The organism is Stenotrophomonas sp. STEN031 (assembly GCF_056759975.1).
The window spans coordinates 54,876-112,546 of sequence record NZ_JBRREA010000003.1 but is presented as its reverse complement, the minus strand read 5'-3'; the positions used below and the strand labels follow the sequence as shown (position 1 = coordinate 112,546).

The 57,671-nt window shown below is 61.0% G+C and carries 49 protein-coding genes, 1 tRNA gene and 2 pseudogenes (2 of these 52 cut by a window edge); 36 read left to right on the top strand and 16 right to left on the bottom strand.

The annotated features are described in order from the left end of the window. The 3 genes in view from ACVOLQ_RS02265 to ACVOLQ_RS02255 are tightly spaced (at most 33 nt apart) and all read right to left on the bottom strand, a layout consistent with a single transcriptional unit that may run on beyond the window. Positions 1-136, bottom strand: the 5' portion of a protein-coding gene (locus ACVOLQ_RS02265; RefSeq protein WP_481526925.1) for an Eco57I restriction-modification methylase domain-containing protein. 4,925 nt of this gene lie to the left of the window's left edge; only the first 136 of its 5,061 coding nucleotides appear in the window; the start codon lies at positions 134-136; the stop codon falls past the left edge of the window. Positions 137-153: 17 nt separating this feature from the next. After that, positions 154-1,929 carry a C-terminal helicase domain-containing protein gene (locus ACVOLQ_RS02260; protein WP_481526952.1) on the bottom strand — a complete coding sequence of 592 codons (1,776 nt, stop codon included), beginning with the start codon at positions 1,927-1,929 and terminating at the stop codon, positions 154-156. 33 nt (positions 1,930-1,962) lie between these two features. Next, a complete protein-coding gene (locus tag ACVOLQ_RS02255; protein ID WP_481526924.1) occupies positions 1,963-3,051 on the bottom strand; it encodes a DEAD/DEAH box helicase in 1,089 nt (362 codons plus the stop codon). Positions 3,052-3,453: 402 nt separating this feature from the next. On the opposite strand from ACVOLQ_RS02255, the gene ACVOLQ_RS02250 reads away from it, so the two are divergent. Further along, positions 3,454-3,936, top strand: a complete 483-nt coding sequence (locus ACVOLQ_RS02250) for a hypothetical protein (protein ID WP_481526923.1) — start codon at positions 3,454-3,456, stop codon at positions 3,934-3,936. 118 nt (positions 3,937-4,054) lie between these two features. Then, entirely contained in the window at positions 4,055-4,609 is a 555-nt protein-coding gene (locus tag ACVOLQ_RS02245) for an SH3 domain-containing protein (protein ID WP_481526922.1), read from the top strand. On the opposite strand, the pseudogene ACVOLQ_RS02240 reads toward ACVOLQ_RS02245, so the two are convergent. Both ACVOLQ_RS02240 and ACVOLQ_RS02235 read right to left on the bottom strand, forming a co-directional pair. After that, positions 4,606-5,711 (bottom strand): annotated as a pseudogene (locus tag ACVOLQ_RS02240) (IS3 family transposase). The gene ACVOLQ_RS02245 and the pseudogene ACVOLQ_RS02240 overlap by 4 nt on opposite strands. Positions 5,712-6,207: 496 nt before the next feature. Beyond that, a complete protein-coding gene (locus ACVOLQ_RS02235) occupies positions 6,208-6,840 on the bottom strand; it encodes a hypothetical protein (protein ID WP_481526921.1) in 633 nt (210 codons plus the stop codon). Positions 6,841-7,250: 410 nt separating this feature from the next. Here ACVOLQ_RS02235 and ACVOLQ_RS02230 point away from each other — a divergent pair, with 410 nt between their 5' ends. Together ACVOLQ_RS02230 and ACVOLQ_RS02225 are read left to right on the top strand one after the other, a co-directional pair. Next, positions 7,251-8,600 carry a hypothetical protein gene (locus ACVOLQ_RS02230; protein WP_481526920.1) on the top strand — a complete coding sequence of 450 codons (1,350 nt, stop codon included), beginning with the start codon at positions 7,251-7,253 and terminating at the stop codon, positions 8,598-8,600. Between the two features lie 725 nt (positions 8,601-9,325). Then, positions 9,326-10,762, top strand: a pseudogene (locus ACVOLQ_RS02225) (IS1182 family transposase). Between the two features lie 435 nt (positions 10,763-11,197). Here ACVOLQ_RS02225 and ACVOLQ_RS02220 read toward each other — a convergent pair. Beyond that, the gene (locus ACVOLQ_RS02220) at positions 11,198-12,412 is read right to left on the bottom strand and encodes a type II toxin-antitoxin system HipA family toxin (protein ID WP_481526919.1); all 1,215 of its coding nucleotides are present in this window, start codon (positions 12,410-12,412) and stop codon (positions 11,198-11,200) included. Positions 12,413-12,602: 190 nt separating this feature from the next. After that, on the bottom strand, positions 12,603-12,833 hold the full coding sequence (locus ACVOLQ_RS02215; protein WP_481526918.1) for a hypothetical protein: 231 nt from the start codon (positions 12,831-12,833) through the stop codon (positions 12,603-12,605). 206 nt (positions 12,834-13,039) lie between these two features. Here ACVOLQ_RS02215 and ACVOLQ_RS02210 point away from each other — a divergent pair, with 206 nt between their 5' ends. The 4 genes from ACVOLQ_RS02210 (at position 13,040) to ACVOLQ_RS02195 (ending at position 19,947) form a co-directional block, all read left to right on the top strand. Further along, complete coding sequence (locus ACVOLQ_RS02210) at positions 13,040-13,582, top strand: 3'-5' exoribonuclease domain-containing protein (RefSeq protein ID WP_481526917.1); 543 nt, start codon at positions 13,040-13,042, stop codon at positions 13,580-13,582. A 1,454-nt stretch (positions 13,583-15,036) separates the two neighbouring features. Continuing rightward, on the top strand, positions 15,037-17,547 hold the full coding sequence (locus ACVOLQ_RS02205) for a hypothetical protein (RefSeq protein WP_481526916.1): 2,511 nt from the start codon (positions 15,037-15,039) through the stop codon (positions 17,545-17,547). Further along, positions 17,544-18,635, top strand: coding sequence for an AAA family ATPase (locus tag ACVOLQ_RS02200; protein ID WP_481526915.1), 1,092 nt, complete (start codon positions 17,544-17,546; stop codon positions 18,633-18,635). The genes ACVOLQ_RS02205 and ACVOLQ_RS02200 overlap by 4 nt, the downstream gene beginning before the upstream one ends. Then, positions 18,628-19,947, top strand: a complete 1,320-nt coding sequence (locus tag ACVOLQ_RS02195; RefSeq protein ID WP_481526914.1) for a TniQ family protein — start codon at positions 18,628-18,630, stop codon at positions 19,945-19,947. Before ACVOLQ_RS02200 ends, ACVOLQ_RS02195 begins: the two co-directional genes overlap by 8 nt. A gap of 509 nt (positions 19,948-20,456) precedes the next feature. Here ACVOLQ_RS02195 and ACVOLQ_RS02190 read toward each other — a convergent pair. After that, positions 20,457-20,533 (bottom strand) — tRNA-Arg (locus tag ACVOLQ_RS02190). Between the two features lie 127 nt (positions 20,534-20,660). On the opposite strand from ACVOLQ_RS02190, the gene ubiA reads away from it, so the two are divergent. Continuing rightward, a complete protein-coding gene (gene ubiA, locus ACVOLQ_RS02185; protein WP_481526913.1) occupies positions 20,661-21,554 on the top strand; it encodes a 4-hydroxybenzoate octaprenyltransferase in 894 nt (297 codons plus the stop codon). A 154-nt stretch (positions 21,555-21,708) separates the two neighbouring features. On the opposite strand, the gene ACVOLQ_RS02180 is transcribed toward ubiA, so the two are convergent. Then, positions 21,709-22,290 carry an HdeD family acid-resistance protein gene (locus ACVOLQ_RS02180; RefSeq protein ID WP_313173165.1) on the bottom strand — a complete coding sequence of 194 codons (582 nt, stop codon included), beginning with the start codon at positions 22,288-22,290 and terminating at the stop codon, positions 21,709-21,711. Positions 22,291-22,435: 145 nt separating this feature from the next. After that, the gene (locus ACVOLQ_RS02175) at positions 22,436-23,137 is read right to left on the bottom strand and encodes a ComF family protein (protein WP_481526912.1); all 702 of its coding nucleotides are present in this window, start codon (positions 23,135-23,137) and stop codon (positions 22,436-22,438) included. 73 nt (positions 23,138-23,210) lie between these two features. On the opposite strand from ACVOLQ_RS02175, the gene bioB reads away from it, so the two are divergent. The 4 genes from bioB (at position 23,211) to bioC (ending at position 27,309) form a co-directional block, all read left to right on the top strand. Beyond that, the gene (bioB, locus tag ACVOLQ_RS02170) at positions 23,211-24,239 is read left to right on the top strand and encodes a biotin synthase BioB (RefSeq protein ID WP_313493226.1); all 1,029 of its coding nucleotides are present in this window, start codon (positions 23,211-23,213) and stop codon (positions 24,237-24,239) included. A 90-nt stretch (positions 24,240-24,329) separates the two neighbouring features. Then, positions 24,330-25,538, top strand: a complete 1,209-nt coding sequence (bioF, locus tag ACVOLQ_RS02165; protein WP_481526911.1) for an 8-amino-7-oxononanoate synthase — start codon at positions 24,330-24,332, stop codon at positions 25,536-25,538. Positions 25,539-25,555: 17 nt separating this feature from the next. Then, entirely contained in the window at positions 25,556-26,323 is a 768-nt protein-coding gene (gene bioH / locus ACVOLQ_RS02160; RefSeq protein WP_481526910.1) for a pimeloyl-ACP methyl ester esterase BioH, read from the top strand. A 98-nt stretch (positions 26,324-26,421) separates the two neighbouring features. Next, the gene (gene bioC, locus ACVOLQ_RS02155) at positions 26,422-27,309 is read left to right on the top strand and encodes a malonyl-ACP O-methyltransferase BioC (RefSeq protein WP_481526909.1); all 888 of its coding nucleotides are present in this window, start codon (positions 26,422-26,424) and stop codon (positions 27,307-27,309) included. A gap of 441 nt (positions 27,310-27,750) precedes the next feature. On the opposite strand, the gene ACVOLQ_RS02150 is transcribed toward bioC, so the two are convergent. From ACVOLQ_RS02150 to ACVOLQ_RS02140, 3 genes are read right to left on the bottom strand one after another with little or no spacing between them, the layout of a single operon-like run. Beyond that, a complete protein-coding gene (locus ACVOLQ_RS02150; RefSeq protein WP_313493220.1) occupies positions 27,751-28,182 on the bottom strand; it encodes a ketosteroid isomerase-related protein in 432 nt (143 codons plus the stop codon). Positions 28,183-28,211: 29 nt separating this feature from the next. Continuing rightward, positions 28,212-28,820, bottom strand: coding sequence for a YdcF family protein (locus ACVOLQ_RS02145; protein ID WP_313493218.1), 609 nt, complete (start codon positions 28,818-28,820; stop codon positions 28,212-28,214). Beyond that, entirely contained in the window at positions 28,817-29,779 is a 963-nt protein-coding gene (locus ACVOLQ_RS02140; protein ID WP_481526908.1) for a pyridoxal-phosphate dependent enzyme, read from the bottom strand. Before ACVOLQ_RS02140 ends, ACVOLQ_RS02145 begins: the two co-directional genes overlap by 4 nt. A 143-nt stretch (positions 29,780-29,922) precedes the next feature. Between ACVOLQ_RS02140 and ACVOLQ_RS02135 the strand changes: the two genes are divergently transcribed. The 11 genes from ACVOLQ_RS02135 (at position 29,923) to ACVOLQ_RS02085 (ending at position 42,767) form a co-directional block, all read left to right on the top strand. Beyond that, positions 29,923-30,546, top strand: coding sequence for a hypothetical protein (locus tag ACVOLQ_RS02135; RefSeq protein WP_481526907.1), 624 nt, complete (start codon positions 29,923-29,925; stop codon positions 30,544-30,546). Positions 30,547-31,037: 491 nt separating this feature from the next. After that, positions 31,038-32,927, top strand: coding sequence for a tRNA uridine-5-carboxymethylaminomethyl(34) synthesis enzyme MnmG (gene mnmG, locus ACVOLQ_RS02130; protein WP_481526906.1), 1,890 nt, complete (start codon positions 31,038-31,040; stop codon positions 32,925-32,927). A 219-nt stretch (positions 32,928-33,146) separates the two neighbouring features. Further along, positions 33,147-33,965 carry a nucleotidyltransferase domain-containing protein gene (locus ACVOLQ_RS02125; RefSeq protein ID WP_313173273.1) on the top strand — a complete coding sequence of 273 codons (819 nt, stop codon included), beginning with the start codon at positions 33,147-33,149 and terminating at the stop codon, positions 33,963-33,965. Between the two features lie 65 nt (positions 33,966-34,030). Continuing rightward, on the top strand, positions 34,031-34,570 hold the full coding sequence (locus tag ACVOLQ_RS02120) for a gamma carbonic anhydrase family protein (RefSeq protein ID WP_481526905.1): 540 nt from the start codon (positions 34,031-34,033) through the stop codon (positions 34,568-34,570). Between the two features lie 77 nt (positions 34,571-34,647). Next, positions 34,648-35,568 carry a DUF2167 domain-containing protein gene (locus ACVOLQ_RS02115; protein ID WP_481526904.1) on the top strand — a complete coding sequence of 307 codons (921 nt, stop codon included), beginning with the start codon at positions 34,648-34,650 and terminating at the stop codon, positions 35,566-35,568. Between the two features lie 183 nt (positions 35,569-35,751). Next, a complete protein-coding gene (locus tag ACVOLQ_RS02110) occupies positions 35,752-36,450 on the top strand; it encodes an RDD family protein (protein ID WP_313173177.1) in 699 nt (232 codons plus the stop codon). Then, the gene (locus ACVOLQ_RS02105) at positions 36,447-37,439 is read left to right on the top strand and encodes a stage II sporulation protein M (RefSeq protein ID WP_313173178.1); all 993 of its coding nucleotides are present in this window, start codon (positions 36,447-36,449) and stop codon (positions 37,437-37,439) included. Before ACVOLQ_RS02110 ends, ACVOLQ_RS02105 begins: the two co-directional genes overlap by 4 nt. Continuing rightward, the gene (locus ACVOLQ_RS02100; RefSeq protein WP_481526903.1) at positions 37,429-39,018 is read left to right on the top strand and encodes a DUF4129 domain-containing protein; all 1,590 of its coding nucleotides are present in this window, start codon (positions 37,429-37,431) and stop codon (positions 39,016-39,018) included. The genes ACVOLQ_RS02105 and ACVOLQ_RS02100 overlap by 11 nt, the downstream gene beginning before the upstream one ends. After that, positions 39,015-40,163 carry a DUF4350 domain-containing protein gene (locus tag ACVOLQ_RS02095; RefSeq protein WP_481526902.1) on the top strand — a complete coding sequence of 383 codons (1,149 nt, stop codon included), beginning with the start codon at positions 39,015-39,017 and terminating at the stop codon, positions 40,161-40,163. Before ACVOLQ_RS02100 ends, ACVOLQ_RS02095 begins: the two co-directional genes overlap by 4 nt. Further along, positions 40,160-41,179, top strand: a complete 1,020-nt coding sequence (locus ACVOLQ_RS02090; RefSeq protein WP_313173181.1) for an AAA family ATPase — start codon at positions 40,160-40,162, stop codon at positions 41,177-41,179. Before ACVOLQ_RS02095 ends, ACVOLQ_RS02090 begins: the two co-directional genes overlap by 4 nt. A 289-nt stretch (positions 41,180-41,468) precedes the next feature. Then, positions 41,469-42,767 carry a DUF58 domain-containing protein gene (locus ACVOLQ_RS02085; protein WP_481526901.1) on the top strand — a complete coding sequence of 433 codons (1,299 nt, stop codon included), beginning with the start codon at positions 41,469-41,471 and terminating at the stop codon, positions 42,765-42,767. A gap of 232 nt (positions 42,768-42,999) precedes the next feature. On the opposite strand, the gene ACVOLQ_RS02080 is transcribed toward ACVOLQ_RS02085, so the two are convergent. Then, positions 43,000-44,187 (bottom strand): glutathionylspermidine synthase family protein, encoded by a 1,188-nt coding sequence (locus ACVOLQ_RS02080; RefSeq protein ID WP_481526900.1) that lies wholly within the window; start codon positions 44,185-44,187, stop codon positions 43,000-43,002. A 4-nt stretch (positions 44,188-44,191) separates the two neighbouring features. Next, complete coding sequence (locus ACVOLQ_RS02075; RefSeq protein WP_312369406.1) at positions 44,192-44,755, bottom strand: DUF1190 domain-containing protein; 564 nt, start codon at positions 44,753-44,755, stop codon at positions 44,192-44,194. A gap of 566 nt (positions 44,756-45,321) precedes the next feature. Between ACVOLQ_RS02075 and ilvD the strand changes: the two genes are divergently transcribed. Together ilvD and ACVOLQ_RS02065 are read left to right on the top strand one after the other, a co-directional pair. After that, complete coding sequence (ilvD, locus tag ACVOLQ_RS02070) at positions 45,322-47,160, top strand: dihydroxy-acid dehydratase (RefSeq protein ID WP_313495841.1); 1,839 nt, start codon at positions 45,322-45,324, stop codon at positions 47,158-47,160. A 30-nt stretch (positions 47,161-47,190) separates the two neighbouring features. Continuing rightward, positions 47,191-47,796 (top strand): hypothetical protein, encoded by a 606-nt coding sequence (locus ACVOLQ_RS02065; protein WP_481526899.1) that lies wholly within the window; start codon positions 47,191-47,193, stop codon positions 47,794-47,796. On the opposite strand, the gene ACVOLQ_RS02060 is transcribed toward ACVOLQ_RS02065, so the two are convergent. Continuing rightward, positions 47,784-48,842 (bottom strand): integron integrase, encoded by a 1,059-nt coding sequence (locus tag ACVOLQ_RS02060; protein ID WP_481526898.1) that lies wholly within the window; start codon positions 48,840-48,842, stop codon positions 47,784-47,786. The genes ACVOLQ_RS02065 and ACVOLQ_RS02060 overlap by 13 nt on opposite strands. Before the next feature lie 1,901 nt (positions 48,843-50,743). Between ACVOLQ_RS02060 and ACVOLQ_RS02055 the strand changes: the two genes are divergently transcribed. From ACVOLQ_RS02055 to ACVOLQ_RS02010, 10 genes are all read left to right on the top strand, one after another. Next, a complete protein-coding gene (locus tag ACVOLQ_RS02055) occupies positions 50,744-51,013 on the top strand; it encodes a DUF6959 family protein (RefSeq protein ID WP_165713009.1) in 270 nt (89 codons plus the stop codon). A gap of 397 nt (positions 51,014-51,410) precedes the next feature. Beyond that, a complete protein-coding gene (locus ACVOLQ_RS02050; RefSeq protein ID WP_481526897.1) occupies positions 51,411-51,824 on the top strand; it encodes a hypothetical protein in 414 nt (137 codons plus the stop codon). A gap of 1,876 nt (positions 51,825-53,700) precedes the next feature. Further along, entirely contained in the window at positions 53,701-54,141 is a 441-nt protein-coding gene (locus ACVOLQ_RS02045) for a YbbD-related protein (RefSeq protein WP_481526896.1), read from the top strand. A gap of 587 nt (positions 54,142-54,728) precedes the next feature. Continuing rightward, positions 54,729-54,881 (top strand): hypothetical protein, encoded by a 153-nt coding sequence (locus ACVOLQ_RS02040; RefSeq protein ID WP_481526895.1) that lies wholly within the window; start codon positions 54,729-54,731, stop codon positions 54,879-54,881. Positions 54,882-54,899: 18 nt separating this feature from the next. After that, positions 54,900-55,313 (top strand): hypothetical protein, encoded by a 414-nt coding sequence (locus tag ACVOLQ_RS02035; protein ID WP_481526894.1) that lies wholly within the window; start codon positions 54,900-54,902, stop codon positions 55,311-55,313. Positions 55,314-55,375: 62 nt separating this feature from the next. Beyond that, the gene (locus ACVOLQ_RS02030; protein ID WP_481526893.1) at positions 55,376-55,705 is read left to right on the top strand and encodes a hypothetical protein; all 330 of its coding nucleotides are present in this window, start codon (positions 55,376-55,378) and stop codon (positions 55,703-55,705) included. Between the two features lie 117 nt (positions 55,706-55,822). After that, a complete protein-coding gene (locus ACVOLQ_RS02025; protein ID WP_481526892.1) occupies positions 55,823-56,290 on the top strand; it encodes a hypothetical protein in 468 nt (155 codons plus the stop codon). A gap of 63 nt (positions 56,291-56,353) precedes the next feature. Beyond that, positions 56,354-56,626 (top strand): CPCC family cysteine-rich protein, encoded by a 273-nt coding sequence (locus ACVOLQ_RS02020; RefSeq protein WP_481526891.1) that lies wholly within the window; start codon positions 56,354-56,356, stop codon positions 56,624-56,626. A 125-nt stretch (positions 56,627-56,751) separates the two neighbouring features. Then, positions 56,752-57,342, top strand: coding sequence for a hypothetical protein (locus tag ACVOLQ_RS02015; RefSeq protein WP_481526890.1), 591 nt, complete (start codon positions 56,752-56,754; stop codon positions 57,340-57,342). Between the two features lie 126 nt (positions 57,343-57,468). Beyond that, positions 57,469-57,671 carry the beginning of a hypothetical protein gene (locus ACVOLQ_RS02010; RefSeq protein ID WP_481526889.1) on the top strand. Its footprint extends 250 nt past the window's final position, so 203 of the gene's 453 nt are visible here — the first part of the coding sequence; it begins with the start codon at positions 57,469-57,471; its stop codon lies off the right edge, out of view.

Sequence of the window (57,671 nt, the reverse complement as noted above, 5' to 3'; positions counted from 1 at the left end):
TGTCTTCACGGGACTGCCAGGCATTCAGCCGGTCGCGGATGTCGCCCTTGAACACTTCGGCCAGGTAGTGGTGGCCGTAGAACTCGTTTTCATTGGTGATGCCAGCGAAGACTTGGGCAGCGTTGTCGGTAGCCATGATTCGTTTCTGCTCTCTCAGCGACACACGGCCGCAAGCACCTGGATGTACGGGTGCGGCTCGGTCTGCAGGCTGTCGCGGACCCAGGTTTCGTATTCGTCAAATACCCGTCGGATCTGGCCGACGCGGCGATCGCGCTTGCCTTGGCGAAGGTTTTCCAGCCCGCCCTGTTTTTCCAGGCGCAGTTCCAGTTGTTCGATCTGATGGCCCTGCATGCGCTTGAGGTTCGCCAGGGTGTTCTGCAGGCGCACGGCCATGTCGGCGGCGAAGGTCTGCTGGCTCTGCTCCATGTGCGCCCGCATGCTTTGCACAGCGACACGCAGATCAGCTTGTAACGATTCAAGTTCCGCTGGCTTGCCCGGGTTGGGCAGCGCGCCCGCCTTGAGCCCTGCCCGCTCGCGGAAGATGTCGAAAGGTTCCAGCACTGGCAGCTGACCATGGCGCAAAACGGCCACCTGCCAGTCCACCAGCAACGACTGCCCCTTGCGGTTGGGGACCAGTCCCATCATCACGATGGCGCGCTCATCACCAGCCAGATGCGGCGAACGCAGCACCGGCGCGGTATGCCGGCCGAAATGCGTGAGCACGCGGTCGCGCAACCACTCGCTGATTGGGTGCTGCGGCCACAGGTAGTGGATTCCGGGCCAGCTTTCCTCCTCGCGGCGGGCCTGGCGGGCCTTTTCGATGGCCTCAGCCACCCGTTGTGGCTGGCCGGACAGCACGTACCGATCATCGGCATCGCGGGCTTCCCGCGGGATCTGGCGCAGGCGCTGCTGCAAGTCCAACGGTGCGGTCAGCGTGAGCGTGCGCGATGCGTCATCGTGCGACCACTGGGCAATCGGGCGTGCGCGGCCCAGCTCTTCGAGTGCGGTCTTGGCGAAGGCAAAGTCGTCGGCGAACAGGGAGGGCGTCGACGCGATCCGATCCAGCGCGCTGGCCTGCGCTGGGGACGCGGGTGCCGCACCATTGAAGAACTGGAGCAGCCAGTCTCCCTCCCCTTCGGTGGCCTGCGTGGCCTCTTGCTCCAGCTCCTGCGCCACTTGGTCAGCAGACTGACCTTCGGCCATACGACGGGCGACGTCCTGCGCTTCCAGATCAGGATCGTGCAGATTGAGGAAGGCACTGGGGTCACCCAGGTCCCGATTGGCGCGCTCGTCCTTCTGCTGCAGGACTTCGAGAATGCGCAGGTCGCCGCGGATCCTCTCCACTTCGGTTTCGGTCAGCAGATAGGTGATACGGGGCTGCTGGTGCTGGCCGTAGCGGTCGATGCGGCCGTTGCGCTGCTGGAACACCATCAGCGACCACGGCAGGTCGAAGTGGACCAAGCGATGGCAAAAGTAGTGCAGGTTCAAGCCTTCGGAAGCGACGTCCGAGCACAGCAGGACGCGGATCGGGTCTTCGCTGCGACCGAAGCGCTCAACCAAGGCCTGCTGGTCGGTGTCGCTCAGACCACCGTGCAGGATGTCAATCTGGTCGAGCTTAAGTTTCAAGTCGGCGTGCAAACGTTCCCGCAGCCAGTGGATGGTCTCCACACGCTCGGAGAACACTACGAGGCGATCATTGGCCTCCTTCGACGACCAGCCGTACGCGGGGTCGCCCAGGAGGCGCAGGAAACGCTGGTACTTGGCGAACTGCCCCTCGGTAACCCCTTCCAATGCGTGGGCAAAGGACTGGAGTGCCGCGACCTCGTCGTGCTCGTCGCCAGTGGCAGCTCCCTTGCGTTGCAAAGCGGCAATACGGTTCCGCGCGGACTGCAGAGCAGCTGCGGGACTCGAGAACAGGCCCTTCTGCATGCTCACACGCTGCAGCTCGTGCTGGCGTCCGGCCTAGCGCTTGCCGCCTTGGGTGAAGGGAATATCCAGCAAAGCGTGGAAGGCAGTTTCTTCGGCTGGAGTGGCCTGCGCTCGCACGACTTCGGTCACGCGGTCGCGAAAGTCACCTTCGACTTGGACGCGGATGTCCTTCTTGAAGCGCCGGATCACCAGCCCCTTGTCGCGGAAATCATCAGGTGTGTAGTCGTCCGGATCGCTGATGGCGGTGGGGTCGAGCAGACTCATCAGCGAGGCGAACGAGCGCGCCGAACCATCATGCGGTGTGGCCGAGAGCAGGATCAGGGTGTCCGAACGGGTTGAGAGCAGGCGCGCCAGACGGGCGCGCCGAGACAGGCCGCCCTCGTTGGCGCGAGCCGCCACGTTGTGGCACTCATCGATGATGATGATGTCCCACCAGGCGTTCTCGAGGTAATTGCGGTACTCGAGGTTGTTCTTGAGCGTGTCGATCGAGATGATCGTGCGGTCGTAGTGGTTGAACGGGTTGTGATTGGCGGGGATGCGGTTACGGACCGACGCCAGACCCGCGGAGTCCAGGCGCACCAACGGAATGGAAAAGCGGCTCCAGAACTCCTTCTGGAACTGCGTGAGCATGCTCTTGAGGGTGATGACCAGAATGCGGCTACCTCGCCCGCGCTGGATCAGCTCGGTGGCGAGGATGCCTGCCTCCAGCGTCTTGCCCAAGCCGGTGGCATCGGCGATGAGGATACGCTGACGTGGCTGCTGCAGCGCCTGCAGCGCCGGATCCAGTTGGTAGGGCACCAGGTTCATCACTGCCCGGTCGCCAAGGCGGATGCGGTCATCATTGGGCAGGTTCCGGCGCAGCACGCCCTCGATGTAGAGCATCGAGGCGTTGAAGTGGCTGGAGTCGTCCTGCACCAGCCGCGTCCGCGCGGGATGCAGGAGCTCGACCCGCTCTTCCAGCTTGGTCAGGAAATGGGCAGTTCTACCCCGCACCAGGTCGGACACGCCGTCGCAGACCAGCAACTCACCGCCATCGCTGGACGGGTCCACGCGGCGGACAAGCCACTCTTCATCCCTGATCAAGACCCGGGCACCGGGTGCTGCAATACCTTCCAACATCATTCCCCTATTCCCGTTACGCAGGACATCACACAACTGACGCAGCGACGCCAGAAAAATCGCCTCGGTGAATAATGCCCTACCCAAGACTCTAATGGCGAAACCAGCAAACAAAATGAGCTTTTCGCCATTTTAGACATCCACTCGAAACAGCATTCAACACGGCGTGGGCACAGGATAGGCGCAGGATCAGGGGAGCCCCCAGTCATCCCTCCAGGGTAAATGCCAGTCTCGACGCACGATCACTCATGGACTCGGTCAGGGGGCCGTGCGCGTAGTCCCTTGTCCACCCTGGATCAATGGGAATTGCCACCTTCGTGTAGCTGAAAACTGCTCCCGAGAAGGCAAGCGAGAGATCCCCTACCGTTGGGTAGTGCCGCACTGACCCACCCAAGGAACGGTCAAATGTCGATCAACATTAATGAAATTGCAAAGCGCTATCAGGCCACCATTCCTGAGATCAACTTCGCAACCAGCGCTGCGCGATCGATGATGGACGAGCAGGAGCGCTGGCGTAATCAGATGTTGGGACCGATGAGCACCATGCAATCCATCGTTGAGGAACAGGAGCACTGGCGTGAGCAGGTGCTCGGACCGATGAGTACGGTGCAGTCCATGGTTGAGGAGCAGGAGCGCTGGCGCAAGCAGATGCTCGGTCAGTTGAGCGCCGTCGAGTCGATCCTGGAAGAGCAGCGCAAGTACGATCAGCTCCAACGGGACATGCTTCAGAACCTGTTTCCTTCACATGCCAAGAGCGAAGTCGATGGCGCACTTAAGTGGCGCAGCGAGATTGACCGAATCCTCGACGCATTGAAGCCATCGCTGTCGGTCATGGACGCAATTCATGCCGATCATGGTTTGACAAAAAAAAATTGCGCTTCTGTCTGAACCGTGGCCTGGAGTCATTGAGCAACTCAGGCTCGAACAGGTGCAGGTTGCCACGCATTGGGCTTCTCAGATCGGATCGGCAGCCGAGTATGTAAGGAAGCTTCTGGATTCCTTGCCGATGGAAGATCCCAACGATGAAACGTTGGATCTGACCTCCCTCAGCACGCACCTCAACCAGGTTCATGGGGCGATTTCCCATCTTCCATTGAAGGGAGATGGCTCCGAGGCCGTGTATGCGAAAGGCATGTCGGTGCATCAGTGGGTCATGTGTTACATGGCCATTATCGCCACCTTGGCTGCCCTGGTGAGGGTGTATCAAGCCCGGCTCCAAATGCGTTTCGCCCGCGAACAGGCCCTCGGGGACCAAACTTACCGGGCCCAATCCGACGCTGATTTGGCTGCGTTCCAGGAGCGTCTATTCAAGGCCCTGGATGACGTGGCTGCGCATGCGCCCGTTCAAGAGGATCTTTACGTGGTTGGGCTTCGTCCGGCTCGTGTCAGGTCGGCGATCACGGGAGGAGCCCTTCTGGATACTGCCCATCCGAACCAGATCGTAACGGCTACTGGCAAGGAAGGTCGTTGGCTCAAAGTCCGGTACAGAAACCACCTAGAGGATCGAGAGGTGGAAGGGTGGGTGCGACGTCCCCCCGCTTTCAGTAGCGGGGCCCTTTAGAGTCCAGATTTAATCGTAGCGGCTTTGGCCGCCAACTGTTGGGCATAGGCGGCCGGTGTCAGGCCGCCTAAGATCTTCTTCGGTCGTTCCTCGTTGTATTCCCGCCGCCAGGTTTCGATCTCGGTACGTGCGTGCAGCAGTGTGGGAAACCAGTGCTCGTTGAGGCATTCGTCGCGTAGGCGGCCATTGAAACTCTCGATATAGGCGTTCTGATTTGGCTTTCCTGGCTGGATCAAACGCAACTGCACGCCTCACTCGTAGGCCCATGCCACCATCGCCTTGCCGCAGAACTCCTTGCCGTTGTCGGTCCGGATCACCTGCGGCAGACCTCGGGTCAGTGCCAGCCGGGCCAGCACCCGTGCCACGCCGTAGCCGGAGATCGCCCGCTCCACCTCAATCGCTACCGCTTCGTGCGTGGCATCGTCGACGATCGTCAGCGCCTTGATTACACGACCCTCGGCTGTGCGATCGAACACGAAGTCCATTGACCAGACCTGATTGGCTGCCTCCGGCCGCAGCAACGGTTGACGCTCGCCCAGCAGCACTTTCTTACGCTTGCGCCGACGCACCTGCAACTTGGCCTCCTGATACAAGCGTTCCACCCGCTTGTAATTCACCGACCACTGCTCCTGCCGCAACTTCAGGTAGATCATCCCCACGCCGTAGCGTTTGTGTCGCTGTGCCAGCTCCAGGATCCGCTCGCGAAGTTCGACATTGCGATCGGGGCGCGGGACATAGCGCAGTGCGCTGGCGCTCATTCGTACCACGGCCAGTGCCCGCCTCTCTGTGAGCCCGCGCTCCATTAAATGCCGCACCAGCGTCCTGCGCGCCGGTGCGCTCACCACTTTTTTCGTAGGGCGTCCTTGATGACGTCGTTCTCCAGCAACTGCTCGGACAGCAGCTTCTTCAGCCGGGCATTCTCCGCCTCCAGCTCCTTGAGTCGCTTGGCCTCCGGCACACTCATGCCGCCGAACTTGCTGCGCCACAGGTAGTAGGACGCCTCACTAAACCCGTGTCGGCGGCACAGCTCTTTCACCGCCATGCCGGCCTCTGCCTCACGCAGGAAGCCAATGATCTGCTCTTCGGAAAAGCGCTTCTTCATGTCCAATCTCCGTCTCGTTGGGGATTGAACTCCAAATCGCCGCGCTACTCAAAATCGGGGGAACGTCGGCTTTGCTAGCGTTAAATTTTGTGACTCCATTCACTTTTTCAAGGGGGTAGCGATCAGAAGCCTGCCACTCTCGTTAGAGACAAATTATTCCTTATATTTCATACGCATACCGACCCTCTGTAATCGACAAAGCGCCGGCGCAGCGGTCATCACTTGCGTCGAGGGGACCAGGTGCTGGATCAGCGGGAGTACCCCCTCCCGTAGCATCGCCTGGCGAACCGCAGGCCAAGACCGTCGTCGAAACAGTATCGAGTCGAGCGGTCATGACACGGTACGGCACAGGCCAACGGAAGTTGGAACCACCTTGGCTGCCAGCAGCGCGATGACCTCACGAAATACGGACTGATCTGACTAAGAAGCAGGTATCTAGCCGTTGGCCGGGTGTGTTGCCATTCCGGCTGTGAATCCGAGCGCTCCTTCCATAACTTCAGCCGGGAGAGTTCAAGCGTTCGCGAGCCAAGCGGACGAACTGTTCATAAAGCGGAACAAACGAGCGAGCACCCTCGTTGAGAACTCGAGCACTTTCGCGCACATGATCCGGCCGAGGGCCACCGCGCTCTCGCCACGGATAAACCGTTCGCCAACCGTCGTTGGCATCGTGAGGCACGGTTTCCTTGGCGAAATCGAACGCCAAGGCCTGAGCGGCAGCGAACAAAAGAGGACGCGCCTCTTCCAAGGAGGCATCTACAAACTCATAGTTCGGATCGTCCCAGACTTCGACAAACCGATTCAAAGGCTGCAAACATTCGGCCCTGTAGTCAGCTCCGAAGTCCGCTTCACGAAGGAGCCTGATCGTCGGATCGAATGGCAGGTCCTTCTGAAATTTCTCGAAAAGAACCACGTCATGCGCCGCTACCGCGGGAACCACAGAACCGGCCTTAGCCTCGTTCCGTTTCGCTTGAGACTCGACCCTCAAGTAGGCAATGAGAGTTGTCAGTGCAGGCAGGAAGGCCGTAACCGACGAGAACGAGAGCGATCGGCCATCGATCAGTTCGATAGCGCACCAAATGGCGGGCACCGATGCCGCCAAGATCGTAATGATTAGTAGCAGGGTGCGCATCGGTCTTCTCCTTCGTGAGACCAATTATCGCCATGTCCAGTGCTCAAATGCCACAGCACCCCAATCTGATAGAAGATTCAGGGAGCCCCGACGCAAGCGACATCATAGTGCAGCCTGCAATACCTGCCTGTGCCCGAGATTTATAGTAACGCCAAACGATGTTCGGGCCCCTGATCTTTTCCACTACCGTCTATCAAGTATTGACGAAGCCGAAACCCACACCAACTCATTTTCATAACGAAGCCCAAGAAACGCTTCTTATGAGCCGCCTACCTACTTCGCTTGTAAGGTTCCAATTGAAGACAGTACATTAGGCTCTGAGGTAATTCCGCCTATCAAGGAGAGAGAGTGTGGAGATGTTTCAAGTAGATAGGACTCAACACCCCATAGGCCAAGGAGGATTTCACTCCATGGCACTGCATTCTAGTGAAGGCCGCTCGCTCAGCATGGTAGTCGATTGTGGCGGCTCCACAGCAAAGCATCGCAAGCTGCTGGCTGAGGCATTTGCGGCACGCGCGCGCAGTCATGACTTCTTGGCTATCAGCCATCTGGATAGTGACCATATCAACGGGCTGGAGGATCTGAAGAACGCCGGGGTGAGCTTCCGCACAGTCTTTCTTCCCCACGTCGACGTAAGCAACTATCTACAATGGATGACATTAAAGCTTAGTGCGAGAGTTCGTGCCGGAAGCCTCCTTGCCGATTTTGCCAAGGTTGTCACTCTTCTTTATGGGGGGAGTTTCGGTCAAGTCGTTATCGTTGGCAGCCCTGATGATGACGACGAAGGCCCTGAACTCAATCGCCCATTCGATGCGAATATGGATGGCCCTGGTGTTCTGAGCAACGAAGCGCATCAGGCGATCGAAAGGGCAAAAGCCAGCGGTTCGCGGCTCTCGTGTTCAACTTCGTTGACTTGTGATCTGGATTGGCTCATACGCTTCTATTCGCGCGAATGGACGGTTCCAAAAGAAGTTTCTTATATCTGGAATTTACAGCTACTCCAAGATCTGCGAGATGTGACTAATAAAGCCGGCGCAAATCTAAACTCCGCAGAGTGGGCTGACTTCTCGCTCGCACTGAATACGGAATTGAAACGGCGAGCTGATCCATCGCTCTCTGCTGAACTCATTTCTCTGGTTCCTCCTACAGATCGCCGCGCCTCAGCGCTGGCAAAGCTAAGCAATTCTGTGGCGACCACCAATGTGAGTTGCAAGAAGCTGCTTACCAAATTGTACGGCATATTCACCTCACTTCATGATTACAACGACGCATCTCTGTGCGTGTATTCCGGTCCCGCGGAACGTGGTATCGGCGCGCCACGGCAGTGCTTCGAGCGTAGAGTTCACTCTGGCGTATTGGCCAAAGGCGTTCCGCCACGTGTGACAACGCGGGCAGTCGGATGGATCCACACCGGTGACGCAAACCTCTCGGACAAGGCACGACTAGATGACTTTCTTGACCACTACCTTGCCGAGACGCCCCTTACCTCGACACTGGTTCTTCCGCACCATGGCTCTCGCCGAAGCTTCGATAAACATCTGAATCGCCTGCGGGAGCTCGCAGCCGGCCTTGCCAGCCCAACAGTTTTTCTGGCGCCAGCTGAGCCTCATGGGAAGTTTCACCATCCGGACGGAGACGTCCTCCACGCTTGCCACCATCTTGGTGATCTAGCAATCGTGGACAAGCATGCAATCTCGTGCTACTCGGAGTCACTTATTACGGAATGGTATTGGCACCACCACTGGCACCTGGCGCTATAAATTGCTGTGGACTTGCGAGCTGCCACTACGCAGGCCTCCATGCATTCGTTCTCCACTAGTTCTAAAAGTTCGACCCTTCAATGGAGAACTCGGGTGCTCTTGGCCGACGTCTGAATCGCTCAGGATTTTGCAGACACCTCGCAGCCATAAACCATGGTTTACGCGGAGGTGGTTGTGAGCACGAAACGTTACACGGATGAGTCCAAGATCGAGGCGGTTCGGCAAATTGTCGAATATGGCCCACCAAGATCTGAGTACAGATCACTGGCATGAGAGCACTAATCAAAAAGCGTTTTGTATATCGCTCGGGCAAAATATCGCACTTCGGCAACGCAGCGAGATACGCTTCAAGAGAATCAATAGGCTGCGAGTTATGAATCGCCATATCGATCATCTCAAGTCCGTGAAATGAGCCTGTGTTCCAGACCTTGTCGCCTTCTACGCTAGTGAGCTTCCAGCCCAACTTCGCCTCCATTGCCGATTGCGTTGCCGCAGACCCAAACCGATTCTGTTCTGATGGAGCGGTCACTACGAAGCCCCGGCTATCCGACTTGGCCAAATAACTATGCCCCTGCTACCAGTCTTGAGCAAGCGGCGAGTCCTGGACGGCAGGTTCAAACCGGCTTGGGTTACTGCTGCTTCGGCAATGTCCGCTTCCAGCCGAGGCTGTGTGAAAACCCCGCCTCCGCTGGCATGATCTGAGCACCGGTCGATGGGTGCTCTGCATGAAGCGATTCGTGGATGGCGTTGATCGTTCCCAAGGACTTCTTCTCCCTGATCGGCTTGAAGACTACGTCCACGAAGACAACCCCGTTCGGGTGGTCGATGCCTTCGTCGAAGCACTCGACCTGAGTGCACTTGGCTTTGATGCCGCCAATCGCGCGGCCGGCGGTCGGCCCGCGTATCACCCCGCTGCGCTGCTCAAGATCTACATCTACGGTTACCTCAACCGCATCTAGTCGAGCCGTCGCCTGGAGCGGGAAGCGCAACGGAACCTAGAGCTGATCTGGCTGACCGGTCGACTGGCGCCGGACTTCAAGACCATTGCCGACTTCCGCAAGGACAACGGCAGCGCGATCACGGCCGTGTGCAGTCGGTTCGTCGCGCTGTGCCGGAACATGAAGGTCTTCTCGCACGCGATCGTGGCCATTGACGGCAGCAAGCTCAAGGCCGTGAACAGTCGGGATCGCAACTTCACCGTCGGCAAGATCAAGGGGCGCCGGAAGCAACTGGAGGACAGCGTTGCCCGCTATCTAGCCGAACTGGACCGTGCAGATCGCGACCCGGCCTTGCTGCCGGAGGGCCGCGTGCCGCACCTGAAGGACAAGCTGGCCAAGCTGCATGCTCAGATGGAGAAGTTGGACAGCATCGAGAAAGAGCTTGAGGCCTCTCCAGACCGCCAGATCTCGATGACGGATCCGGACGCGAGGTCAATGACCTCAAGCGGGCGCGCAACCGGCACCGTGGGCTACAACGTGCAAGCGGCCGTCGACGCCAAGCACCACCTGATCGTTGCATACGACGTGACGAATGACGGTCACGACCGTTCTCAGCTCTCACGCATGGCGATCAAAGCCAAGGATGCCCTTGGCGCCGAACACATGACGGCGCTTGCGGATCGCGGTTACTTCAGCGCCCCGGAGATCCTGGCGTGCGAGGAGGCAGGCGTCATCCCGCTGGCACCCAAGCCGCTTACATCCAACGCCAAGGCCGAAGGTCGGTTCGACAAACGCGACTTCGTCTACGACGCAGCCGCCGATGAGTACGAATGCCCGGCGGGCGAACGGGCGATCCACCGCTTCACAACAGAGGAGAAGGGGCTGATCTTGCATAAGTACTGGTCATCCGCCTGCCCCCGTTGCCCGATCCGGAAGAAGTGCACGACTGCCAGCTACAGGCGTATCGGACGATGGGAGCACGAGCATGTGCTCGAGCGAATGCAGATGCTGCTGGATGCCAGGCCAGAAGCTGCCGTGGCACGAAGGCAGACGGTGGAGCATGTCTTCGGTACGCTCAAATCGTGGCTTGGCACGACGCCATTGCTGACCAAGACGCTACCGAAGGTCAAAACGGAGATCAGTTTGGCTGTTCTGGCCTACAACATGAAGCGGATGATCAAGATCATGGGCACCGAGGGCATGGTGCGGGCCATCGCAGCCTGAGCATCACGTTCTTTTGCTGCAGTGCTGGTTGCTCAAACTGGCTGCATCGTCGTCGGCAGTACCGCGCCCGGGAGTTTTTACACAGCCTCGGCCAGAAGCAGACATCTTCGCTACTTCCGTTAAACACCCCTAGTTTCCTAGTGCACCGATGGGTTGAATCCATTATTTCAAGTCTCACAAAGAGTGCAATCGATTTCTCGATGAAGTTATGGCAGCAGATTCACAGGAACCTTCGGTGACTAACACCGCTCAGACCAAATCGCAGGAGACGACGGTCAAAACATGCCACGCTCTCTGTGCGCTTCCGAATGCGTCGGCTAAGCGGCCGATCCAAGCATGGTTCTGGTTCTGAGCCAACGGACCACGACCCGCCCAATGTGCATTGCAAGTACAGCGAGCGCATAGAATAAGGTCGTTGCCTCCCTCCCGAGCTAGTTACCTCGGTGAACCTTGAGCGCGCCTTGCAACCAACTGTTCAAACCGCTCCAGCGTCGGCTCCAAGCATCGCCTCAATCCTTGCACCTGCTCAATCAGATGGCTCTGCGTGTACATTACTGTCTGCGCTGCCTCCACCAGTCGAGCCATGCGGCCCAGTGGGTCAGCGATCTTGCACACACTGCGACCAAAAGCCTCCAAGTCCGCTCTAGCAGCCATGAAGCCCTTCTGTCCATTCAAGGACAACGCCAAGGTATCCTCGGGGATGTAACACGTAGTGCAGACGATATCGTAGGCGGGACACATACGCACATCACCGGCGACCGGGTGGGTATAGATGACCCCAAAATTCTTCAAGTGGGCATCACCATTGCCGACCATGCACGACAGCGCCAATTGATCGAACAACTGATCTAAGGCCGCTTGGCGGTGGGCAGGCGAGCAGTGGGCGCTCAGCACTTGAGCAATCGCTTCGTAGCTCAGGCTGTACTTCCTCTCCACCCCCAGTCCAGCAAGGACGCCGATGTCCTCAAATCCGAACGGAACACCATCAGGCATGCGGTCGAACCTGCGCACCACAAAGCGCTTGCCGTCGTCGGAAAGGTAGAACTCCGGCACCGGAATTCCTGCCTCCTTTGCGATGGACATGCACACGAACTCGTTAATGGCCAAGCCTGGATACCCAACGCTCTCTATTTTGACGATGAGCTCCCGCGGAGGTAGCAACGCTTCATCTGACGCAGGCCTCACCCACTCTGGAACCAGCAGTTTGGGCTGCACGCCTGAAACACCTGAGCGCAGCAAGTAGTTCTCGGCCAGCGTCTGAAACAGGTCCTCGGCACCCTGATCGGCGAGCAATCCTGCTAACTCCACCCCTACCGCACTACAGGCATCAAACTCGCCACGGGATAGAACAACCCTGCCGATACTGGCGTTACCACCCGTCATGGCCAACAGGACCATCGGATCCAACGTCGTGGCTTTGGCCAATCGATTACCGATTTGCTCCAAGAGATAGCCCTCGGGCAAATTCATCTGGAAGAAAGGCGGGAGCACGTCAGCGGGATATGGATCCAGACGCACCGGCATCCTCAGCGATACACCTGCGCTGGAGGTCGTACCCTCGCCGTAGGTGAAGGCGTAGAATCCGAATTTGTCGAGCTGTCCTGCAGTGCCTTGTGGTGTTGTGGCAGCAAGGCTGATGCGATGGGACATCACCGCCGCCCCGTCGACTTGTCGCTGCCGGCAGAATTAGTGTCGCGAGCATGCCGATCAAACCTGATTGCCCCACATACCTGTTGAGCGCTATCCGCTCCGACACCGAATAGTGTCTGGATTTTGGCCATAGCCGGCATTGCGCCCGACACCACGCTCGGTTCGCCTCTCATGAGTTCCAAAACCGATATCACTGTGCCCATGACCACACCAGACCCGACCTTCTCCAAGTCAATGATCGCTCTTTTTTGCTCATGCAAACATCGATGGCAAGATCGAGCTGAAACGAGCCGCGTGCAATGCGCATGTTCCATACCTGTGCGCCAATTCGATGCAGAATAACGCTATCCATATGCGGCATTCTCTGGCCGATCGTTGAATGAACAGCATGATCAATTTGCTGAGCAACACGATACTGCACAGAGCACACCAACGCGTGAATTAACGCGCCGCCGGCGCCTTGTCCGTACGCAGCCAGCAGAAACCACCTTATTAGGCCTTACACTGCCACATTGCATCAGGTATGTAATTGAGATTTTGGTGCCTGAGCGTAAGGCCAAAGCCGCTATCTTGTAGATGATCATCGTGTAGCGGAATCTCGATGAGACCAATCATGAGGCGCCACGTATGCCCGGCCCAGCTTCGTCAGTTACATACCTCTTCCTGGACACAGAGTGGGCAGATGCGAACGGGCTTGAGCTGGTTAGCATCGCGCTAGTCAGCGAGGATGGGGCGAGTACCTTCTACGCCGAGCGCGATCCGCTGCCACTGGCTCCAACGGACTTCGTGAAGACAACGGTTTATCCACTGCTACAGCGGGGCCGTCACGCTTTGCCTGACCAAAACCTTGCTGAAGCACTCGTCGCCTTCCTGAGGGGGCAGCGCTTGCCCCATATCATCGCTGATTATCCAAACGATCTTCGCCTGTTTCGGCAAGTCATGTCATGGAGCTGCAATTGGGTGGCGTGGGGGCTGGAGAACGCACCGCACTTCCCGTGCACGTTGATGGACAGGGACCCCATTACCACCTCCCACTTGGAGAGATGGTTCTCGAAGCACCCAGACCTGCTGGCCCGTCAGCATCACGCGCTGGTTGACGCAAGCGCCCTTCGCGCGGCGTGGATGGTCGCGACCGGCCGCCTAGATCCCGACTTCAATGATCCAGCGTAGGCCTACAAGAGTTGACGAACCTGATTTAGGGACGGCAGATCACCCGTAGCCTGGCCTTGGAAGTGCTCGTCAATCGGAACGTATTTGTTCCTGCCTGACCTCCGCTTCCGGAACATTTTTGTTCTGGACCCTCCGCGAGAACGAGATGCCACAGTAGTTGGCACCCGATTCGCACGCCTGTACCAAACCAAACGAATGCTGAGTTGACAGACCCGCTGTCAGTCAGGACCTGGCGCGATGCACTACCCGCGGCCACCAGCAGAAACCCCTGCACTAGGTGGATCACAATCAGCTGGGGCTCGTCGCGGGACTCAGTTTGCAAATTAGCCGCAATTATACGAATCCATATAATTTACCAATGCCGACACAACACGCTCTAGTCGTGACCGTGTGCAACTTGGCAGCAGTGAAGAGCTGCCCGGTAGTGTTCGGGGATTTCATGCGTGCTAACGGGGGTTGCCTGACCGTGTAACGGCCAGCGCAGCGACGACAGACGTGCGACGTTCAAGCAGGCCTCCCACCCCGGAATCGAGCCACTGCCTCTTCCATCTCTCTTTCAGTTGATTCGCAGGCAAGCTGCAAAATTCAATCGGGTAACGAGCACCGTAGAAGACCGTGCGGATCATGCCCTATCTGAGGAGCACTAGATCGATCTGCGCGATTCTCAAGAAAAGGCACTCAGATGCATCGGCATCGGTGATGAACCCTAGCATCTGAGAACACCTATTTCTCGGGGACAAAGCCAATGAAATCAATGCTCCTTGAGAAAAATGCTCCCCGGGGAGCATTTCTCACAACATTGTCGCGTCCCGAAACTTGCATCCACGTTTCGATCGGGTAGTTTCCGGAAATGCCGGAATTTCCGATCTCATATCTGATCTCTCGCTCATCGTCCGCAGAGCAACTTGCGACGGAGATCCTGTCTCGGACTGGACCCTACATCCGTATCGCGGACATCTGGAAGCTGTTGGGCTACTGCAGTCCAGATGCTGCGCGAAAGGCCGCTGCACGTCAGAGGCTAGGCATCGAAGCGGTCAGTCTGCCGGGCAGAAGAGGACGGTTTGTGCGGTCACGTGAACTTGCTCTCTGGCTATACGAAGCAGCGATAGCCGAACCTTCATCTGGCAATCCAGAGTCTAGCTGTTCACAGACTAAAGAGGAGGACGACGCACGCACAGCCTGATCGAAATGCAAAAAACCCAAGCCTTTCGGCTCGGGTTTCTGCCTGCTTTCACAGTTGTCGGCTTGGCGGCTTGACACTGCGAGAATAGGCCTTTCCAGCCGTTTGTCAAGCGGCCAGGCTAGGTGTGCGTCGCATTCTGAATGCGCCCTACAGAACACAATTACGCATCACCAAAGTCAGGTCATCGCGCGACCTATCGTCCGGTGGCTGACAGCCCGGGCGACCCGCGCCAAATTACTGAGCTATATGACTTCGATGTCCGGAGCTCGCCGTGAATCTTTACGCGCGAGGCAAGACTCTTTTGGCCGGCCTGAGGAAGCGATCCTCGTTGAGCCAGGCCGATCTCATTCAGCATCTCGAATCTCTTGGCGTAACTAGCGATGGTATTGCTTACGTTCTCGCTTCAGCGGAGCAGCCACATGCAATCCCATCGGAAAGCCACGCGAGGAAAAATATCACTGGCGAGTTCGCATCAGATGTCCCAGCATCAATCGGTAGCGAAGCGATGGATTGGCGACTCCCTTTCGATTCATTGTCAGGTGAGTTCGCTTACCACGTCATCGTGCAATCAGATCCTTTGCTGCTATTTGCGCTTGATCACCCAAACCCGGTCAGTCTGACAATCAAGGATCGTACTGACAGAAACCGGCGGATTTCCTACACGCCGGATGGCCTGCGAGTGACTACCGAGGGAGTGTGGGTTGAAGAGGTTAAATCGAGAGAAGATCTCTTGGTCCTCTGCGAAACACACCGCGGAAACTGGTCAAACGAGAATGGGCGATTTCACTACCGTCAGGCGGAAAATGCTTTCCGTGCAATGGGACTGAACTTCTCTGTCGTGGTGCGCGAAGAGCTCTCTTGGCTGCGAGTGCAGAACCTTCTGCTACTTAGATCCATGGTCGCCAAGTATGACCAGCACTACCGCTATGAAGATTTGCATGAGATTCATTTATACGTGGAACGAACCGGCTACTGTTCGATTGCTGACATTGTCGAAAAGATTCCGCTGAGCAATGCTGGAGCCGTCTTTATTGCGATAGCTGCCGGAGAATTGCACGTCGATTTGGACAGAGCTAATTTGGCTGATGCACACTCGAAGTTCCTTTCTGGAACCAAGGCTGGCGCTAAGGACATCGGAATTCTGCTATCGACAGTTCAAACCATAGCCGCAACCAGCGAATCTGTTGATCTTCTGGATCTCTGTGACCCGAAGCACATAAAGGAGTTTGCTTATCGGGCAGCCATCGTCTGCGGTCAATCTACAGAAGGCGTAGATCGAAACCTCCCCTGCCAACGTACGATCCAACGATGGAAGAAGGCCTATGCCAAGGCCGGCTATACCGGACTCATTCCAAAGTTCTCCAACTGTGGAAAGAAGGGCGAACACATCCCGCACTGGCACATGGACCTTGTGAGAAGGACCATGAAGAGGCACCGCTCAAGTCGTAAGTATTTTTCGCGAACTAAATCCCACTGTCGTTACAGACGAGAACTTAGACTCTTCTCGCACTTGCGAAATATTACAGAGACTCCAATTTCATATTCCCACTACTGCAGACTATGGAATACCAGGAAGCACTCCACAGAGGACGCCCTCGGAAAAGGTGGAAAGCGACTCGCGAATTCCCTTTCTCCACACAAAGATGTGGATCAGCAGAACCTCACGGCGGTTCGTCCTTTCCAGGTCGCTCACATTGATCATTGCTACGCACCGACAGTTGCTGAACAGGCGGAGCTCGGTCGGACAGGGCAGCCGTGGCTAACCGTGCTGGTGGACGATTTCGACGGCGAACCATTGGCGTCAGTCATTCGATTCGACCCTCCGAGTTTTGTATCGGACGCACTTGTACTTCGAGACTGTCAGCGGCGTCACGGGCGCCTTCCAGAAACCATATTTAGTGACGGTGGCAGTGACTTCCGAAGCACGATGTTCCGCGCCTGCCTAGCGGCACTCGGGACCCATTGGTTCAAGCGCTCTAGTGCAAATGCCAAATCCGGTCAGCCCGTCGAGCGGACTTTCCTCACCTTTGCCAACACCGTTTGCGTCGGGAAGATTGGCTTCGTACCCGACATAGTGAATTTGCGCTCCATAGACCGCGCAAAGCACCCAAGAAATGGCCCAAGACGCGCGTGGGATGCCTTCGTGGCCGACACGAACCATATCTTGTTCGACGTGTTGCCGAATCTTGCTTGCAAAGATGGATCACCCTCTTCTCGCGAAACACGTCGCGAATTCGAGAACCTCTATGGACCCCAGGGAAATCTACAGAAACGTGATCTTCGCTTCCTGATTGCAACCGCCAACCCGCTGGAATGCACTGGAACTACCGAACCTGCGGGAGCAATTCGTATTCAAGACACACGCTTCTATTCGACTGAACTTTTTGGGAAATGTGTCTCGGTGCGGGGGTTGTTCCCACGCCAAGATCCCGAGGACCCCACAGTTTTGTATTTCACCATAGCCGGAAAGTGGCGAGTCGCGAAGACTCGATCAGCTCTCAGAGAACGTGGCCGGGAAGACTCAGCCATCCAAGCAGACCTCGCCCTCCGTGAACCACTCACAAAGAAGGAGCGAGAGGAGCGCACCGATGCAATGCACAGGCCCTCGACCGGATTTGTCCCTGCACAACGGGACACAAAGGAGGCAGAAGACGCCAGTGACGAACCACAAAATTCCATTGATGAGAAGCAAAGAAAATCGACCAAGTTTCCTGCTGACTGGGGCTCAGTCGACAGCTTCCCCCAACTTGACGAGAAACACCCAGATTGGATTAAACCATGATTACTACCCCATACATTGATGACCTGTTCAAGCTTAAACCGAATTTCACAGAGCTAATTCCGCATCGCAATTATTGCGACTGTTGCCTTCAACTAGAAGCGTTTTCGGAGTTCGATAACGGAAGTGAATTGGTGCTCTTGACTGGACCTTCGCAGGCCGGAAAATCTCTGGTGCTTCAAAGTTTCGTAAGACACCTCGAAACCAATGTCTTTCGCGACGCCAACGCAGATACGTTACCGGTGGTTGGTGCGTGCGCGAATCTCGCACGCCAAGGAAATACGGCGACGAGGTACGTCTACGAGATGCTTCTAGGAGACGTACAGAGCCCGCTCTTTGACCAGATGAAGATCGCGGCTGCCGACTACCGTCCTTATAGAGCGATGACGGAGCCCGGCATGCTTGCCGCGCTCACGCGCGCTTTGCGCGTACTTGAAACAAGATACGTGATCGCGGATGAAGCGCAATTCATGATAAAGGCCAAGAGCGACGATTTTCGAGGTTCACTGATCGAGTCGCTGAAGTCACTCGTCTCCTACGGCCGAACCTTGATCCTTGTCGGCGGCTATGAAGTTGCCAAGGCGATTCTTGAATACAGAGAGCACATGGCTTCCAGGCCAACCATCATCCACCTTGCCCGTTACAACAACAACGATGACGATATCAAGAATTGGTGCATGATACTTAAGGTATTCAGCGAATCGAAGAAGCTTAAATTCAAGGATGACCTCATTTTGCTGCGGCTCGCGGAGCCGTTGCTGGATGAGTGCCATGGCGAAACAGGGATACTTCAACACCGGCTGGGATTGGCTAGATGTCGGGCACGTGCCGCTGGTTCATCAATTACCGAGCAGATCATTACAGATACTCGTCCCACAAAGAGGCAGTGGGAGGTGTTGAGGACAAACATCGAAGCCGGAGAAAGGACGCTCAATGACCTTGTAGACGTCTTTGGTTCTCCGATATCTAGCGCCTCACCTGTCATCGGGAATGCCGGACACACTGCACAGCCAAGCAATGGGGCTGCCAAAAGAAAGCTAAAACCCTTTACGGCCAAGCCCCGCCGTGCTTACCCAGCCTTAGATGTCTAGTTTTCTTCTCCCACTCAAAGTGGAAGGCGCGGGGACGGCGGATGTGGAGTCATTTGCTTCCTATTTTGCACGCTTGGCCTACATGCATGCTCTCAGCCGGAGTCAGCTGACACGATTGCTGGCGAGTTGGCGATCCACGCAAACCGGGACGGAGTTCCACATATCGGAAACACCTGTCTACTCAACTGGTGGAACCGGCTTATTTGGCTATCGCGAGCGGGTCGATGCATATGTTTCTCTAGTAGAGGATGCGGTGGGTTCCACAACAATCAGGCGCTCAACGCTGATCCCTATCAGGCCATCACTAGCCTCGCAGTGCGTCGGTTCCGTAAAAACCTCACGTGCCTGGTGCGAAGCCTGCTTCGAAGAAGATCTTCTATGCATGGAGGTCCCCTATGACAGATTCCTTTGGACGCTGGCGCCGGTCACTAGGTGCCATGCACATCGACTGCGGCTGCGCGATGATTGCCCTTCTTGCGGCAACAAACAGCGATTTCACCATCGATCAGGAAACCCTTTTCTATGTGTCAAATGTGGAGGCGGACTGGTTGGACAAGCCGATCAGCGCGTTCCAAGCACCGCCCCTTCCTTTGGGGAGAGCGACTGCATAGAGCTTGTCGGAGCGATCGCATCGGGCTCGATCCAGGAGACTCAGCCTGAAGCTTTGCGGATCTTTGAGAGCACTCTTGAGTCATTTCGGTCACCTCTCGCTGGCGTGGTTCGTGGCATTTCCGAGAAAAGTGGATCAGCACGCGCGCGCAAGGAGAATGTTCGCCCATCGTTGAGCACGCTCTTAAAGAAGGCCTTCACTGCTGGAGTACGGGCTGTTGATTTGCTCACCGACCCAAAGGGAGCGGCCATGATTGCCGGTCAACTATTCTTTGACCGTCATGAAATACCGGTAAGTGGGCGGCACAACTATGCTGTGTGGATACGGACGGAGGTGGAGACAGCTCTCAATGGGCAAATCAGGCGTCCAAGATGCCAGCAGATTGCTCCGCTGCGAGAGGTTGCAAAACAGACGGGAGTATCGGAGAACTACATCCGGCGGCAGTTTCCTAGCCTGGTCAAGGCCTATCAATCACATCGTATGGCAGCAAACGTCCTCGGTGTACACAGAATGAAAACGGCCTGTCGAACCGAGCTGGCAAGAGTGCTTGACGATGCAAACGGCCTGGAAAGGTGGTCTCACAAAAAAGAGCTTGAGTCCTATCTGGTGCACACAACTGGATGCAGCTATCCGGTAGCGAGATCGGCCATCGCATGGGCCTCGAAGATGAACACTGAAATTCTGAAAAAAGCGTCCACTTAGCCCTCGCAGCATCAGGCTCACAAGACGCTGGATCAGCGTTAGCCCGAAGCGCTACTAGCCAATGGGCGGTCCGGCGACTTCGGGTGTCGTGCCTATGTCGCTAGACATCCAGCGGATACTCGTTATTGGATACAGCAAGGCCTATCGCGCCTCTCGAGGACGTCCAGCCATCGAGCACCACCAAGCAGCCCGTCTCAGACGGGATTGAGAAGACTGGGGATGCGCAAATCATTCGATCAGGGCACACAGGCAAGAATGCTGAAAACCTGACTAGCCACGCAGCCTAGAACACGGCTCCCGGGTACGACTTGTCGTGCCGCCAGCCCACCATTTGTCGAAGCAGCCGTCAGTTTGACTAAGCCGACGAGCGACGATTTAGCCCCACCCGATCTGACAACGCCTCTTCACCGACCCCGCTGACGACAAAGTTCAGGCGAATTCCTTCAAAGTCTGTCGTTCACGACAAACTTTGTGAGAATGCATACCTGCGCAGATGGCAGGCTGGAATCTGGCGCGCCCGGAGGGATTCGAACCCCCGACCAATGGCTTCGGAAGCCACTACTCTATCCGGCTGAGCTACGGGCGCATTGTGACCCGGCCGGCTGAGCCGGGCGGAGGCGCATTCTAACGGCAAAAGCGTCCGCAGGTCTGCCCCCATCCAACAGATCGGCACAGGCGGGCGGGAAAATCCGCCCAGCTGTTAACCTTTACGCATGAGCCGTCTCCCAAATACACCGTCCACCGCAGCCAACACCTCGCGGTTCGGGCACTACTGGAAATTGATGCGCGCCGACCGCCCGATCGGCACCTTGCTGCTGCTCTGGCCCACCTGGTGGGCGCTGTGGCTTGCTGCCGACGGCCTGCCACCGCTGTGGATACTGTTCGTGTTCAGCGCTGGCGTGTGGCTGACCCGCTCGGCCGGCTGCGTGATCAATGACTACGCCGACCGCTGGCTGGACCCGCACGTCAAGCGCACCAAGGACCGGCCGCTGGCCACCGGTGCCATCTCCGGCCGCGCAGCGCTGACGTTGTTCGCTGGTTTGATGCTGGTCGCATTTGCGCTGGTCCTGACCCTGAATGCCCTGACCATCGGGCTGAGCTTCATCGGCGTATTCCTCGCCGCCAGCTATCCCTACCTGAAGCGCTATACGCATCTGCCGCAGGTCTACCTGGGCATGGCCTTCGGCTGGGGCATCCCGATGGCCTTCGCCGCCATCCAGGGCGAGGTTCCGCCGCTGGGCTGGGTGCTGTACGCCGCCAACATCCTCTGGTCCACCGCCTACGACACCTGGTACGCCATGGTCGACCGCGACGATGACCTGAAGGTGGGCTCGCATTCCACTGCCATCCTGTTCGGCGATCTGGACCTGGTCATCCAGGGCATCCTGTACGCGCTGTTCTTCGCCGCGATGGCGCTGGTCGGACAGCGCGCGGGGCTGGGCTGGGCGTATTGGGCCGGCATCGGCGTGGCGATGGCCTTGGTGGTGTACGAGTTCTGGCTGTGCCGCGACCGTGAGCGCGAGCCCTGCTTCAAGGCCTTCCTACACAACAGTTGGGTCGGCGCGGTGTTGTTTGCCGGCATCGTCGCCAGCCAATACCTGGATTGAAACAAAACGGCCCGCAATGCGGGCCGTTTCGTTTCAGGTAGAGCCGAGCCATGCTCGGCTGAAGCATTGCCGGTGAAGCCTCTGCCGAGCATGGCTCGGCACTACACCCCCTCCCTTTCGCGCAGCGAAGGGGAGGGTTGGGGAAGGGTAAGCACTACATCGCGCCGATGGACTTGCCCAGCGAACGCAGGCGGAACGCTGCAATTATCTGCAGCACCCCGTAGATCAAGGCCAGCACGCCGATCCACAGCGAAGTCACCGCCAATCCGGCCAAGGGGTTCAGCGCGAACATCACGCCCAAGGCCACTGCCAGCAGACCGCTGACAATCAGCATCCACTCACCAGTGATCTGCTTGCGCACGCGGATGGCGAACACAATGCGGTAAATGCCGCCAACCACCAGCCAGGCGGCCAGAAACAGCAGCAGCACGCTCGCCGTAGCCAGCGGGTTGATCACCGCCAACACGCCAAAGCCTATCGATGCCAGCGCATAGAACAGCGCCCAGCCACGCGAAACCGGCGCCGAGCCACTGAAAGCCGAAATCAGCACGACCACGCCTTCAACAATGGCCATGATGCCCAACCACCACGCCAGCACCGTTGCGGTGCGCACCGGTGCCATCACCGCCAATACGCCGAATATCACTGCAAACAGACCGAACAACAGCAGCACCCACCAATTGCGCGTCAGCGTGCCAAACAACGATCCAGCAGGAAATCCCGGGGAAGCTCCCATGTCCGTCTCCTCATGTTGAACAGGTGTAAAGGCCTCTCGACCCCAGTCTAGGCCCATCGCTGTAGTAATGGCATGTAGAGATGACATCGGCGATTTCAAGCGGACCGCACTGCTGGCCTGGCCTTGCTGATCACTTCGGCGGCGATCAGGGCACGCGTGCGCAGACCCAGGCATCCACGCGCTGCACGCCGGCGCGGCGCAGGGCGAGCGCAGCGGCTTGCAAGGTCGCTCCGGTGGTCATCACATCATCCAGCAGCACCACATGCGCTGGCGGTTGCCCCACCGCGATGAACGCGCCGCGCAGATTGCGCTTGCGCTCAGATGCATCCAGTTCCGATTGCGGCGGTGTGGGACGCTGCCGGTGCAGGCCCCGGCACAGCGGCAGCTGCAGCGCGCGCGCCAGCGGCCTGGCCAGCTCCCAGGCCTGGTCATAGCCGCGCTGACGCAGCCGCGACAGATGCAGCGGCACCGGCACGATCGCCTGCGGGCGCTCGGCACTGCCCAGTACGTCCACCATCAACGCTGACAGCAAACGGCCGGCGCTGAGATCATGGTGAAACTTGAAGCGCAGCAGCAGGCCATCAAGCGGCGCGTTGTATGTGAACGCCGCCCGCACCGCCTGCAGGGGCGAGCGCGCGTGCTGGCAGGCGCCACACAGGCCCTCCGCATCGGCCCCGGGCAAGGGCAAGGCACAGCGCCTGCAGGTGGCCTGTTGCCACGGCAGCCCAAGGCTGCAGGCCAGGCACAGGTCCCGCCCCGGCAGGCCATCCTCGCCGCACACCAGGCAGCGCGGCGGGAACAGCAGCGCCGACAAGCGCCCCCCAAGCCTGTAAACCAGATGATTCATTTGATGGTTGACAGCGATGTATATGCTGACCAGACTGCGCCGCTTCCATCGCCCCATCTGTCAGGTAACACCGATGTCCACCGTCATCCGCCACGACTGGAAGCGCGAAGAGCTGCTGTCCCTGCTCGAACTGCCCTTCCCAGAGCTGCTGCACCGCGCCGCCAGCGTGCACCGCCAGCACTTCGACCCGGCGCAGGTACAGGTTTCCACCCTGCTCTCGGTCAAGACCGGCGGCTGCCCGGAAGACTGTGCCTACTGCCCGCAGGCCCAGCGCTACGACACCGGCGTGGACGCGCAGAAGCTGATGGACACCGACAGCGTGGTGGCCCGTGCCCGCGCCGCCAAGCAGGCCGGCGCCTCGCGCTTCTGCATGGGTGCGGCCTGGCGCTCGCCCAAGGACCGTGACATCCCCAAGGTGGCGGCGATGATCCGCGAGGTGAAGTCGCTGGGCCTGGAGACCTGCGCCACCCTGGGCATGCTCGAAGGCCACCAGGCGCAGGCGCTGAAGGACGCCGGGCTGGACTACTACAACCACAATCTGGACACCGCGCCGGATTACTACGACTCCATCATCCACACCCGCCAGTACCAGGACCGCCTGGACACGCTGGAACACGTGCGCAACGCCGGCATGAAGACCTGCTGCGGCGGCATCGTCGGCATGGGCGAGACCCGCGAGCACCGCGCCGGCCTGCTGCAGGCGCTGGCCAACCTGCCGGCGCACCCGGACTCGGTGCCGATCAACCGCCTGGTGCAGGTCGCCGGCACCCCGCTGCACGGCAGTGCCGAGCTGGACCCGTTCGAGTTCGTGCGCATGATCGCGGTCGCCCGCATCGTCATGCCGCGCTCGATGGTGCGGCTGTCGGCCGGCCGCGAGAGCATGAGCGACGAGCTGCAGGCGCTGTGCTTCCTGGCAGGTGCCAACTCCATCTTCTATGGCGAAAAGCTGCTGACCACCGGCAACCCGGACACCGAGCGCGACCAGGCCCTGTTCGCCCGCCTCGGCATCCGCCCGCTCCAGGTAAACGTGGACGCCGACGACCACGACCACCCCGGCACGGTCCACCTGGATATCGCCCCGGCCTGCGCGCACAGCGCCTGACCCGGTTGGCGCCCCGTCGCCGGGGCGCCGCTTGGGCATTCTTACAGGCAACCGGGTACGCTAGCTGCCCGCTTGACCATGAACCTTGCCATGGCCCGTCCTGACATCCACGACCGCATCATCGCCCAGCGCAAGCTGCGGCTTGCCCAGGGCCGCATCCGCAGCCGGCGCAGCATCAGCCGCCGTGACGGGGTGCGATTGGAACTGGACGGCCGCTGGTTGACCGGCTTCTGCAGCAATGACTACCTCGGCCTGTCGCAACAGTTCGAGGTGATCGCCGCGTTGCAGGACGCTGCTGGCCGCGAAGGCGCTGGCAGCACCGCCTCGCACCTGGTCTGTGGCCACCACAGCCTGCACGAGCAGTTGGAACGCGAGATGGCCGATTGGCTCGGCTACCCACGCGCCCTGTTGTTCGATAGCGGCTTCATGGCCAACCTCGCCGTACAACAGGCCTTGCTGAGCGAAGAGACCGATATCTGCGTGCAGGACCGGCTCAATCACGCCAGCCTGCTCGATGCCAGCCGCCTGGCTGGTTGCCGCCTGCGCCGCTATCCGCACCTGGACAGCGAAGGCGCTATGCGCCAGCTCAAGAACGCCGGCGATGGCGCTGCCATGCTGGTCACCGATGGTGTCTTCAGCATGGATGGCGACATCGCCCCGCTGCGCTCGCTGTCGCTGGTGGCGCGCATGCAGGAAGCGCTGTTCTACGTGGACGACGCGCATGGCATCGGGGTGATCGGCGAACACGGCCGCGGCTGCGTGGCCGATGCCGGCCTGGGCGTGAACGAGGTTCCGCTGCAACTGCTGACGCTGAGCAAGGCCTTGGGCGGGCACGGCGCCGTGGTGGTGGGCGAGGACGCGCTGATCCAGCATCTGGCCGAAACCGCGCGTCCCTACATCTATACCACCGCCCTGCCGCCGGCACAGGCTGCCGCCTCGCTGGCCGCGGTGAAGCTGGCGCGCCGCGACCATTGGCGCCGCGACAAGCTGACCGAACTGATCGCCAGCTTCCGCGACGGTGCGCGGCATCACGGCCTGGAACTGATGGCCTCGGAGACCCCGATCCAACCGCTGCTCTGCGGGGACGAAGCCACGGTGATGGCCTTGTCGGCAACGCTGGAGCAGTCCGGCTTCCTGGTCAGCGCGATCCGCCCGCCGACCGTGCCTGAAGGCAAGGCGCGCCTGCGCGTGACCTTGTCGGCGCTGCATACCGTCGAGCAGGTCAAGGCATTGGTAGACGCCATCGCCAAGGCCCGCGATGTAGTGCTGTACCAGAAGTCCCTGAACACTGTTGCCTGAGAACCGGTTGTAACGCCATGCATATCGAAGTCACCGGCAGCGGACCGGCATTGGTCCTGATCCACGGCTGGGCATTGCATGGCGGCATCTTCGCGCCGCTGGTCGAGCGGCTTGCGCCGCACTTCGAGCTGCATGTGGTCGACCTGCCCGGGCATGGCCACAGCCGCGACGACACCACGCCCTTGCGCCTGCCCTACCTGGTCAACGCCATCGCCAGCGCCACCCCGGCGGCGGTGTGGTGCGGCTGGTCGCTGGGCGGGCTGGTCGCCCTGCACGGCGCCGCCACGTTGCCGCAGGTGCGCGGGCTGGCGATGCTGGCGGCGACGCCGCGTTTTGTCCGCGATGCCGATTGGCCCGATGCGGTCGAGCCGGTGGTGTTCGAGCAGTTCGGCCGTGATCTGGAACAGGATTACCGTGGCACCCTCGAGCGCTTCCTGGCGCTGGACGTGATGGGCTCGCAACACGCCCGCAGCGAGCTGCGCACCCTGCGCGATGCGCTGGTCGAACGCGGCGAGCCGGCCCCACGTGCGCTGCACGAAGGCCTGGCGCTGCTGGAGCGCAGCGACCTGCGCGGCAGCCTTCCCAGCCTGCACAAACCGGGCCTGTGGATAGGCGGCCAGCGCGACCGGCTGGTGCCCTCCAAGGCCATGCACCAGGCTGCCGCATTGGCGCCGGCGGGCCTGCACACCGCCCACACCATCGACGGTGGCGGCCATGCCCCCTTCCTTGGCCACGCCGACCACGTTGCCGGGCTGCTGCAACAGTTCGTTGCGGGCTGCGCGTGAGTGGTTACGCAGCCATTCGCGCGCACTGGCCGATGATGTCGTTGGCCGCTTGAGCGCAACCGTGCCTCTCCCCTGAATTACCAATCCGAATCACCGTCATGTCTTCTCTGTTCGACCCCAAACACGTCCGCCGCGCCTTCTCGCGTGCCGCCAGCAGCTACCGCGCCGCCGCGGTGCTGCAGCAGGAAGTAGCCAAGCGCCTGCTGGAATCGCTGGACTACCTGGAAGACCGGCAACCGCAGGTGGTACTGGACGTGGGCAGCGGCCCGGCCCACGCCACCGCGGCGATGAAGAAGCGCTGGCCGAAGGCGCAGGTGATCGCGCTGGACCTGGCCCTGCCGATGCTGGCCGAGGCCAGGAAGCAGGCCGGCTGGTGGCGCCCGTTCTCGCGCGTCTGCGCCGACGCCCGCGCCCTGCCGCTGGCCGACAACAGCGTGGACGTGATCTACAGCAACCTGTGCCTGCAGTGGGTGGAAGACCTGCCAGCGGTATTTGCCGGCTTCCGCCGTGTGCTCAAGCCGAACGGCCTGCTGGTCTGTTCCACCTTCGCCCACGACACGCTGGTGGAGCTGCGCCAGGCCTTTGCCCAGGCCGATGACACCTCGCACGTGAGCCACTTCGTGCAGATCGCCCAGTTCGGCGATGCCTTGATGATGGCTGGCTTCCGCGATCCGGTACTGGACCGCGACATGTTCACCCTGACCTACGACGACCTGCCCGCACTGATGCGCGAGCTCAAGGCAATCGGCGCCACCAATGCCATGCACAACCGGCGCCACACCCTGACCGGGCGCAGCCGTTTTGCCGCCGCGCGCGAGGCGTATGAGCCGATGCGCCGTGCTGACGGCAAGCTGCCGAGCAGTTGGGAAGTTGTCTACGCCCATGCCTGGGCACCTGCACCGGGCGCCCCGATCCGGGAGCAGGGCCATGATGTGGCGAGCGTACCGTTGTCGGCGATTCCGATCCGGCGGAAGACGAAGGAGTAAGGAGTGGAGTAAGGATTCGGGATTCGGGATTCGGGATTCGGGATTCGGGATTCGGGATTCGGTGCAGTCTGTTCCGGCTTTCGGCTTTTTTGGGGTGTTGGCTTTTAGCTTTAGCTTTTAGCTTTTAGCTTTTAGCTTTTAGCTTTTGGCTTTTGGCTTTTGGCTTTGGCTTTAGCTTCTGGCTTTTGCTCTTGCTTTTGGCTTTGGCTTTGGCCTTGGCTTTTGGCAGTTGCCTTTGATTTTCTCCTCTCCCCTTGCGGGAGAGGATGCCGAAGGCAGGAGAGGGGAAGCGGCGAAGCCGCCAAGCTCATGCCCTCGCAGATCGCATGCTGATCGATCCGCAAGCGTTCCCAGCGTCGCGGCTTACGCCGCTCCTACACGCGTGCATCGTGATGCCTCGCAGCCTGCGTCGCGCCAACAACAGCACAAACACCAACGCCGCTATGCGCCCGCTACCTGCGCGATCCAGTCCTGCAGGTTGTAGTAATTGCTGACGCGACTGATCCTGCCATCGCGCACATCAAAGAACGCGCCACCCGGCAGCACGTAACGCTGCCCACGTGCCGGCGGCAGGCCTTCGTCGGTGTGGTGGTATTCGCCGTGCACCACATATTCGGCGGCCACGCGCAGGCCATCGTCGCTGGCCATCACCACCACGTCGCGCAGCTGCTCGCGATAGCTCGCCTCCATGCGCTGCAGGAAGGCGGCAAACAGCGTGCGGCCGGTTTCACGCGCCCCCTGGTTGAGATCGTGTGCAACCTCATCGCTCAGGCAGGCCAGCATGCCTGCCCAGTCACCGCGATTGAACGCTGCGTAGTACGCGTGTACCAGCGCGACGGCCTGCTGCCGTGCAGAGGATTCATTGCCAACCATTACATTCCCCGTGAGAACGAGATCACCGCTCAAGCGCCTTTTGCAAACAGGTCGCGGTGGAAGAAATAAACCTCCTGCAGCAGAAAGCGCCAGCTGGTATGGAAGCTGCGAAAGCGCGTGCTCGGCGTGGACGAAGCCAAGGCATCGATGCCCAATTCCCTGGACAGGCGCAGCGCGCGCGCCATGTGCAGCGGGTCGCTGACCACGATCACCTTGTGCATGTCGTGCTTCAACATCACCTGCTTGGCCTCGACCAGATTCTGCCGGGTAGTGCGCGAACGGGTTTCGATCAGGATGTCGCTGCTGGGGACCTTCTGCTTCAACGCATAGCGCCGCGCCACCTGCGACTCGGAGAAACGCGCACCCGCGCCGCCAAAGCCACCGGTAAAAATCAACTTCGGCGCATAGCCCTGCCGATACAGATCCAGGCCGTGACGGATGCGTTCTTCAAACACCGGCGAAGGTTTGGCGTCATAGGCCGCAGCGCCGAGCACGATGATGGCGTCGGCAGGTGCGGCCTGGTCACGGTCGCCGACCCAGATGATCCACGCCGCTACGCCCAACAGCCACAACAGCAGCAACACACACAACCGCCACACCCAGCCCATCACCCCTGTGCGCCGAACAGCTGACTTCATGCCTGCCCCCAGGGCAAGGCATCCAGATCGACGTTGCCGCCGGACAACACCAGCCCCACCGTGCGCCCGACAAAGCGCTGCGGCTGGGCCAACACCGCCGCCAGGGTGATCGCCGAGGACGGCTCCACGGTCTGTTTCATTACCTGCCAGATCAATCGCATCGCGGCCACGGTATCGGCATCGTCCACGCTGATCACCTGCGCCGCACCGTGCAGCAACGCAAAATTGGGTTCACCCAGCGCACCACGCAGACCATCACACAGCGTGTCCGGCACGAAGTCGATCCGCCGCTCCCCCGCCGCCAGCGAACGGGCGGTATCGGCGGCACCGGCAGGTTCCGCCAGCACCAGCTCGCAGTTGGGCAGCAACTGCCGCATTGCCAGCAGGCTGCCGGCCGCCAGCCCACCGCCGCCAACCGGCACCACCAGTACATCCAGTTGAGTCCCGGCCTGCCGGATCAATTCCAGCACCGCGGTCCCCTGCCCAGCGATCACCCGCGGATCCGTATAGGGATGAACCAGGGTGGCTCCGGTCTCACGCTGCACACGCAGGCACTCGGCCTCACGCGCCGCCTGGGTGGGTGCGCAGCGCCACAGCGTGGCCTGGTTGCGTTCGATATTGGCCAACTTGGCCGCCACCGCACCTTCCGGCACCACGACATGGCAGGGAACGCCCCGCGAGCGCGCCGCCAGTGCCAGTGCCGCCCCGTGGTTGCCCGACGAATGCGTCACTACACCATGCCTGGCGTGCTCCACGTCCAACGACCACACCGCGTTGCAGGCCCCGCGGAACTTGAATGCACCGCTGCGCTGCAGGTGCTCGGCCTTGAAATGCAGGCTGGCACCGGCCAAGGCATCCAGCGCGCGCGAGCGCAGCACCGGGGTGACCGTCGCATGGGCGGCGATACGTGCCGCCGCCGCCAAAACCTCGGCAAAACCGGGCAGGGGAAGTTCATTCATGCTCAAAGGTTAGCCCAGGCCCCGGGCCTGCGACCATCTCACCTGCGCACACGTTGTATGTTCAGCCATGTAGACGCGAATTAAGGGCCGATTCAACGCGGCGGCCCGAAGCTGCATGCCATACCCACTGGGGGGGACTTTTCATGATCAAGCGCCTGATTCTTTCCACCGGCCTGCTGTTGGGCCTGTCCGGCTGCGCCACGTATGACTACGTAGGCGGCGGTTCTGGCGGCTACTACCACGGCTCCCCCTCGGTGCAGTACAGCTATCCCTATGGCTACCCCAACGGCTATGGCTACGGCGGTTATGGCTATGGCAGTGGCTATTACGGCTACGGCAGCTACGGCTACCCGGTCTACCGGCCCAATTACAATCGTCCGCGCCCGCCGTATCACGGCAACGGCCAGCGGCCGCCCGGTCATGGCAATGGCCAGCGGCCGCATCCGGGCGGTGACGGCGACCATAACCATGGCGGCAACCGTCCGCGCCCACCGGGCAATGGCAATGGCGGCAATGACGGCCGCCCGACCCGGCCGCCACCGCCGGTGAACGGCGGCGGCAACAAGTCGCCGTGGCGCAATCTGGACAATCTGTCGCGCCCGCAACCGCGTGCCAATTACCAGCCGACGCCGCGCGCCCAGCCCATGCAACAGGCCATGCAGCGTCCGCAGGCCGCCGCCCGGCCTGCCATTCAGGCACGGCCGATGCCCGCCCGACAGGCGTCACAAACCCGCCAAGTACACGGGGTCAGGAACCTGGAACCATAAAAAGGTTGCAATTGCCGTAAATGCAGGCATTCTTGGTTCCACGGGTGACCGGCAACGTCGCATAGTGACCTAAACCGGCCTTACCCAGACAGCTCAATGTCGATGTCCGTCAGGAAATCTGGATCCCCCCTGTTCCGGCCCTGTCGGGCATCGGCGCCTAATAAAGACAAAGCCCCGGCCTAGGCCGGGGCTTTGTCTTTAACGCTTTCCCGCCAAGGCGGGCCCTGCTGGATTGCAAGGCCGGTAGTCCCCCGACTACCGGCCCCCTGCTACCCCAACGTGCGCTTCGGTCGGCCCCTGTTCCAATTCCGACCTTGTTGCGCCTATGTCGCATGCCACGCTGGGTGCAATGTATTAACTGCAGGTTGCGTGCCAACTTTAGGGTTGATGCGTACCTGATTGCGCTTGGCGGTAAAATCACCACACATGCCGTAACAGCGTGCGAATACCACGCCGACGGACTTCACATTTTCTTTACCGATCTCACGCCCATGAGCGACTCCTTCTACCGTTACGACGTCATCGTCATCGGCGGCGGCCACGCCGGCACCGAGGCGGCCCTCGCTGCCGCGCGCGGCGGTGCCCGCACCCTGCTGCTGACCCACAACGTCGAAACCGTCGGCGCAATGAGCTGCAACCCGGCCATTGGCGGCATCGGCAAGGGCCATCTGGTCAAGGAAATCGACGCCCTGGGCGGGGCCATGGCGCATGCCGCCGACCGCGCAGGCATCCAGTGGCGCACCCTCAATGCCTCCAAGGGCCCGGCGGTGCGCGCCACCCGCTGCCAGGCCGACCGCAACCTGTACCGCATGGCGATCCGCGGCATCGTCGAGTCGCAGCCCAACCTGACCGTGTTCCAGGCGGCGGTGGATGATCTGATCATCGACGGCGACACCATCCGCGGCGCCATCACCCAGACCGGCCTGACCTTCCACGCCCCAGCGGTGGTGCTGACCGCCGGCACCTTCCTGGCCGGCAAGATCCATATCGGCGAAACCCAGTACACCGCCGGGCGCATGGGTGACCCGCCGGCCACCACCCTGGCCGCGCGCCTGCGCGAGCGCCCGTTCGCCATCGACCGCCTGAAGACCGGCACCCCGCCGCGCATCGACGGCCGCTCGCTGGACTACAGCGTGATGGACGAGCAGCCCGGCGATGACCCGCTGCCGGTGATGTCCTATCTGGGCGATGTCCGCGAGCACCCACAGCAGGTGAGCTGCTGGATCACCCATACCAGCGAGCGCACCCACGACATCATCCGTGGCGCGTTGCATCGCTCGCCGCTGTACAGCGGCCAGATCGAAGGCATCGGCCCGCGTTACTGCCCGTCCATCGAAGACAAGGTGGTGCGCTTTGCCGAGAAGAACAGCCACCAGATCTTCGTCGAGCCCGAGGGCCTGGACGTGGTCGAGATCTATCCCAACGGCATCTCCACCTCGCTGCCGTTCGACGTGCAGCTGGAGCTGGTGCGCAGCATCCGTGGCTTCGAGCAGGCGCATATCACCCGCCCGGGCTATGCCATCGAGTACGACTTCTTCGATCCGCGCGGCTTGAAGAACACGCTGGAGACCCGCCAGGTCGCCGGCCTGTTCTTCGCCGGCCAGATCAACGGCACCACCGGTTATGAAGAAGCCGGCGCACAAGGCCTGCTGGCCGGCATCAACGCCGCCCTGTTCGTGCAGGGCAAGGACGGCTGGTGCCCGCGCCGCGACGAAGCCTATATCGGCGTGCTGGTCGACGACCTGATCACCCACGGCACCAGCGAGCCGTATCGCATGTTCACCAGCCGCGCCGAGTACCGGTTGCAGCTGCGCGAGGACAACGCCGACACGCGCCTGACCCCGACCGGCCGCGAGCTGGGCCTGGTCGATGACCGCCGCTGGGCCGCGTTCGAGACCAAGCAGGCCGCCGTTGCCAGCGAGAGCGCGCGCCTGCGTGGCATCTGGGCAACGCCGGGCAATGCACTGGGCCGCGAAGTCGCCGAGACCACCGGCGTGGCGGTCAGCCGCGAAACCAATGTGCTGGACCTGATCAAACGCCCCGAGCTGGACTACGCCAAGTTGATGCAGGTGCCGTCGCTGGGCCCCGGCGTGGAAGACGCACGCGTCGCCGAGCAGGTGGAGATCAGCGTCAAGTACGCCGGTTACCTGGACCGCCAGCGCGAAGAGATCGAACGCCAGCAGCGCCATGAGAACACCGCGATCGCCGAAGGCTTCGACTTCGCCTCGGTGCGCGGCTTGTCGGCCGAGGCACTGCAGAAACTGGAGCGCGTCCGTCCGCAAAGCATCGGCCAGGCGCAGCGCATCCCTGGCATGACGCCCGCAGCAATCTCGCTGCTGCTGGTGCACCTGGAGCGGGCACGCCGCGGCAAGGTGGCGTGAGTTTTTGGGAGGGGCTGTTGAAGCCTTGAGAGCTTACCCCTCCCCAGCCCTCCCCTTTGCTTCGCAAAAGGGAGGGAGCAGAAGCGGCGCTCCGCCATCTGAAAGAACACGCCAAACAGCCCCCTCCCTTTCACCGAAGGCGGAGGGGAGGGTTGGGAAGGAGTGCCTTTCGCGCGCACCCTGACTAGACTGCGTCTCCCGCTAAAGGAGCCGCAGAATATGGACATTCACCCGATCGACCCGGAAAAGCGCCAAGCCGTACTCGCCGCGCTGGAACAGATCGAACGCCAGCACGATGTACGCGTGTTGATGGCCTGCGAATCCGGCAGCCGCGGCTGGGGATTCTCATCGCCGGACAGCGACTACGATGCCCGCTTCATCTACGTCCATCGCCAGCCGTGGTACCTGAGCGTCAATGAACGGACCGGCCCGGGCGAAGCACAACGCGATGTGATCGAGCTGCCCATCGATGACGAGCTGGATATCAGCGGCTGGGACCTGCGCAAAGCATTGCGCCTGGTCTCCAAGTCCAACCCAACCCTGTCCGAATGGCTGCGCTCACCCATCCACTATCGCGGTGATGCTCAGGCCATTTCAGAATTACAGGCCGCGGTACAGCAGTTTCACTCGCCCCTGGGCAGCTGGTGGCATTACTTCAACATGGCAAGCGCCAATCATCGCGGCTATCTGAAAGGTGAGCGGGTGCGCACCAAGAAATATCTCTACGTGTTGCGGCCCTTGCTCGCCTGCCAATGGATAGAGAACGAGCCCACACCGCCGCCCATGGCTTTTGAGGACCTGCTCGATCGCCTGCTTCCCGATGGCAATGTACGCAACGCCATTGATCAGCTGCTGGTGACAAAGCGGCGCAGCGCGGAGGTAGCCGATGGCCCTCGCATAGCCCTCATCAGTGACTACATTGATGCCGAGCTTGCGCGGCGCAGCAGTACACCGCCGCTGTTGACTGCAGGCCAAGGTGACGCCAACGCGCTTGACGGACTTTTCAGACAAATGCTCATTGCCCACGCACCGCGTTGAGATCCCCCAACTGGCAACAGCGACTATGATGTTGCTTGCTAAATTCGTTCCCCGAGGCGATCACCATGCCCGCACTCCGCCCCTTCCTGGATAAAACCCCCACCCTCGGTGAGCGCGTCTATATCGATGAAGCCTGCACCATCATCGGTGACGTGCAGATTGGCGATGATGCGTCGGTGTGGCCGGGTACGGTGATCCGCGGTGATGTGAACCACGTACGCATCGGTGCGCGTACCAATGTGCAGGACGGCACCATCATCCATGTGAGCCACGACAGTCCTTACAACAAGGGCGGCTACCCCACGCTCATCGGCGAAGGTGTCACCGTCGGCCACGGCTGCATCATCCACGCCTGCACCATTGGTGATTACTGCCTGATCGGCATGGGCGCCTGCATTCTTGATGGCGCGGTGATCGAGGCCAATGCCTTCATCGCCGCCGGTGCGGTGGTCGGGCCGGGCAAGCTGGTGCGCAGTGGCGAGCTGTGGGCCGGCAATCCGGCACGTCTGATGCGCCAGCTCAGCGAGAAGGACATCGAGGGCCTGCGCTATTCGGCCGACCACTACGTCAGGGTCAAGGATCAATACCGCGGCATGCAGGGCTGAGCGAGCAGGCATTGTCGGCACGCCCCCTGCGGGTGCACACTGCCGGCCCGGCGTGGGGACGCCTTTGAGGGTTTGACATGAAGTCGATGAAAATCGTGGCGCAGCGCCTGTTGGCGGCTGTGGCACTGCTGTGCGTGGTTTGCTTTGCCGCCTCCGCCCAGGACCCTGCCCCGGAGGAACAGGGCATGACTGCGGAGCAGTTCGAACAGTCGCTGCAGTTCCGCGGTGGGGAAATCGCGATACCCGAGGCCAGGGCGCATTTCAATCTGGACGGCGAATTCCGCTATCTGGACAAGGCCGATGCGCGCCGTGTACTGGAAGACATGTGGGGAAACCCGCCGGATGACAGCGTGCTGGGCATGATCGTGCCGCGCAGCCCCGGCCTGAGCGAACCGGAAAGCTGGGCGGTGGTGGTGACCTGGTCCGACGATGGTTACGTGTCCGACGAAGATGCCAGCAAGATCGACTACGACGATCTGCTCAAGACCATGCAGGCGGAAACCCGCGACAGCAATCCGGAGCGGGTGAAAGCCGGTTATGGCTCGCTTGATCTGGTCGGCTGGGCAGTGCCGCCGCGCTATGAGGCCGGCAGCAAGAAGCTGTACTGGGCGCGCGAGCTGGCCTTCAATGACCAGCCTGACCACACCCTCAACTACGACATCCGCGTGCTCGGACGGCACGGCTACCTGAGCTTGAATGCCGTTTCCGGCATGTCCGAGCTGGCGACGGTGCGCGAGGGCATGGACAAGCTGTTGCCGATGGCCGAGTTCGACCAGGGCGCCCGCTACGCCGACCACAATCCCAGCACCGACAAGGTCGCCGCCTACGGCGTGGCGACGCTGATCGGCGGCGGGCTGGCGGCCAAGGCCGGCCTTTTTGCCAAGCTCGGCCTGCTGCTGGCCAAATTCTGGAAGCTGCTGTTGATCGGCGTGCTGTTCCTCGGCGGCGCAATCCGGAAGCTGTTCGTGCGTGGTGACGACAACCGCACCGTGCGCTGAAACCTGCCGCGCCCGGCCCGCTGATCGCATCGGCGGGCTGGGTTTTCGCGCTGCCGCCAGCTACAGTCAGCATTCTGATAAGGACGTAGCAGAGACACGAATGCCCCAGGCATCCGTCCGGGCTGGACTCCGGGCTTCCATCCGCCGCACGCAGTACCCGCATCGGGTGCCGGGCTCACTGCAATGAACGACGCTGCACGGCCGATGCTGGACACCTACCGCGAAGTCATCACGCCCGAAGGCGTGCCCCTGCAGCTGCCCGCCGCCGGCCCGGTGCCACGCGCCCTGGCCTGGCTGATCGATCTATGCGTGCGTTTTGGTGTGCTGGCGGTGATGAGCCCGCTGCTGGTCGCCCTCGGCGAACTTGGCCAGGGCATCTACCTGGGGCTGATGTTCCTGATGTTCTGGGCGTATCCGATCGTGCTGGAAGTCTGGTTCGGCCGCACCTTGGGCAAGAAGGTATTGGGACTGCGCGTGGTCGCCCGCGATGGCGCGCCGCTGGGCTGGATGCCGGCGATCGTGCGCAACCTGCTGCGCACCGTCGACGCCCTGCCGTTTGGGTATGCGCTGGGCCTGGTTACCTGCCTGTTTGATGCCCATGGCCGTCGCCTCGGCGATCTGGTCGCCGGCTCGTTGGTGGTACATACGCCGCCACGCCCGGCTACGCCACCGGCCCGCATCGATACCGTGCTGGCGCCGCCGCTGCCGCTGCAGCCCGGCGAACAGGCCGCGCTGGTCGCCTATGCCGATCGTGCCCCGGCGCTGTCGCCCGGACGCCAGCATGAGCTGGCCGACATCATCAGCGGGCTCAGCCAGGAGCGGGGTCAGGCCGGCGTGCTGCGCCTGTATGCGATGGCCAACTGGTTGCTGGGGCGGCGATGAGACAGGAACAGTTCGTCACCCGCTACCAGCACGAATGGCAGCAGTTCGAGGACTGGCTGCAACGTCGTGGCGAGCGCTCGCGGAAGCAGCGCCACGACACCGACCCCGACCTGCTGGGCGACGAGACCATCCCGCAGCGCTATCGGCGCCTGTGCCAGCAACTGGCGCTGGCGCGCCGTCGCGGCTACAGCCCGCAACTGGTTGAACAGCTCCAGCAGCTGATGCAGCGTGGTCACAACCTGCTGTACCGCACACCCGCACCGCGCTGGCAGCGCGTGGTCGAATTCCTGTTCGCCGACTTCCCCAGCACCGTGCGCAGCCAGGCCGGAGCGATGTGGGTGGCCTGCGCATTGTTCGTTGTTCCGCTGGTCGGCATCTTCGTCCTGCTGCAGTACAAACCCGAACTCATCCACATGCTGCTGGACCCGCGCCAGGTCGCACAGATGGAGAAAATGTACGATCCGGCCGCCGACCATCTTGGCCGCGACAGCGGCACCGATTGGGCGATGTTCGGCCACTACATCATGAACAACATCAGCATCGGCCTGCGCACCTTCGCCAGCGGGCTGTTGGCCGGTATCGGCACCATCCTTGTGCTGCTGTTCAACGGCGTCACCATTGGCGCCGTGGCCGGACACCTGCAGCAGATAGGCTCGGGCGATCCGTTCTGGCGCTTTGTGGTGGGCCACGCGCCGTTCGAGTTGACCGCCATCGTCATCGCCGGTGGCGCCGGCCTGCAGTTGGGGCTGCGGCTGCTGGCACCGGGCCGCAAGCGCCGTATCGACGCCTTGATCGAAGGCGGTGTTATTGGTGCACGACTGTGCCTGGGCGTGGCTTTCATGCTGCTGGTGGCCGCTTTCATCGAGGCCTTCTGGTCTTCGATTGCCTGGGTGCCGATGTGGGGCAAGCTCAGCGTGTCGGCGGTGCTGTGGACGGTGGTGCTGGTATGGCTGTGGCGCGGCGGACGTGGAGCGGGTCATGCGGATTGATCGACTCGACGTCGTGCTGCGCGCGCGCTCGCAATGGGAAGCGATGGAGCTGGGCACCGCGCTGGTGCGCCGGCATGCCGCCGCCATCTGGAAGCCCTGGATACTGCTGACCCTGCCGGTGTTCGCGGTGCTCAATCTGCTGGGCTGGTGGCTGGACAACTTCTGGCTGTCCAGCTTCATCCTGTGGTGGCTCAAGCCTGCCTTCGAGCGCATTCCGCTGTATGTGATCTCGCGCGGCGCATTCGGTGCCGAACCCGGTACCCGGGAAACCCTGCGCGCGCAATGGAACTGGGGCTGGCGCGGATTGGGAGCCTACCTCGGCTGGCGCCGGCTCAGCCCCGCCCGTTCGCTGTTGATGCCGGTCGACCTGTTGGAAGGTGGCGATGCCGCGCAACGACGCGGGCGCCGGCATGCGCTCGGGGGGGCCAGCTATGGCCACGCCTCGTTGCTCACCTGGGTATGCTGGCACTTCGAGGCCATGTTGCAGTTTGCCGGCGTCGCCCTGGTTTTCATGTTCGTGCCGGTGGAACTGTTGTCCGAATCCCTGCGCGCCACCTGGGAACTGATTGGCGAAGACACGCCGGCCTGGGCATGGATAGGCTTCAATCTGCTGGCCTGGTTGGCCATGAGCCTGATCGGCCCGTTCTACAGCGGTGCTGGCTTCGGCCTGTATCTGAACCGCCGCACCCAGCTGGAAGCCTGGGATGTGGAGATCGCCTTCCGCCGCCTGCGTGAGCGTCTGGCCGGCCTGGCGCCGATGCTGGTGTTGCTGTTGGCCGTGTTCGCACTGCCATCACTGCAGGCGCGGGCGCAGGAGACCGCCGAGCCCCCCGGCAGCAGCAGCCACGGCAACCACAAGGGCACCTCAGCAGCAGCGCCCGAAGCCACGACGGCAACCACACCCCAACAGTTGTTTGGCGATGCGCCTGCAGATACCGCCGGCTTCCGCCAGGCGGCGGCACGCGCTTACGAAGATCCGCAGCTGGGTGCCAAGCGCAGCGTCACCCGCTGGGTCAGGAAGGCCTCGGACAAGACGCCCGAAGCCGATGACGACAGCAACAAGCCTGATCCCGGCCCCCTGCTGGAGGGCATCGCCAAGTTCGCCGCGCTGATCGGCGAAAGCATCCTGTGGATCCTGCTCGGCATTGTGCTGGTGATACTCGCACTGACCGCACGCTGGTGGCTGCCCTGGTTCCGCGGCGATGGTCGCAGCACCCGCAACGTACAGGCACCGGTGCTGCAGGAAGCCCTGCAGCTGCCGGAAGTGCTGCCGCCGGACATCCTCGGCAGCGCGCGCCGGCTATGGCGCGAGGGCAAGCCGCGGCACGCACTGGCACTGCTGTACCGCGCGTCGGTTGAAGTGCTGGTCGAACGCGGCAACGTCGTGTTGCCGCCGGGCGCCACCGAAGCGCAATGCCTGCGTGCATCGCGCAAGATGCCGCAGGAGGCCGACCGCAACCTGTTCGCACGCATGGTGCGGACCTGGCAGTACGCCGCCTATGCCGGCCGCCTGCCCAGCGACGAGGCCTTCGATGCGCTGATCAAGGACCTGCACCAGCAGTACGGGTGGCCGGCATGAACGCCGCCGTACGCAATGCACTGATCATCGGCCTGCTGTTGCTGACCGCGTTGATCGCGTTCTGGTTCTTTCGCAATTTCGAGAAATCCAGCGAAGAAATCACCCTGCCCGCTTATGGCGAGCCCACTTACAACGCGCTGTACGCACTGCGCGAAACCCTGATCCGCGATGGCGCCAAGGCCGAAACCCGGCGCAAGCTCGACCTGCCGGCCATGCAGCTGCAGCCGGGCGACAGCGTGCTGATGCTCGACGACCCGCGCTTGCTGACCCCTGCGCAGGTCGAGAGCCTGCTGGACTGGGTGCAGTTTGGCGGCCACCTGCTGCTGCGCGTGCCCGATGCCGACGAAGACCTGGATGGCGACGAACAGGGCCTGCTGGAACGCCTGGGCGTGGTCACCAGCGACGCAGCAGCTCGCTGCCAGGTTTGGCAGGTGCCGGGACAGGCCTCGCACGACGAATTCTGCAGCGGCAATCGTTTCACCCTTACCGACAGGATCCGCGCCGAGCTGCGCTGGGCCGATGGCGGCGGTGATGACACGCTGGCCTATGCCCGCCTGCGTTACGGCCTGGGCCGTGTGGACATCCTTGGCGACATGGATTTCCTGCTCAACGGCGCAGGCGCGGGCGACCCTGGCCTGCGCGATCTTCCGCACCGCGATCTCGCCCGCCTGGTGCTGGCCCCCAACTACGGCAAGGGCACAACGCACCTGATCTACGCGATGGAACTGCCATCGCTGTGGAAGACGCTGTTCGAACGTGGCTGGCCGGTATGGTTGCCGCTGCTGCTCGCCCTGCTTGCGTGGCTGTGGATGCGCTGCCAGCGTTTCGGCGCGCTGCTGCCCTCGCCGCGCGAAGACCGCCGCTCGCTGCTGGAACATGTGCGTGCCAGTGGCGAGCACCTGCACCGCTACCGCAAGTCCCCGTTGCTGTACGACGCAGTCCGCCAGGCCTTCCTCGCCCGCCTGCGCCGGCGCGCGCCGGTGGCTGCCGCATTGACCGGCGAGGCCCAGGCACAGGCGATTGCCGACCACCTGCAATGGCCCATCAGCCGTGTGCAGACCGCCTTGCAGATTCCCCCTTCGCAGGACGACATCGCCCTGCGCGACCGCATCCGCTTGCTCATCCAGATGAGAAACCAGCTATGACCGACACCTTCACTCCGCCCGCCCTCCCCGGCGCTGCAGCGACGCCGGCTCCCGCAGCGGTCAACACGGTTCTGATCGAACGCGTCGAGCGCATCCGCGAAGCGGTCGGCCATGCCTTTATCGGCCAGAGCGATGTGCTGGACCAGATCCTGATCGCCTTGCTGGCCGGCGGCCACGTACTGATCGAAGGCGTGCCCGGCTTGGGCAAGACACTGCTGGTGCGCGCCCTGGCACAGGCGCTGGAGCTGGACTACGCGCGCGTGCAGTTCACCCCGGACCTGATGCCCAGCGACGTCAGCGGTCATGCGGTCTATGACCCCAAGACCGAAAGCTTCAAGATCCGTCGCGGCCCGGTGTTCACCAATCTGCTGCTGGCCGACGAAATCAACCGCGCGCCGGCCAAGACCCAGTCCGCGCTGCTGGAAGTGATGCAGGAAGGCCAGGTCACCATCGAAGGCAAAGCCTTCTCGCTGACCCCACCCTTCCTGACCCTGGCCACGCAGAACCCGGTGGAGCAGGAAGGTACCTATCCGCTGCCGGAAGCGCAGCTGGACCGTTTCCTGCTGAAGGTATTGATCGACTACCCCCAGCTGGAGGACGAGAAGCAGATGGTGCAGGCCATCACCACCGGCCGCACCGCCAGCGACTTCAACCTCACCCAGGTGCCGCGCGTGCTCAGCGGAGCCGACGTGGTCGAGCTGCAGAAAGCGGTGGCGGCAATCACCGTTGATCCGCAGGTGATCGACTACGCGGTGCGCATTGTTGCCGCCACCCGCAAGTGGCCGGGCATCGCGCTGGGCGCCGGCCCGCGCGGCAGCATCGCGCTGGTGCGTGCGGCACGAGCGCAGGCCGTATTGTCCGGCCGCGATTTTGTCACCCCGGATGACGTCCGCGAGATCGCCAAGCCAGCACTGCGTCACCGCATCGCACTTGCCCCGGAACTGCAGATCGAAGGCCAATCCGCCGATGACGCCCTGACCGCACTGCTCGCCAAGGTAGAGGCCCCGCGCAAGTGAGGAATGCGGCAAGCATCTACGGCCAAGCCCGTGCCCCCGACCCCGCGCGCGCAGCGCGCCGGAGTGCTTGGGTGACGGCGGCTGTTGCCTCTGCTTCGGATTTGGATTTGGATTTGGCTTCTGCTTCTGATCTAGCCCCCTCCCTTGCGTGCGCAGCACGGAGGGGAGGGCTGGGGAGGGGTGCTTCTGCTTCTGCTTCTGCTTCTGCTTCTGCTTCTGCTCCTGCTTTTGCTCCTGCTGCAGCGCTTTCCCCATCAACACCAACACACAAAACAACCAGGGCCACGCAGTGAGACCCGCTCCCCTACTGATCGCCCTGCTGGTGCTCTGGAGCCTGCTTGGCCTGCCAGTCGCCCTGCACTACCTGCCGATGCAGGCATGGACCATCAGCGCAGCTGCAATCGCCCTGTTCGCAGCGCTCGATCTGCTGCTGCTGTGGCGCAAACCCAGTCCGCAGGTGCGGCGCGAACTCCCCGACTCCCTCGCCTTGGGCGTCGAACGTGAGACATGGCTGCAACTGGATTCCTACGGCAAGCAGCGCGTCGACGTATTCGACCTGCTGCCCGATGGCTGGAACAGTGACGGCCTACCACGCCGCTTGAAGCTGGGCAAAGCCAGCGAAACCCGTTTCAGCTACCGCTTCACCCCGACCAATCGCGGCACGTTCGTATTCGATGGCGTGCACCTGCGCCTGCATTCGCCGCTGCGCCTCTGGCGCCAACAACGCACGGTTGGCACGCCACAAACGGTGCGTGTCTATCCCAACTTCGCTCCGCTCACCCGCTTCGCCCTGCTGAGCGCGGAGATGGCCTCGCGGTTGGTCGGCGCCCACCTCAAGCGCCGTCGTGGCGAAGGCACCGACTTCCACCAGATGCGCGAGTACCGCGTTGGCGACAGCCTGCGCCAGATCGACTGGAAGGCCACCTCGCGCGCGCGCAAGCTGATCTCGCGCGAGTACCAGGATGAAAAGAACCAGCAGCTGGTGATGATGATAGACACTGGTCGGCGGATGATGGCGGACGAAGGCGGCCTGTCGCATTTCGACCACGTGCTCAATGCCTCGTTGGTGGTCTCGTATCTGGCATTGCGCCAGGGCGACGGTGTCGGCCTGTTCGCCAGTGGTGGCGACAGTCGCTGGGTCGTTCCCAAGCGCGGCATGGGGGCGATCGACAGCCTGCTGCGCGCCAGCTATGACCTGCAGCCCAGGCCCGTGGCGACCGACTACCTTGCCGCGGCCACCGAGTTGTCGTTGCGTCAATCGCGACGCAGCCTGGTGATGCTGGTCACCAACGTGCGTGACGAAGACATCGAAGACCTGCTCGCTGCCGTGCGCCTGCTGCAGAAGCGGCATCTGGTCTGTGTCGCCAGCCTGCGCGAGCGCGAACTTGATCAGGCCTTGGCACGCGATGTGGAAACCGTACCCGAGGCGATACAGGCCGGTGCCATTGCCGCCTACCTGCAGCAGCGCAGCGATGCCCATGAAGCACTGCGCAGCCACCGGGTGATGGTATTGGACGTCACCGCCGAAGAGCTGCCTGCAGCGCTGGTAGAACGCTATCTGGCGGTAAAGCGCGACGGCCTGCTGTAAACCATCAGCCCCGGCTTTGCGACTCACGCCGCTCCCACGACCCGACCATGGCCCTCACCGACCACGCCACTGTAGTGCCGAGCCATGCTCGGCAAGGGCCTTACCGACCCTGCCCATGTAGTGCCGAGCCATGCTCGGCAGGGGGCCTTACCGGTAAAGCCTCAGCCGAGCATGGCTCGGCTCTACAGTAACGCTGGCTTCGCGGCTTACGCCGCTCCCACACGTCAACCACTCAAAGATAGATACGCGTCGTGCCCTGCGGTGCATCGTCGATGATGGCATGCGGCAGGAAGCGCGCACTGTCACGGGTGATGCGGCTGTTGTCCTCGCGGATGCCCACACCACAGGCGCGATCGCCCACCACCCAACTGCCCACCAGCGGGTAGTTGCCCTCGAACACCGGCAAGGCATGAAACGCCTGGCGGATGCTGGGCCCGCTGTACGGCCCTTCGCTTTCCTGCCAGCTGCCATCGTTCATATGCATGGCCACGTTGGCACCTTCGCGCGAATGCAGCGGCTTGCGCACCCAGCCGGCCGGCAGTGCGCTGCCGTCATCGAAATACGATTCGAGCAGGTTCGGGTGGCCACGATGGCGCTGCCACAACAACGGCAGGATGCCCTTGTTGCTCAACACCGCCTTCCATGCCGGTTCCAGCAACTGCACGCCCGAACGCGGCAAGGCCGCGCCGAATTCCTCGCGCATCAGGTCTTCCAGCGGGTACAGCTTGAACAGGCTGCCAATCACCACATCGTCCAGATCGGTGAAACGGCCGTCTTCGGACAGGCCGATATCCTCGATGGCGATGGCCGCCCCACGCAGCCCGGCCTGCGCCGCACAATCGCGCAGGTAGGCGACCGTCCCCTGGTCTTCCTCGGACTCGCCCACCGCACTGAAATACAGCGGCGGCGGCAGGCGCGAGGCCAGTTCGGCAAAACGCTCCACCAGGGTTTCGTGGAGGGAGTTGAACTGATCGGCCTGCTGCGGCAAGGCGCCACGGTTGCGCTGGTCCTCCAGCCATTGCCACTGGAAGAACGAGGCCTCGTACAGCGAGGTGGGCGTGTCGTAGTTCAGCTCGTACAGCTTGGCCGGGCCGTTGCCGTCATAGGCAAAATCCAGGCGGCCGTAGAGATGTGGGTCGCGGCGACGCCAGCTTTCGGCGATCCAGTCGCGGAACGCCTCAGGGATGGCCAGCTGCGCCATCAGCGCCTCGCTGCCCACCACTTCGCCCACCAGATCCAGCGCCATGGCATGCAACTCGGCGCTGGGGTCCTCGATATCGTTTTCGATCTGGCGCAGGGTGAACGCGTAATACGCGCTTTCATCCCAGTAGGGCGCACCGTCGATGGTGTGGAAGCGGAAACCGGCTTCGGCAGCACGGTCCCGCCAGTTGCCACGCTCGGCAATTGCAACGCGCTTCACTGCATCAACCGCCGACGCTGCTGCGGCCGCCGCTACGGGCACCAAAACCGCCACGGCTGGCGGTGACGGCGCGGTTGGGCTCGGCGCTGACCGGCGCCAGGCCCGCCTTGCCGGCACCAATGCCGCTGGCCGTGTTCAGGCCACCACTGCCGCCCGGCGCGGGCTTGGCCCAACCGTTGGCGTTGTCCTTGAAGGCCGGCTGCGATGCCGGCGGTGCGGCCACGGCGCCACGGCTGCCGTTGAGCATCTGCGACATGAAGAAGCCCATCATCATCGGCCCGATGAACGAGGTGCCGGCGCTGGTCTGCTGCTGCACGCACTGTTCGGCCGGATACTCCTTGGCGCACTCTTCCTTGCTGGCGTACTTGGGCGCGGCATCGGCGGACTGCTTCTGCGCGGTGGCGAAGGCCTCGCGGCAGCTGGACGGATTGCCGGTGGCCTCGGAGCAGGCTTCCACCGAGGTGTACAGCCCTTCCTGCACCTGCACGGTTTCTTCCTTCTGGCAGGCGGTCAGCAGCAGCGGCACGGCGCTCATCAGCACCAGTGCGGTGGCCTTGGATCGCTTCATGGTCGGTTCCCCGTCAATGTGATTCCCCAATGATGCCCGATGCAGGCTGCAAGGCGGAAACCGGAATGTTCCTGAAGCTGAATCGCGTTTCAGCTGAGGGGGACGAGGGGCTGATGTGGCGGGGTCTCAGGGGGCTTCTTTGCTGCTACGGGATTACTTGTCCGACGCTGCTGGGTGGGCCGAGAGCGAGAGCTAAAAGCCAGAGCTAAAAGCACCCCTCCCCAACCCTCCCCTGCGCTACGCGCAAGGGAGGGGGCTGTCTGCTGCGCGCGTTCAGATCGCAAGCAAGCCGCTTTTACCCCCTCCCTTGCGCGCAGCGCAGGGGAGGGTTGGGGAGGGGTGCCTTTTGCTTTTGCTTTTGCTTCCGCTTTGCCTTTGCCTGGCTCTGGCTTTGGGACTGGCGCTGCCTCCGGCCCCCACCACTTCCACCCAGCCCCATTCGAAACCCCAACCAATCGCCCAATTCCACCCTCAAACCACCGCAAACCAATGGTTGCAGCTGCAACCTGGAACTTCATGCAGAATCAATCGCACTGCACTTCTGCCAGCCCGTTCCCGCTCGCCCCATGCCTGAATACCGCTCTAAAACCTCCACCGCCGGTCGCAACATGGCCGGCGCCCGCGCCCTGTGGCGTGCCACCGGCATGACCGATGGCGATTTCCACAAGCCCATCGTCGCGGTGGTCAATTCCTTCACCCAGTTCGTGCCCGGCCACGTGCACCTGAAGGACCTTGGCCAGCTCGTCGCGCGCGAGATTGAAGCGGCCGGCGGCGTGGCCAAGGAGTTCAATACCATCGCCGTGGATGACGGCATCGCCATGGGCCATGACGGCATGCTGTATTCGCTGCCCAGCCGCGAGATCATCGCCGACTCGGTCGAGTACATGGCCAATGCGCACTGCGCCGACGCGCTGGTATGCATTTCCAACTGCGACAAGATCACCCCGGGCATGCTGATGGCCGCGCTGCGCCTGAACATCCCGGCCGTGTTCGTTTCCGGCGGACCGATGGAAGCCGGCAAGACCAAGCTGGCCGAGCACAAGCTGGACCTGATCGACGCCATGGTCGCCGCCGGCGACGAGAAGGTCAGCGACGAACAGGTTGCGGCCATCGAACGCAGCGCCTGCCCTACCTGCGGCTCCTGCTCGGGCATGTTCACCGCCAACTCGATGAACTGCCTGACCGAAGCGCTGGGCCTGTCGTTGCCCGGCAACGGCACTGTCGTGGCCACGCACAGCGACCGCGAGGCGCTGTTCAAGCGCGCCGGCCGGCTGATCGTCGAGCTGTGCCACCGCTGGTATGGCGGCGAGGAAGCCAATGTATTGCCGCGCGGCATCGCCACCTTCGAAGCCTTCGAGAATGCGATGACGCTGGATATCGCCATGGGCGGCTCCACCAACACCATCCTGCACCTGCTGGCCGCCGCACAGGAAGCCGAGGTTGCCTTCGACCAGCGCGATATCGACCGCCTGTCGCGGCGCGTACCGCAGCTGTGCAAGGTGGCCCCGAACACGCAGAAGTACCACATCGAAGACGTGCACCGCGCCGGCGGCATCATGGCCATTCTTGGCGAGCTGGCGCGCGGCGGCCTGCTGCATACCGATGCCTCCACCGTGCACAGCCGCACGCTCGGCGACGCCATCGCGCAATGGGATGTCACCCAGACCCGGGACGAAGCCGTGCACCAGTTCTACAAGGCAGGCCCGGCCGGGATTCCCACCCAGGTGGCCTTCAGCCAGTCCACGCGCTGGCCCTCGCTGGACCTGGACCGTGCCGATGGCTGCATCCGCGATGTGGGCCATGCGTTCTCCAGCGAAGGCGGCCTGGCCGTGCTGTACGGCAATCTCGCCGCCGACGGCTGCGTGGTGAAAACCGCAGGCGTGGATGAATCCATCCACGTGTTCGAAGGCAATGCCCGCGTGTATGAAAGCCAGGACGCGGCGGTCAAGGGCATCCTCGGCAACGAGGTGCAGGCCGGCGACGTGGTGGTGATCCGCTACGAAGGCCCGAAGGGCGGTCCCGGCATGCAGGAAATGCTGTACCCGACCAGCTACCTGAAATCCAAGGGTCTGGGCAAAGCCTGTGCGCTGCTCACCGACGGCCGTTTCTCCGGCGGCACCTCCGGCCTGAGCATCGGCCACTGCTCGCCCGAAGCCGCTGGCGGTGGCACCATCGGCCTGGTGCGTGACGGCGACCGCATCCTGATCGACATCCCGCAGCGTGGCATCAACCTGCTGGTGGACGATGCCGAACTCGCACGCCGCCGCAGCGAACAGGATGCCAAGGGCTGGAAGCCGGCCGAGGCACGCCCGCGCAAGGTAAGCACCGCACTCAAGGCCTATGCCCTGCTCGCCACCAGCGCCGACAAGGGCGCGGTGCGCGACAAGGCGCTGCTGGACGGTTGACCGTGCAAGTGGGCGCGGCAGAATGTGGCCATGAACACGGCCACCCCCTGCCCGCCCCCGCTGCCTGCCATCGCCAGCTGCTTGTGGAATGGCCACCCGTATCGGGTGACGGCTGCCGAGCTGGGGGCTTACGTGGATGCCCACCTTCCCGCACTGCTGTGGGACTTCGACATCCACACCGAGCGTATCGACCCTGACGGCATCGTGCTGGACGAAGACGATCTTCCGCCCGATGCGCTGCACCTTCGTGTGCATGACTGCCCGGCTTTCAGCAGCGGCCCGGGCGCAGTGGCGCACTGGACCGACATCGCCGGCATGCAGATCAGGTTCGCCAGCAAGGACGAACCCGAAGTACTGCTCTACACCGGCGAGCACCTTGCCCTCGACAACGGCGGCTTTGCGCTGAGTGAACGCGACGGCCAATTATGGATAGCGCTCAATGGCCATTGCGATGGCATGCATGGCCCGGCCAGGATCGAAGTGCTCGCGCCGTTGACGTTCACCACCATTGCCTGCGGGCGCCGCGATCAGGCCCAGGCCCGCGAACACATCGCAACCGTGGTTGACCCCGACCACTACGCATTTGAATGTGACGAGTACGGTGTTGCACGCTTCCGCCCGATTCACAGGCGCTGATCGTCAGGCTCACGGGTACTTTCCAGCACCGACAAAGCCGGCACCGGCAGCCGATCCAAGGGACTGAGCACGGCACCGGCACCGCGCCCCAATACATGTGTGTAGATCTGTGTCGTGGCGATGTCCTTATGGCCCAGCAGTCCCTGCAGCGTACGGATGTCGCAGCCCGCGTCCAGCAGATGGGTGGCAAAACAGTGCCGCAGGGTATGGCAGCTCGCCGGCTGCAGGATTGCCACCTGCAAGCGCGCCTGCTTGATCGCCCGCTGCAGCACTTCCTCACTGAGATGATGGCGGCCACGCCGCCCCGTGCGTGGGTCGCGGGACATCCTGTGCGACGGGAACAGGTACTGCCAGCCCGGTTGTACGTCAGCTGATGGGTACTTCCTTGCCAAGGCATTCGGCAGATGGACCCGTCCCCCGCCTGCAGCAAGATCACGTTGATGCTGAAACAACACCTGCTCGCGCTGCTGCAGCAAGCGATCACGCAGCGACACTGGCAACGGAACACGCCTATCCTTGTTGCCCTTGCCGGCACGCACGCAGATTTCACTGCGCGCAAAGTCCACATCCTTGACCCGCAAGCGAAGGCATTCCATCAGTCGCATGCCCGTGCCATACAGCAGACGCGCCATCAGTGCGGTGACACCTTCCGGGATTGCCGACAACAGCCGGGCAACATCCTCCACAGGCAGAACGACGGGCAAACGTTTGGGGCGCTTCGCACGCACAACGTCCTGCAACCATGGCAGTTCCAATCGCAGCACCTCGCGATAGAGGAACAACAACGCCGCCAACGCCTGGTTCTGGGTGGCTGGCGCTACCTTGCCTTCCGTCGCCAGCCGGCTGAGGAATGCCGCAACCTCATCACCGCCCATCTCGCGGGGATGGCGCTTTCCGTTGGCCAGGATGAACCGCCTGATCCACCCCAGATAGGCCTGCTCGGTACGGATGCTGTAGTGCCGCAAACGGATCTGTGCCCTGACGCTATCCAGCAATCGCGGCGGCTGCGCCGGTGTTACACCGCTTGGAACAGGGTCGTAACGCATAGGCCGCTCCCAAGCGGTAGTTTCCGGGAAGCATGCAGTCCGGCTTTGGCTGCCCCTATCGGCTAAATCCATGATTCGACGTGGGAATTTCTTAATTTGAAAGCGGCAAGAAAACAGGGATACTCTGCTCTACACCGCTGTTAGGCGGTCCAATACGAGTTAGGCTTTAGAGAGCGCAAATGGCAGGCCAAGTCACGCAGCTACGCGAACTGATCGAAAACCGCCTTCTAGAGGCACCAAGTGTGTCTCTTGTTGATGTCCTTGCAGCTTTCGATCACCAAAACCATTGTCTGCCCACCACGTGGCGCTGGAATCAAGCGATCGCGGAGGTAGCAGAGCCTTTGGTCTTGTCCGCTGACAGAACCCACGTAGAGCTCTCTACCGGGCCCAAGCTTGCCAAACTATCGGACTCAGACGTTTCCCGTGTTATTGCACTGTACCTGAGGGCTGTTCGGCATAAGCAGCCAGGGTACGAGGCCTAACAATTCATTCAAGCCGAACCCGCTGCGCGGGTCGGCTTAATTCCGGAGTTAGGCCACCTAGAAAGATGAGCGATTTTCTTCTAATTCTGCTTGTTCCAGTGCTCGCTTCTTTAGCCTGTCTTGTATGGCTTACGGCCCGCCGTTCGCTGGCATCTCTTCGAGCCGCGCTGACTTGCTCTAGTCTCTCATTGCTAGTCTGGGCTTGGGCATACTGGCAATTTCGCGACGGCATCGGGCTTGGGCAAGAGCCCTCACAGGGTCTGGCGGCTGTACAAAACTTCGTCGGGCTTGCTTGGGTTCCGTTGCTGGGGTGCCTGGTGTTCTCAGTTGTATCAGTAGCCGTTTACCGCACGCGCAGAGTTCGCTACGGTGCGGCCTAACAGCCGAACCCGCTGCGCGGCGCGGCTTAATTCCAGACTTAGGCAGCAAATCCAGGTACCGTCGAACTCACAAGGAAGCGAAGATGACTGACTGCACGCCAGACCACCAAGGCAATATCACGTGCCCCAGCTGCGGAAACGTTTATTTAGGCGATAGCAACTGCCACACAGTTCCTGCTCCAAGCGGTAGCGGCGGTTGCACTAAGCGGTGTCACTGTCCGTCCTGCGGTGATTCTTGTTGCATGGAGCGCGATCGACCAGGGCTTAAGCCTTGGTGATAGCCCCGCTGCCTAACAATTCATTCAAGCCGACCGCTGCTTCGCAGCGTCGGCTTAATTCAGGCGTTAGGCGGCAGTGGTTTGGGTTGGCTGGCCCCTCTTCTTTCGGCCGCAACATCGGCAAGTCACCGGTCGGCTCCGGGTAGCAGCACCAACTGTTCTCGGCATCGGCAAGCGCATCATTTCGCCTTACGCTTCACTGCCCCACCGCAATCATTTCATCACACTTCGGCGGCTACGCGCGGCAGGGTTTCCCAGGCAAGCTCCACCCAGCGAGCTGTGGCATGATCGGTTCGCATTGGGTTGCACAAGCAAGGCAGCATTGGCCCGGGGAGCGGTAAGGGCCACAGCCGCCTAACAGTTCATTCAAGCCGAACCCGCTTCGCGGGTCGGCTTAACTCAGGCGTTAGGCGGCAGTGGGTTGGGTTGGCTGGGCCCTCTTCTTTCGACCGCAACATCAGCAAGTCACCGGTCGGCTCCGGGTAGCAGCACCAACTGTTATTGGCATCGGCAAGCTCGTCATTTCGTCTTACGCTTCACTGCCCCACCGCAATCATTTCATCGCACTCCGGCGGCTACGCGCGGCAAGGTTTCCCAGGCAAGCTCCACCCCACAAGCTGTGGCATGATCGGCTCACGTTGGGTTGCACAAGCAAGGCAGCATTGGCCCGGGGAGCGGTAAGTGGCCACAGCCGCCTAACAATTCATTCAAGCCGAACTCGCTTCGCGAGTCGGCTTAATTCCAGAGTTAGGCATCAGATCATGCGCATCGAGAACGTCGAGATCTACTCAGACCAATCGAATATGCCCGTTGTCCGGCATCCTGGTCGCAAGTTCCCGGGATTGCTTGTGCAAGGCGACACTCTTCATGCGCTATGCGTCCAGACTGCCGTGGCGCTCTCAGATAGTCCTGCCGCAGTAGATGAGCTTCGTGATCTACACGGCACCCTGCTCGCCATGCTTGAGCACTATAAGTCCGTACTCGATGAGCATCAGATCAGCCTCCCTTTCGCGGAGACGCCGGATGCCTAACAGTTCATTCAAGCCGAACCCGCTTCGCGGGTCGGCTTAATTCCGGAGTTAGGCGGCAGTGGGTTGGGTTGGCTGGCCCCTCTTCTTTCGGCAGCAACATCGGCAAGTCACTGGTCGGCTCCGGGTAACAGTCCCAACTGTGCCTGGCAGCGGCAAGCCCGCCACTTCGCCTTACGCTTCACCGCCCCACCGCAACCATTTCATCGCACTTCGGCGGCTACGCGCGGCAGGGTTTCCCAGGCAAGCTCCACCCTGCAAGCTGTGGCATGATCGGCTAGCGTTGAGTTGCACAAGCAGGGCAGCATTGGCCCAGAGTCGGTAACTGGCCACAGCCGCCTAACAGTTCATTCAAGCCGAACTCGCTTCGCGAGTCGGCTTAATCTCAGAGTTAGGCGCCGTGAGATCCATCCACTACCTAGTTATCGCAACCCTCGCTCTATTATTCGGATCGCTCTCGGCTTCTGCCGAAGGCCCAGAAAAAGCTGAGACCGTTTCCATCGTCCAGCTCCTCGCAAATCCCGAAAAGTACGAGGGCAAACTAATCAGCGCACGCGGATTTGTACGCCTCGAGTTCGAGGGGAATGCCATATACCTGCACAAGGAAGACTATGAGCAGAGCCTCTACTCAAACGGACTCTGGCTCAACGCCAAAGACTGCAAACGCGTCGACGGCCAAGAATTCGACACTGGCTACGCTTGGGTCACAGCACACTTCACGGCAAGGCACCACGGCCACATGGGGCTGTGGTCTGGTGCACTTGAGGATGTTCGAGACTGCAGTGAGTGGCCGCCTTACCGGGCTGGCACCTAACAGTTCATTCAAGCCGAACCCGCTTCGCGGGTCGGCTTAATTCCGGAGTTAGGCGCGATGACCACTGCTACGCAGAGAGAAATGCGGAAGTCCGACCTAGCCGTTCTGGCAGCACTTGTAGCACTCGCCATCGCAGGAATCTTATTTAGGGATGCAATTGGGCTGATTGGATTCCTTGTTCTTCTAGTCGCCGCGCTGATACAACTAGTACGAGTCCTTTTCTTCATGGGAAGCCGAAAGAAACTTAAGGATTTATGGGAGGCGCTTCGAGATGCAATCTGGGGACTTTGAGTTCACAAGCAGCATGGCTTTCGCGCCTAACAGTTCATTCAAGCCTACGCCGCTTCGCGGCGCGGCTTAGTTCCAGAGTTAGGCATGACAAGAGTCCTTCCGATCGCCGTTGTCCTGAGTCTTGCACTCACCGCCTGCGGGAGCCAGGCGGGCATTCCCCTCGATCATGGGTGGGCGCCACCTGGCGCTTGTGTGTTTGTGGGCAACCGGGCCGACAAGCATTACTGCGCTACAACATCTACGCAGCTACTCTCCAATCCCGATGTATATGACGGCCAATTGATACAAGTTGCCGGCATCGTCGTGGCTTCATCCGATGGAGGTGATGCCTACTTGTTTCTCACTCGTGAAGCATTCGATGGAGGAGAACCTTACGGCACAGTCAATTTGAAAGGTCCGGACGCGCTTGCTCTAGCGAGGTTTGCTCATCAGTCGAACTCCATTCATACACCTGTCCAAGCTCGGGTTTCTGGCAGGTTTCGTCTTTACGGTCTGGCGCCTGATGGCTCGAGAGTCGCCCAAGGTGGGAACGATACTTTTCGCTTTGGAGCTATCGATGAAATCGAATGGCGACCCTAGAGAGGAAGGAAAACAGGTGGGTAGAGTCGGATCTTTCCATCCATTCTCAGCATGGCATCTGATCAATCATGCCTAACCGTTCATTCAAGCCGAACCCGCTTCGCGGGTCGGCTTAACTCAGGCGTTAGAGCTCATGGACACATCGTCGTTAGCCAAGAATCTTCTCCCCCAACCTGACCTTTCTTTTGGCATAGGTGGCATAGGGTTCTTCTCACTTGCCGCGCTAACCGAAGAACAGAACGGGTACGAAGGGCCTGACTGGAATCAGAGTTGGCTCGTCTTAGCCAGAGAAACCGCATGTGGCGACCCGATCTTCATTGATCAGTCCCAGGCATCATTGCCGGTGTATACCGCCATGCATGGCATGGGCTACTGGGAGACCACCCCAGTCGCGGTTCCTGGCATCAATTCTTGGCCGCCCTCAAGTTCGTTCGTCCTTACACAAGGCGCAGAGAGCATCCCGTTGGGCTGGAGGAGAACCCACTTACGGCGGAGGAACAGCTTGCTCTTAAAGTCGGCTTATCCAACATCCTTGGCTCACCGGTTCCAACTTTCTGGGACTCACTACTGGCGCCGTATGAGCCCTAACAGTTCATTCAAGCCGACCCCGCTGCGCGGGTCGGCTTAATTCCGGAGTTAGGCCGCCAACGATATCAATGCACACGACTCTTGCTTTCTTACCGCTCTTATATAGCCCCGCCCTGACTGCCGCGAGGTTCGATCCAGAGCCCTTGGGCATGATTCAGGCCGAGGTTGGTCAAGCTTGCAAAGTAGTACCGATCGAATCCACTCTTTCACTCGCCGGAAACAATGGGCTCAGGATAGAACGATGGAATGCAAGGACATGCAAAGGTCTAGCTACATATGGGGCCTCGTACCGTCGTATGCAGTTCTTTCCCGGCCATGACACTCCGTATGCAATTCGTCGCATCGAGTAGCAGTACGCGGCCTAACAGTTCATTCAAGCCGAACTCGCTTCGCGAGTCGGATTCCGGAGTTAGCGGGCATGGGGAAATTGTCGAAAACTGTCGTTTTCTTGGCAGCAGCTTTGGCAGGCTGCGACAGCATTGATGTCGCGGAGACTTCATACCCCGACATGGCGGCAGCAGCTTCGCGCGGCGGCATTTCAAGTGGCTGGATTCCCGAGTGGCTCCCCGCCAGTTCAACTAATCTTCGCGAAATCCATAACATCGACACAAATGAAAGCGCCCTAGCATTCAACATCACAAACAGCGGTAGCTGGCGTCCACCCAATCAATGCCAGGCTGTCCTGGCGGCTGCAGTTGTCCCATCACGATATCGTCAGCCTTGGTGGCCGGACCCGGTCGAGCTAAGCCGCTCGTATACGTTCTATAGTTGCCCAAGTGATGTATCACCCACCTCCATGTTTGTTGGCATTCACAAAGGGGGCGCCCGCGGAGTGCACTGGCGCGTCTCTGCCCGCTAACAGTTCATTCAAGCCGAACTCGCTTCGCGGCGCGGCTCAATTCCAGAGTAAAGCCCTGCATGAAAGACTCCTGCGAACCTGAGATTACTTTCGCTGCTGCGAGGGCGCTTGCATCCAACAATTGCAATCAGCTCTCAGACGATCACATGGAAGCAGAGCACTGCTGGATATTCTTTAGCCTCAACCGCGGCGATTGGGCCACTGCCGTATCACGGCACGGCCGCGTAAGCTCGGTGTACGATTTGCGGGATGACCCACAGAAGATGCGGGACTACTTGTCCATGTTTTCTGCGTACTGTTCTGGCAACAGAGAGGTTACGGATGGGTTACTGCAGGACTTCATGCGCAAGTACTATCCCGCCGGGACCTGATAGTTAACCCAAGCCGACGCCGCTTCGCGGTGCGGCTTGTTTCCAGAGCCAAGCGTCGTGTCGAACAATTCACTGATCACCAGAATTGAGTCCGTACTTGCGTCGGTGAGAGCTCGGCAGAGCACCGCGCAATGCCTCGCTCGAGCCATTCGGAACAACGGTCGCGCATTGGAACTGATGCCGTACCCTCTCATTCGGGAGCTGGAGGACTTGGCGATGGATCTGGACATTGCGGCCTGGCACGACGAGGATGGTTTTCTGCCCGATCTGGGTTCCATTCTTCCCCGGGTTGATGCGTGGTTGCGCCAGATCCCACGAGAAGCCGCTAACAGTTCATTCGAGCCGAATCCGCTGCGCGGGCCGGCTTGATTCCAGATTTGCACACGTATGAAGATTCGCAGTGGTCGGCCCAAGAAATGGAAGATTGCGGCGGCTGAGTCGGCGCTGGCCAATGGAGACGCTGCAACAGCTTTGTCGCATCTCGCGAGGAGTTGTTTTGGTGCGGCGTACGACACCGGGTATCTGGAGCTCCTGGGCCGTGCACTCGCCATGGATGGGCAGACCGAGAATGCGGGACGTTTCTTTTTTGTTTCCGGCGCTAGAAATCCGGAGTATTTGGCTGCGATAGCGCTATTTCTTCATCGTCATCACAATCCAACTAGTCACTATCGACTTTTGTCGCAACTTCCCATACGCATGCGTTCCATCAGCCATATAGATCACTTCCCATCCGCCGTCTCAAATGAGCTCAGGCTACTCGGATGGCCTGACTGCATCGCAAGGCCAGTGAAAGATGCCTAGCGTTTCACTGAAGCCGACACCTCTTCGCGGCCCGGCCCAGCTCCGGAGCCAAGCCACTCAACATGCCCATTTATCTCCTCGAATTTTTCTTCGACCCCGGTAGTGGAGCCTGCCTCTGGTCGGGAAATGACGCCACCAAGGATAAGTGGGGGTACTGTGTCGAAGCGCACCTTCTCCCTTTGCCGGAGAATACATGGCGTTTCACCCACCACCTGTGCAGTTGGTACGACACGGGCATTGACTGGACATATCCGCCTGACCCATCGCCATGGGAGGCGGCGGAGCGGGACCGATTCAATGTCGCGGCGTTGCGATTCCTGGAGATGCTGCGCGTTCAACCCGGCCCCGACTTCGAAGTGATTGATCGCTCAGCTACTTCGGCCGCAACCTGACGGCCAATCCAAGTCGACTCCGCTTCGCGGCGGCCCGATTACGGTGTTACAGGCGGTAGATGGTTCGCTCTACACTATTGGTCATTGTTTTCTTTCGCTTCCTTTTTTGGAGCTGACATGCCGCCTGAAGTAAAAAAGCTGCAAGACGCCATAGAGTCCATTCCCGGAATTACCGATGCGAGAATAGGCAAGGCGGATCTGAGTGACATTCCGGAAAGTGATTTCAGCCTTCCTCCCTACGGGGACCTTCCCCTCGGCTCGCTAAGGCGTACCAAGGGCGGATTGGCCAGCGAGCTTGTTGTATCGGCAAATTTCGGTATCACCCGAGACAGCAAAGGCCTCAATGCACTTGAGTTCATCTCGTGGTGGGTACGCGACGCGGCGCGTGGTGGCGAGCCGATGCAGATCAGGAGCCTCGCTCTTCCGCCCATCGGAGATCAGTTTGGTACAACGCTTCGGTTCACCATCGACTACTTCCATGCGGATCCAGGGGAAGATGTCGGCAAACTGCTCTCCAGGATCGGGAAGCTTGCTGATGATCTCAACAGCTCAAAGCACTCGTACCCCGATGCAATTGCCCCCTGAAAGACTAGTCAAGCCGACGCCGCCATGCGGCGCGGTGCAGTTCCGGAGCCGGAGTTCACCCTGATGGAAGTTCTTGTTCAGTGCGATTGCTGTGATTACTTCAGCATCCCGGGCGGCCACGACTACGAGATTTGCCCGGTCTGCTTCTGGGAGCAGGATGCCTTTGGCGTTTCAGACCCTGATGCATCTTCGTGCGCAAATCACGGACTCTCACTTCACGAAGGGCGTGCGAACTTCATCGCACTCGGCGCTTGCGCTGCCAGCTTCACAAACAAGGTAGTTTCTGTATCTGCACGTAGGGCATATCATCATGTGGCGCGCCTCATCCAGCGTTGACAGCCATTCAAGTCGGACCTGCTCCACGAGTGGAGAGTTCACGCCCACTGGCTCCGGATCCCAGCCGCGCCGGCCGCTCCAGTCGCAGCCACTGCGCCGAGAAAATCGGCTGCGGAGTAAGCCCCATGAATGAGATCATCCGCCGTCTGGATCGTGCGTCCAGCAACGCACTGAGGTCCCTGCTTGGCTTCAGGATCCAGACGCTATTGAGTGACAGCGCCGACATCACGTTCGGCAGCTCTGCCATCGAAGTCATGTCTGTATCAGTACAGCTTGGCCTGAGAAATTTCCTCATCCTTCAAAGCGCCTGGGGAGATACGCCAAAGGAATGGTTGAACTACCATTGTCTCAGCGCACGATTCTCCGAAGCACCGCGTGGCATCACGTACAAATCGAATCCGCAAGCGAACGAGACCAGCTACTGCAAAGACCATCTGGAATTCCATCTCGGTGCAGCGGCCTCGATTGCAAGCATCGATGTCCTGGAAGCCCGCGAGATAGGTGATATGGAGTCGGTCATCTACGATGCAGGCGTTCTTATCACACGCGTAGATGGCATGAGGCTCTGCGTCGTACGTGCGGAATCCAACATTGGGGCCTTGCGTATTGTCCATGACCCGCGTGAACTCGAGGAAGTGACGGATGGCTTGCGCGTGAGGATACGATTTGCAGCCAACGATTCAGTCAAGCCGACCGTGCTTAATGGCGCGACCTGATCCTGGCCTTTGACTTCCCGCGACCCGCAGGCAAGATGAGCGCGTCACCTGATCATGCACTCAAGCTACGTCCGTTTCGTGGCTCACCCCAACTCTGCCCTCCCCCCGGACCGCGCGAACAAGGCCATGCAGAACTTCACACCGTGGTTCCCGATCGAACACGTTCCGGTCTTTCTGGCAGGCGTATTTGTCGTTCAGCATTTGGCCGGTGCAATGACCCTCATCTGCGATGGCGACTTTGGAGACGGCAAGCTGCTGGTGCTTCGCTTCGAGCGGTTTGAAGCCGTCAGCATCCATGAGGAATTTGCGCATCCGTGGCCTGGTGAGTC

Bases quoted from the DNA above. Each gene is read 5' to 3' on its own strand.
- ACVOLQ_RS02175 (WP_481526912.1), bottom strand. From the start codon at position 23,137: ATGAATCATCTGGTTTACAGGCTTGGGGGGCGCTTGTCGGCGCTGCTG.
- ACVOLQ_RS02030 (WP_481526893.1), top strand. From the start codon at position 55,376: ATGCCCATTTATCTCCTCGAATTTTTCTTCGACCCCGGTAGTGGAGCC.
- ACVOLQ_RS02140 (WP_481526908.1), bottom strand. From the start codon at position 29,779: ATGAATGAACTTCCCCTGCCCGGTTTTGCCGAGGTTTTGGCGGCGGCG.
- ACVOLQ_RS02075 (WP_312369406.1), bottom strand. From the start codon at position 44,755: ATGAAGCGATCCAAGGCCACCGCACTGGTGCTGATGAGCGCCGTGCCG.
- bioF (WP_481526911.1), top strand. From the start codon at position 24,330: ATGGCCCGTCCTGACATCCACGACCGCATCATCGCCCAGCGCAAGCTG.
- ACVOLQ_RS02035 (WP_481526894.1), top strand. From the start codon at position 54,900: ATGAAGATTCGCAGTGGTCGGCCCAAGAAATGGAAGATTGCGGCGGCT.
- bioC (WP_481526909.1), top strand. From the start codon at position 26,422: ATGTCTTCTCTGTTCGACCCCAAACACGTCCGCCGCGCCTTCTCGCGT.
- ACVOLQ_RS02055 (WP_165713009.1), top strand. From the start codon at position 50,744: ATGCGCATCGAGAACGTCGAGATCTACTCAGACCAATCGAATATGCCC.
- ACVOLQ_RS02200 (WP_481526915.1), top strand. From the start codon at position 17,544: ATGATTACTACCCCATACATTGATGACCTGTTCAAGCTTAAACCGAAT.
- ACVOLQ_RS02150 (WP_313493220.1), bottom strand. From the start codon at position 28,182: ATGGTTGGCAATGAATCCTCTGCACGGCAGCAGGCCGTCGCGCTGGTA.
- ACVOLQ_RS02235 (WP_481526921.1), bottom strand. From the start codon at position 6,840: ATGCGCACCCTGCTACTAATCATTACGATCTTGGCGGCATCGGTGCCC.
- ACVOLQ_RS02180 (WP_313173165.1), bottom strand. From the start codon at position 22,290: ATGGGAGCTTCCCCGGGATTTCCTGCTGGATCGTTGTTTGGCACGCTG.
- ACVOLQ_RS02195 (WP_481526914.1), top strand. From the start codon at position 18,628: ATGTCTAGTTTTCTTCTCCCACTCAAAGTGGAAGGCGCGGGGACGGCG.
- ACVOLQ_RS02120 (WP_481526905.1), top strand. From the start codon at position 34,031: ATGCCCGCACTCCGCCCCTTCCTGGATAAAACCCCCACCCTCGGTGAG.
- ACVOLQ_RS02250 (WP_481526923.1), top strand. From the start codon at position 3,454: ATGTCGATCAACATTAATGAAATTGCAAAGCGCTATCAGGCCACCATT.
- bioH (WP_481526910.1), top strand. From the start codon at position 25,556: ATGCATATCGAAGTCACCGGCAGCGGACCGGCATTGGTCCTGATCCAC.
- ACVOLQ_RS02145 (WP_313493218.1), bottom strand. From the start codon at position 28,820: ATGAAGTCAGCTGTTCGGCGCACAGGGGTGATGGGCTGGGTGTGGCGG.
- bioB (WP_313493226.1), top strand. From the start codon at position 23,211: ATGTCCACCGTCATCCGCCACGACTGGAAGCGCGAAGAGCTGCTGTCC.
- ACVOLQ_RS02045 (WP_481526896.1), top strand. From the start codon at position 53,701: ATGGGGAAATTGTCGAAAACTGTCGTTTTCTTGGCAGCAGCTTTGGCA.
- ACVOLQ_RS02245 (WP_481526922.1), top strand. From the start codon at position 4,055: ATGGAAGATCCCAACGATGAAACGTTGGATCTGACCTCCCTCAGCACG.
- ACVOLQ_RS02115 (WP_481526904.1), top strand. From the start codon at position 34,648: ATGAAGTCGATGAAAATCGTGGCGCAGCGCCTGTTGGCGGCTGTGGCA.
- ACVOLQ_RS02040 (WP_481526895.1), top strand. From the start codon at position 54,729: ATGGATCTGGACATTGCGGCCTGGCACGACGAGGATGGTTTTCTGCCC.
- ACVOLQ_RS02210 (WP_481526917.1), top strand. From the start codon at position 13,040: ATGCCCGGCCCAGCTTCGTCAGTTACATACCTCTTCCTGGACACAGAG.
- ACVOLQ_RS02060 (WP_481526898.1), bottom strand. From the start codon at position 48,842: ATGCGTTACGACCCTGTTCCAAGCGGTGTAACACCGGCGCAGCCGCCG.
- ACVOLQ_RS02020 (WP_481526891.1), top strand. From the start codon at position 56,354: ATGGAAGTTCTTGTTCAGTGCGATTGCTGTGATTACTTCAGCATCCCG.
- ACVOLQ_RS02025 (WP_481526892.1), top strand. From the start codon at position 55,823: ATGCCGCCTGAAGTAAAAAAGCTGCAAGACGCCATAGAGTCCATTCCC.
- ilvD (WP_313495841.1), top strand. From the start codon at position 45,322: ATGCCTGAATACCGCTCTAAAACCTCCACCGCCGGTCGCAACATGGCC.
- ACVOLQ_RS02105 (WP_313173178.1), top strand. From the start codon at position 36,447: ATGAGACAGGAACAGTTCGTCACCCGCTACCAGCACGAATGGCAGCAG.
- ubiA (WP_481526913.1), top strand. From the start codon at position 20,661: ATGAGCCGTCTCCCAAATACACCGTCCACCGCAGCCAACACCTCGCGG.
- ACVOLQ_RS02260 (WP_481526952.1), bottom strand. From the start codon at position 1,929: ATGCAGAAGGGCCTGTTCTCGAGTCCCGCAGCTGCTCTGCAGTCCGCG.
- ACVOLQ_RS02230 (WP_481526920.1), top strand. From the start codon at position 7,251: ATGGCACTGCATTCTAGTGAAGGCCGCTCGCTCAGCATGGTAGTCGAT.
- ACVOLQ_RS02110 (WP_313173177.1), top strand. From the start codon at position 35,752: ATGAACGACGCTGCACGGCCGATGCTGGACACCTACCGCGAAGTCATC.
- ACVOLQ_RS02015 (WP_481526890.1), top strand. From the start codon at position 56,752: ATGAATGAGATCATCCGCCGTCTGGATCGTGCGTCCAGCAACGCACTG.
- ACVOLQ_RS02125 (WP_313173273.1), top strand. From the start codon at position 33,147: ATGGACATTCACCCGATCGACCCGGAAAAGCGCCAAGCCGTACTCGCC.
- ACVOLQ_RS02135 (WP_481526907.1), top strand. From the start codon at position 29,923: ATGATCAAGCGCCTGATTCTTTCCACCGGCCTGCTGTTGGGCCTGTCC.
- ACVOLQ_RS02095 (WP_481526902.1), top strand. From the start codon at position 39,015: ATGAACGCCGCCGTACGCAATGCACTGATCATCGGCCTGCTGTTGCTG.
- ACVOLQ_RS02220 (WP_481526919.1), bottom strand. From the start codon at position 12,412: ATGTCCCATCGCATCAGCCTTGCTGCCACAACACCACAAGGCACTGCA.
- mnmG (WP_481526906.1), top strand. From the start codon at position 31,038: ATGAGCGACTCCTTCTACCGTTACGACGTCATCGTCATCGGCGGCGGC.
- ACVOLQ_RS02065 (WP_481526899.1), top strand. From the start codon at position 47,191: ATGAACACGGCCACCCCCTGCCCGCCCCCGCTGCCTGCCATCGCCAGC.
- ACVOLQ_RS02100 (WP_481526903.1), top strand. From the start codon at position 37,429: ATGCGGATTGATCGACTCGACGTCGTGCTGCGCGCGCGCTCGCAATGG.
- ACVOLQ_RS02090 (WP_313173181.1), top strand. From the start codon at position 40,160: ATGACCGACACCTTCACTCCGCCCGCCCTCCCCGGCGCTGCAGCGACG.
- ACVOLQ_RS02255 (WP_481526924.1), bottom strand. From the start codon at position 3,051: ATGATGTTGGAAGGTATTGCAGCACCCGGTGCCCGGGTCTTGATCAGG.